Origin of the sequence: Bowmanella dokdonensis (assembly GCF_017254865.1) — a bacterium.
GTDB lineage: Bacteria > Pseudomonadota > Gammaproteobacteria > Enterobacterales > Alteromonadaceae > Bowmanella > Bowmanella dokdonensis.
Genome location: NZ_JAFKCV010000010.1, coordinates 1 through 57671, shown reverse-complemented (window position 1 = coordinate 57671; position 57671 = coordinate 1). Strand labels below are relative to the sequence as shown.

The window sequence follows — 57671 nt, the reverse complement described above, 5'->3', positions numbered from 1 at the left end:
TGTACCGCTGTCGGCCCTTAAGGGTGACAATGTAGTCAATCTCAGTGACAAGATGCCCTGGTATCAGGGCAAGACCCTGATGGAACTGCTGGAAAGTATTGAAGTGTCCAAGGATCTGAATCTGGATGATTTCCGTTTCCCGGTACAGTACGTTAACCGCCCCAACCTGAACTTCCGCGGCTTTGCCGGTACTGTGGTATCCGGGCAGGTTCGTCCGGGCGATCAAATCACCGCCCTGCCCTCGGGCAAAACTTCTAGGGTCAAGGAGATTGTGACCTTTGAAGGTAATCAGGAACTGGCCTATCCGCCACTAGCCGTGACCCTGACCCTGGAAGATGAGATAGATATCTCCCGCGGGGACATGATTGTCAAATCTGACAACCTGCCCCTGCATGGCAGCAGCTATCGCACGCACCTGGTATGGATGGCCGAAGAGCCCCTGATGCCCAACAAGCAATACGAATTCAAGTTTGCCACCAAGTCAGTGCCCGGCTCAGTGCGGGAAATTGAGTATCAGATTGATGTCAACAGCATGGCCCATAAAGACGCCGTGCATCTGCACCTGAATGAAATTGCGGTGGGTGAAATCAAGCTGACCCAACCTGTGGCCTGTGATCCCTATCAGAAAAATCGCAAGACCGGTGCCTTTATTATCATCGATCGCCTGACCAATGGTACGGTAGGCGCGGGGATGGTCATCGAGGCCACTGAAACAAAAGGTAAGGACACCAGTCAGCAGTATTCCGAGTTCGAACTGGAATTCAATGCGCTGGTGCGTAAGCACTTCCCCCACTGGCAGGCGATGGATATCAGCAAGCTGTAAGGCAGATCATGGACATCGACCAGTTACTGGTTACCGGCATATTCATTGCCACGATTGGGGCGCTCGTTGTCACCGACAAGCGCCCCTCAGCCATTTTTTCAGTGACGATCCTGCTGTTACTGGCCACCGGCCAGCTCAGTCTGACCCAGGTCAGTCACGGCCTGACCAATCAGGGGCTGCTGACCCTGATCCTGCTGTTACTGGTCAGCGGCGGTGTGGACAAGACCTCACTGATCAAAAGTCTCGGCCGCAAGCTGATCACCCCCAGTTACCGGCAAAGCTACTGGCGTCTGTTCGGCCTGACCTTTACTTCCTCAGCCTTACTCAACAACACAGCCATTGTGGCCAGCCTGATTGGGCCTGTCAGTCAGAACCAGTTTCACCCGCCATCCAGGCTGTTGATACTGCTGTCCTATGCCGCTATCTTCGGCGGCACCGTCACACTGATTGGTACATCCACCAACCTGATTGTGGACAGCTTTCTTATCGAACAGGGCCACCCCGGTTTCGCTTTTCTCGACTTTACCCTCTATGGCCTGACCGCGGGTCTGGCTTGCGGCCTGCTGATGTTCCTGCTTTCTCCCCTGCTGCCGGATATCCAGGTCAACGTGCCGGACTACAAAGAGTATTTTATTGAGGCCAAGGTGCTACCCGACTCCCCCCTGGTGGGCAAAACCGTGGAAGAGAACCATCTACGTAATCTTCCTGAGTTGTTTCTGGTGGAAATCATTCGTCAGGGCCACCTCCTGACCCCGGTGACGCCTGAAATGATGATCGAAGCCGGTGATAAGCTGATCTTCAGCGGCAATGTCAAACGGGTAGACAGTCTGAGCCACATTCCAGGCCTGACCCTGTTTGCCGAAACCAATGGCCTGTTAAGGGAGAACCTCACTGAGGTGGTTATCTCCAACCGCGCCAAGCTCATCGACAAGACATTGAAGCAAGTCGGCTTCAGAGCCATGTTTGACGCTGCAGTGGTGGCCATTCGCCGTGACGGTGAAAATCTGTCAGGTAAACTGGGGGACATCAGGCTGCAGGCAGGAGACAACCTGTTGCTGGCCACCGGGCCGGATTTTTCCGATCGCAATAACCTGACCAAGAATTTCTTTATTCTCACTGAACATACCATTGCCAGAAAGCTCTCCCCCTGGCAGGAACGGGTCACCCTTGGCGGCTTTCTGGGTACCGTACTGCTCAGTGCCACCAACATTGTGCCGCTGGCGGTGGGGTTAACTTTCCTGCTGGCGCTGATGGTATACGCGGGGATTACCTCCGGCAGCGAGCTGAAACGGAATCTGCCGGTCAGCCTGGCCATGGTCATTGTAGGCTCGTTGGCCCTGGCCACGGCGTTGGAGCAATCCGGGGTGATCAGTACCCTTAATGCGGCATTGTTGCCCTATCTTGAAAGCAGCAGTCCCTTTGTTGCATTGGTGGTGATCTATTTGCTGACCCTGCTGCTCACCGAACTGGTCACCAACAATGCCGCAGCGGCGCTGATGTTTCCCTTCGCCTGGGGGCTGGTGCAACTGCTGAATGTGCCGGTGCTGCCCTTCGCCCTGGCCGTGGCCTTTGCGGCCAGCGCCAGTTTTATTTCTCCCTGGGGCTACCAGACCAATCTGTTGGTGTTCAGCGCCGGCAACTACAGAATTTCTCACTTTGTCAAAATGGGCGTGCCGGTCTCACTGCTGTACTCGAGCATAGTGCTGGTTATGCTGAAAGTCAGCTTTGGTTTGTAGGCCGGGAATCTGACCGGCCTGCCACCTAATCAGTAAGGTCAGGCCTTGCGCCAGATAGTACCCTGCGGACCATCTTCCAGTACCACGCCCATGGCGGTCAGGGCATCGCGGGCCGCATCAGCCGCCGGCCAGTCCTTGTTCTTACGTGCGTCATTACGGGCCTGGATCAGGCGCTGAATTTCTGCCACATCCAAATCGGTATCGGTGCCGGATTGCAGAAATTGCAGCGGCTGGGATTGCAAAATCCCAAGCACCGCACCCAGTTTGACCAATACGCCTGCCAGCCTGCCAGCCTGCTGTGGACGATCCTTATGCCTGTTCAGCTCCCGGGCCAGATCGAAGAGTACGGCAAAGGCCTCCGGGGTATTAAAATCATCGTCCATGGCCTGATTGAATCTCTGCAGGTAGCTGTCCTGTGCAAGATCCACATCCATATCAGGCTGCACATCACGCAGGGCCGTGTAGAGTCGCTCCAAAGACGCCCTGGCTTGCAGGATACTGTCTTCGCTGTAATTCAACTGGCTGCGATAATGGGCAGACAACAGGAAGTAACGGATAGTCTCGGCATCATATTGCTTGAGCACATCTCGCAGGGTGAAGAAATTTCCCAGTGACTTGCTCATTTTCTCCTGATTAACCTGCACCATACCCGTATGCAGCCAGAAGTTCACATACGGGGTATCGAAGGCGCAGCAGGACTGGGCCACTTCATTCTCATGGTGCGGAAAAATCAAATCCGAGCCGCCACCATGAATATCAAAGTGTTCCCCCAGATGTTTATGGTTCATGGCCGAACATTCGATATGCCAGCCGGGCCGTCCCTTGCCCCAGGGGGAATCCCAGCTCGGTTCATTGGGTTTGGCAGATTTCCACAACACAAAATCCAGGGGATCGTCTTTACCCTGGGCTACTTCAACTCTTGCGCCGGCCTGCAACTGTTCCAGATCCTGGCGACTGAGCCTACCGTATTGCTCAAAGGTGCTGACATCGAACAACACATCACCGCTGGCGGCCTGATAGGCATGACCTTTATCCACCAGACGCTGAATCACCATGATGATCTCGTCCATATGGGTAGTGACCCTTGGCTCAATATCCGGCTCCAGCAGGTTAATGGCGGCAAAGTCCTCATGCATCATACCGATAGTACGCTCGGTCAGTTGCGCCATGGTCTCGCCCTTCTCATTAGCACGCTGGATAATTTTGTCATCCACATCCGTGATATTACGCACATATTTCACCTGATAGCCCAGATGGCGCAGATAGCGCACCATCATGTCAAAACTCAGGTAGGTCCGGGCATGGCCCATGTGGCAGACGTCATATACCGTAATACCGCAGACATATACGCCCACCTTGCCGGCCATCAATGGCTTGAACTCCTGCTTCTGGCGGGTGAGGGTATTGAAAATCTGCAGCATCGGCATGTCCTTGAATTAATGGGTATTGGATGGCGGATTTTACCCCAATGGCTGTCCATGCGCACTGCCAAAGTTCCCTGCCCCGGCCCATTGGGGTAGACTAGCGTCCTTATTTCCATTTTCCGGACTCTGACGCCATGAAAGTCACCCTGAATACCAACTACGGTCCTATCGAACTGAACATGCTGAGCGACAAAGCCCCACAGACGGTTGAAAACTTTCTGTCCTATGCCAAAGAGGGCTTCTATGACAACACCATATTCCATCGCGTAATCGATGGCTTTATGGTTCAGGGGGGCGGCATGGAGCCGGGCATGAATCAGAAAGCCACCAAGTCCCCGATAAAAAACGAGGCCAACAATGGTGTGGCCAATGATCGCGGCACGGTGGCGATGGCCCGGACCAATGATCCGCATTCCGCCACCTGTCAGTTCTTTATCAACGTGGCCGATAACAGCTTTCTCAATTTCCGTAGCGAGAGTATGGACGGCTGGGGTTATTGCGTCTTTGCCGAAGTCAGCGACGGTATGGATGTAGTGGACAAGATTCGCAAGGTCAAGACCGGCAATGCAGGTTTCCACCAGGACGTACCCCTGGAAGATGTGCTGATACAGTCTGTCGAGGTCAGCGAATAACGCCTGATGAGGCATACGCTCTTTATCGCCGATCTGCACCTGGGCGAAGACTGGCCGGAGATTACTTCGGCCTTTCTGCGTTTTATGGCCGAGGAAGCCCCCCTTGCCGAGGCCCTCTACGTGCTGGGCGATTTGTTTGAGGCCTGGATTGGCGACGACGACAACCAGCCGTTTAACCAAACCATTAAACAGGCGTTTACCAATCTGACCCGCTCTGGCGTGCCGGTGTATTTTATCCATGGCAACCGCGATTTTCTGCTGGGTGAGCGATTTGCCCAACAGACCGGCATGCAGCTCCTGCCTGAACAGCAGGTGATTGATCTCTACGGTGAAAAAATCCTGATCATGCATGGAGACAGCCTCTGTACCCGTGACGAGCAATACATGGCTTTTCGCAGAAAAGCCCGGGGCTGGTGGTGGCCCAGGCTGATGCTGGCCCTGCCCCTGTGGTATAGACGGCGGGTAGCGAAGAAGGCGCGTCAGAGAAGCCTGCATATCAACCGCAATAAGCCTGACTACATAATGGATGTGACACCGGCCGAGGCGGAGCGGGTCATGCGCGAAGCGGGAGTCAGCACCCTTATCCACGGTCATACCCACAGACCGGCGGTTCATCAGTTCGAGCTGGACGGCCATCCGGCCAGGCGCATCGTGCTTGGTGACTGGTACAGTCAGAAGAGCCTGCTGGTCGTCTCTGAGGGCGGCATGGCGCTTAAAAGCGGGGCACTGACTGGGTAAGTCTGCCAGTTACTGCCTGCACTAGTTGCCAGGCCCCCATCAGCCCGCTTGCCAGGATCAGAATTTGCCACCACAGCAGAGGCAACGACAGGGTGTACCTCAGCAGCGCCAGCAACCCGAAATAGGCGATAACGCTGTACTGTAACCATTGCCCGATCGGTACCCAGGCAGCGCTGTCTGGGTGTTCAGTCAGGCGGAACAAGCGCCCCAGTCTGAGACTCATTAGCGCCATGCCAGCCACCACCATACCCACCAGCACAAAAGACAACCATACCAGCAGTTCAGGCCAGTCGATCACCTGGGCCGACTTGGCTGGCCCTGACCACAGGGCATCCCAACTGACGGCCAGGATCAGTCCCAGGCTCAGGACCAGTTGCCGCTCCTGTGCCTCATCTTGTGGGGCATTCCAGAGCTCCACCTTCAAATACCAGACGACGCAGACAAAGGCCAGAATCCCCACCAGGGGCGTAATCCCCGGCAGCCACTGGATACTCAGGTAAGCCAGCAGATACCCGCTCATGGGAAACAGGGTATGGGTCAGGGACACGCCCAGTATCCAGATGGCTGCGGCCCGCCAGGTATTGAGGTGCCTGGCACGCAGCAGTGTGGCCAGGGCCACATCTGCCCCTATGCCCAGCCCCATCAGCACACTGGCCAGAACAAAGTCCAGCAGCGGCAGTTCCATTACTGGCCCGTCCCGGCAGCCGCTGCCCCCGGTTCCGGTCTTGTGGGCGCAATCCCCGGTTTGGCGTGCCAGTCCAGCCGCATATCCCACGGGAAACGATGCTGCGCCTTTAACGGCGCCTGGGACTCGTCCACATGTTCCAGTACATTGCTTGCCCGGTTGAGGGTGGCATCGCGGCCAAACAGGTAGCTCTGTTCTTTCACTATGGTCAGATAGGCCTTATTCAGTTGCATGGCGCGCTCAGGAGACGGTGTAATCAACTGATAGATATTCTCCAGGGAGCGGATTTTCTCCTGCTTTACCGAGCCGTCCGGATTAAACCAACGCGCCAGCATTTCCTGGTTCTGACGGAACTCATCGCCACCCCCGACCCGCTGCAGATAAGTCAGGAACTCGCCCTGGGCGTCGCCCAGATTCGGCACGTCCTGCATGGCGCGCAGGTTCAGATAGCCCCAGCCATCCTTCCCTTCCACCTTCCGGGGAAAGGAAAACGTCTGATCGAAGGTAGAGCCCACTGTCTTATGGCAGCCGTTGCAAAAGGCCATTTCCTGCAGGGCCTGATGGCGCAGATTGCCCTGCTCGTCTTCGATATAGCCATTGATGGTCCAGCCGAACATATTATTAATCCCCTTATCGCCCAATGGTCTGGTACGAGGATATTTCTCGGCGTTTTTTTCCTTGGCTTCCGAGTAATAAAAAGAAGCCAGCCGCTCCTTGGACTTGAAGTTGTGTTTACGCATGTAACGCACTTCCTTCATGCGCGGGGCGTTGTAGATATTGCCCTGTGCATCAACCCCTATGTAGCGAACCGTGTGCAAAAATTCGGTGCCCTGTGGGTAGAGCTGATAAGTCAGTTCCACCTCGCTGGCATCCCCCAGATATCGGGTCCTTCTGTTCATCTGGTCTATCTGTGCTTCCAGTTCGCCGTTACCGTTGAGATCCTGCCCAAGCTTCCGCTCGGATATAGCAGGCACACTGATGTGACTCAGATCCTTAATGGCCATCTCCATCAGACTTAGGTTGGCAATATAGAGATCGCGGCTGTACTGCCCCCCCTGCTCCCGAAACGCCGCTGGCAGGCGCACCATCACATCCCCTGTTGAGCCGTTGGTCGGCCAGAAGGTGCTGGGGAAAGGTTTATAATTAAACGCAACCCAATGACTGTTATCACGGGCAAATCCTAGGGTATCGAAGGCACGCTCGGGATATGCCAGATCCCGGATTTCGGCTATTTCGCCCTGCCAGTGAGGATCGGCTTTGAGCTTTTGAATAAATGGGCCGTAGTTATCCTGTTGGATCCAGCTTCGGATCTGTTCGTCGCCGATGGTTGCGATGAGCTCCCGCCTGTCCACAAACAGATTCTTCCAGTGGTTTTTCATGCCCAAATCGGAAAACTGGTATTCCCCCTGCAGCGCCCCATCATTCATCATATTGGGCCGGTCCTTGTCCTTCTGATAAGTCTGATGACAGGCATAGCACGGATTGTGCTTACCCTCCGTTTTCGTGTAACACTGGGGCGGAATAACGGACTCAGGGTTATAGACCTCGTCGTGGGCAAGATAAGCCGTTGCCGGAATATCATCGCCAGGCTGATAAGGGAAGTGAGTGTCTTGTTGTATTGATGCCTCAGCCACAAGGGCTCTTTGGCTGGAGGGTTCGGTACAGCCAGCCAGGAATGCCAGCCCTACGAACCCCAGATAGAATGTAAGTGTTTTCATAGGATAGCCAGATACAAAAGTAGACAAGGGGCGGGGCCTGAGCCCCGCCCCAGGGGTCAGATTACTGACCTTTGGGGTCGTACAGCCACAGGGTGTTGTTTTCCTGGAAGCCGTCTTCACCGATAATCACGCGACCATCGCGCATCACAAGGGTGTTGTCAGGCTGGGACAACTGATCCACGTCACAACGGGCCGCACCGGTAAGGCTGGAGCGGTAGGTCGAGCCCATCACAACCGGCTCGATGCGGGTCAGGCTGTAGTTATTGTCGATATGGGCACGCAATAGTCCACCACAGTCCTTAACCCTGGCGGATAGCTGCATATCACCTTCGTTGTCCACCATGGTGCCGTCCATATCGGCGATACCGATATACATATAAGCCTTGTCCACTACCTCGTCTTCGATTACATCCTCACCAGTCACCGCTTCAAGTACCCGATCATGATTGATGCTGATGCCTTCGAGCTTCACCCACTCGGCAGTGGCACCTTTAAGGCGGGCGGCCTGGCGGGATTCAAGGAACACCGCACGGTTATCCATCGGCTGGCCGGCCGTTACCGGGCTGCCGCCTTCGGCAACAGTGGGATAAGTTGCATCGCCATCGGCCCAGGCCTGCACGTCGGCCATAGACATATAGCTGGTTTGACCCTCGACGTAATCATCGCTGCCGATACCATCATACTCGGCAATCCAGGCTTCTATTGTGGCATTGTCCCCATGCGCCAGTTCCACCCACTCCACGTCAAATCCCGTCACTGCAGGGTCGGACAGACCGGCATCCTGGGTCAGTTTGGCGCCATACAGGGTGCCGGCACTCAGATCCTCTGCCGTATCGGCAATAAACTTGAACAACACACCGCCGGTGTCATCCTGTGAGGAATAGACCGTCTTGCGATCCGGCATGACCACAGAATTTTCATGCTCGTAGCGGCCGATGGTGTAATGCTTGACGACTACTGGCGCAGCGCCGGTCGGCTCCTTGATTTCGGCAATGTACCCGTAACGATAGGGGTTGGGAAAGTCTGGGGCGGTCAGGGCCTCGATGCCATCCGTATTGGTATCGGCCGGATCATTCCAGCTCGGGCTGGTAGTACTGTTAACCGAAGAGTTGACGATCCACTCTTCGGAAGTCAGCGGGGTGCCCCAGGGTGAGACAGATCCGAAACAGTTGGCAGCCGTTCCCCCGACATCATCGAAGTCCACCATCATGGCGTCGGTTACAGACCAGTCGCCGGTGGCGTATTTTACTATCTTCATACGACTTACGCCGCCAGGATAGGATTCCCAGTTGGTGAAGAGATAACCTTCGTTCTCTGCGGTGGCGATAAAGCCGTTAAAGTCCGGGTTTTCATTCTCGATGATCTTCTCGCCGCTGAGGATACTGTAGTGCACGCCCAATCCGCCCGGCAGGCCGTTGGCCCCTAAATCAGCAAAGGTATCGCCGGTCTGGCCCAGGATCTGATACTGTCCCACCGCCGACATGACTGTCTGTCTTTCGAAATCTGTTACCGGCACCGGAGAGCTGACAATATTTTTAGGCAGATTATTGAAGTTAACCCCCGCCAGAACGCCTACGGTACCGCGGTTGATTGGACGGCCATTGACCGCATCCACTTCGGCATTGCTGTCGTCAGGGTGCTGGACGTTGAAAAAAAGATCGCCATCATCGGACAGGAAAGCGCCTGTGACCTCGGCACCGGCAGGGACAGTGGCCAGGCGGGTCAGCTTACCACTGGCAACGGCACCTTCACCGTCATCACCGGCTGGCCCCTGTGGGCCGGGTGCGCCAGCCGGTCCTGCGGGCCCAGCCGGGCCGGCTGGACCGGCTGCCCCGTCATCTCCGTCACAGGCGGTGAGGGCCAGCACCACAGAGGCGGCCAAAAGAGAAAATTTGCGTTTGTGTTTTAACATGGGTCTGTTCCATTATTCTTTAGTTATGCACTACGTCTACTGCTCGGCTGGACGTCAAAAAAGGACTCCCTGGAAGGGAACAACCCATGTTGTAAGTTGCAGGTTTCAGTCTGATTAAGTTATTGAGACAAAAAGAAGAAATTAATATGACAGGCCAGAAGGCAAACCGCCGTTATGCAGGCGGGCCACTGTGAAAGCGGAACTCTGTATCGGGTGACTGGACTAATGAGGCCTCGGCCTGGCCTATTGCCTGTATTCTGTGGCCAATATCCTGCCCGGCAATTTTTCGGGCCAGGCTCAGGTAGTCTTCAAAATGGCGCGCTTCACTGCGCAGCAATGAGGCATAAAAATCCCCCAATACCTTGTCCACATGAGGCGCCAGGGCAGCAAAACGTTCGCAGGATCGGGCTTCGATATAAGCGCCACAGATAAGTTTATCCACCAGATGAGCGGGTTCGTGGCTCCTGACCTGCTGCATCAGTCCCCTGGCATAACGTGCAGCACTGAGATTTTCGTACCGAATTCCCCTGTCCGTCATAATTTCCAATACCTGCTGGAAATGGTGCAGCTCTTCCTTAATCAACAACACCATCTTGTCGATGAGCTCCTCACCAAACTCAAAATCCGACTGACTGATCAGCTTCTTTGACAGGCCGCTGCTGCCGGCGCTGAAGTCCCCTGAGCCCTGACCTCGATAGACATAATCCTCATAGGGTCTGAGCCAGGCCAGCAACGTCTCGCCGCTGTCCTTGTCCACGGCATAGCGTCGAATCAACCACATGGCCGTCTGCGCCGCTTTCAGCTCGCAGTTGGCATGGTCGATCAAAAGGACAGCCAGGTTCTGCTGTTTTCTGGCCTGTTCTATCCAGGCTTTGGGCGTCGGGCAGCCTAAAAAGCCTTGAATAGGTTTCAGTAATTCCGGGTACATGGTGACTCCGCCAGGCAGGCAAAGAGGCGTATTCTACCCACAAACGTAAACTTTCGCAGCCGAATGCCGGGGCGAGCCGGTGAACGTCAAATAAACTGTTGACGTAATGACCAAGGTCAAAGAAACTGATGTTAAATTAATGTTAACTTATAACAACTTTGCCGATCTATGCCGCTCCGGCATCTCGACGGACAAACACAACGCCATCAGCGCTAAGTGAGGTAACTTATGATCCTGAACCACTTATGGGGTCTCTACGCCCATCCCAAAGAAGAATGGCAAACCATTGAAAAACGCCATGAGAGCCTGACCTACAGCCTGACCCATATACTGATCGTGGCCCTGATCCCGGCTGTCACAGGCTACTATTCTGCGGCCCATCTGGGCTGGAGTATCGGCGTGGGGGACCTGATCAAACTGACCCCGCAAAGCGCCATGATGATGAGCATCGCCATGTATCTGGCTCTTATCGCGGGCGTCATAGGTCTGGCTTACCTGATTCAGTGGATGGGCAAGACTTTCGACGCCAATCCGACTTTTACCCAGTCACTGGAGCTTGCCGCCTATACGGCCACGCCCATTTTTATGGTCGGCTTCGCTGCCCTGTTCCCCGTACTCTGGTTCGTGATGCTGGTGGGACTGGCCGGTCTGACCTACTCTGTCTACCTGCTTTACTCGGGTCTGCCCATCATCATGCAGATCCCTGAGGAGAAAGGCTTTATCTACTCCAGCTCGGTGGTCACCTGTGGTCTGGTGTTGCTGGTGATTATCATGGCTGCCTCCGTCATCCTGTGGAGTATGGGCCTGGGCCCGGTTTATGTGGGATGAAGCTCAAGGGGGGCAATAAAACCCGGCTGGCCTAAAAGCAGAAAAACCGCGTCAGACGCGGTTTTTCCTTCTAGGGGGAACCCCTATTCCACATCCAGGTTATGCATTTCCAGATTGCACAACTCCATCTGCGGACGCTGATGACGGGCCGTATCGTTACGCAACAAGTCCAGCCGGTTCAGGTAATCCTGGTCCACATCGCCGGTAATATAGTTGCCGTCGAATACCGATGTCTCGAAACGCAGAATGTCGGGGTTTTCCTCATTGACCGCTTCCACCAGATCACTGATATCCTGAAAAATCAGGCCGTCGGCCTTGATTAACTGGCAGATCTCCTCGATTTCCCGGCCATGGGCAATCAATTCGTTGGCCGAAGGCATATCGATGCCGTACACATTAGGGAAGCGAATTTCCGGAGCAGCAGAGGCAAAGTAGACCTTTTTGGCACCAGACTCCCGGGCCATGGTAATTATTTGTTCGGAGGTAGTGCCCCGTACAATGCTGTCATCCACCAGCAATACATTCTTACCGGCAAACTCAGAAGAAATAGCGTTGAGTTTGCGGCGCACCGACTTACGCCGCTGGGTCTGGCCCGGCATGATAAAGGTGCGGCCGATATAACGGTTCTTCACAAAACCCTGGCGGTAAGGCAGGTTCAATTCCTGGGCTATCTGCAAAGCGATATCACAGGACGTTTCAGGGATGGGGATGACCACATCAATATCCAGGTCACTCCAATCCCTGGCAATCTTCTGACCCAGCTTACGTCCCATATTGACTCTTGAGGCATACACAGAGATGCCGTCAATAAAAGAGTCCGGGCGGGAAAAATACACGAACTCGAAGATACAGGGTGTATGCGTTGGGTGATCGGCACACTGCTGGGTAAAGAGCTGGCCGTCCTCGGTGATATAGATAGCCTCCCCTGGCGCCACATCCCGGATAAAGGTAAAGCCCACCACATCCAGGGCTACGCTCTCAGACGCCACCATGTATTCGTCACCGAATTCGGTCTCCCGCTTGCCCAGGGCCAGCGGCCGGATCCCATGGGGATCACGAAACGCCACCATACCATTGCCAATCACTGCGGCTACAACCGCGTAGGCCCCCTTGATTTTGCGATGCACGCGGGTTACGGCATTGAATACGTCCTGGGGTTCCAGGGTCAACCCCGAACAATTCTGCAATTCATGGGCAAAGATGTTCAGCAGCAATTCCGAATCGGAATTGGTGTTGATATGGCGACGGGCAATACGAAAAACCTCTTCGGCCAGCTCATGGGCATTGGTCAGGTTGCCGTTATGGGCAAAAGCAATACCATAAGGGGAGTTGACGTAGAAGGGTTGGGCTTCCGCCGAACTGGAAGTACCAGCCGTGGGGTAACGGGCATGGCCTATACCAAAATTACCTGTCAGTCTTTGCATATGGCGGCTATGAAACACATCCCGCACCAGTCCGTTGGCCTTACGTAAATTAAACATACCGTCATCGACTGTGACGATCCCTGCAGCATCCTGCCCGCGATGCTGCAGAACGGTCAATCCGTCGTACAACGCTTGATTGACCGGGCCTTTACCCACGATACCAACGATACCACACATGCAAATTACCTATTTTAAGTAGGGTTTAAGAAACTGGAGTGGTTCTGCAAATACTCGAAGAACCATTCGATCACAATACTGAATTCAGGGATCAACCTGGAACTCTGCCACCAGTGAGCGCTGGGAAAGCCGGTGAAGGCATCCATAAAAAAAAGCAGCGCACTGACCACCAATGCCCCTCTGAGTAACCCGAATACTGCACCCAATGCCCGGTCGGTACCCGACAAGCCGGTGTATTGGACCATCTGACCAAGCAAATAGTTTATCAGACCACCCAAAATCAGAGTGATTACAAAGAGGATGGCGATGGCCACGCCGTTGCGTACCATGGTGTCGGAAAAATTTGTAAGATGTACGGCCAGGTCGGCGTAAAATTGACTGGCGATAAAAAAAGCGGCGAACCACACGGCTAGAGAGATGGCTTCTTTGACGAAGCCCCTGACCAGACTGATCAGGGTGGACAGCAGGATAATGCCGATGATGCAGTAGTCGATCCAATTCATGCCATGAGTCGGTGGAAAATTGCCGCGCGCATTCTAGCAAAAGTGACAAGGGAAATCTTGTTTATTTGCCCGTTGCCTGTGACAAAGACACGGGTTATCCAACACTTCTCACCCATTGCTGGTCACCCGTTCCTTAAGGTCACTCCACCTTAAACTCAGTGACCTTGCCCTGCAGTGCGGTCAGTTCCTTGAGATGGGGCAAGGCCTTTTCCATCTTGTCCTTTTGCAGATCCGGGCCGACAAATACCTTGGTCAGCTCACCGGCACTGGTCTGAATCTTACGGCTGAAGGCGCGATAACCGGCCGCTTCCAGTTTGTCCAACAACTCACGCACATTCTTCTGGTGGCGAAAGCTGCCTAGCTGCACGACCCATCCGGCCGTCACGGCTTTCTGTTCAGCGGTATCCTCCACCTGATAGTCTCCCACCGCCGAGGCAGATTTTTCCTCCGAGGCGAGCTCCTGAGCAACCGAGGGCGACTCAGTGGGGGGATCGTCAAGGGCGACTTCTTCCACTATCTCCACCTTACGCCCTACCCGGTCCTGCACCTCCTGATGAGGGAAAGGCTCCGATTCTGGCACTGCGCGCAGAGCGGGGCGGGATGGCACCTGCAAAAAGGTGTCCTTATGGGAGATCTTTTCGCCGTCCAGTATGTCAGGGAGGAAGATAACGGCCAGGGCCACCATAATAATGGTGCCAACCAACCTGTTTTGAAATGCAGAAGACAACCCCTACTCCTTGTTTTGCAAGTCAGGCAACGCCAATATCTCGGCAACGGTCAGGAAGGATCCGAAGACCAGGATCAGGTCCTGCTCCTTAGCCTGGCGTCTGGCCTGGATAAACGCCTCGGTTACCGAGTCGTAGTCTATCACGCTTTGACCCGCTGGCAGCAAGGCATGCAACTGCCCGCTGCTGGCCCCCCGCGGCGGGCCAAGGGAGGCAAGGTGCCAAACCGGCTCAAACTCGGTGAAAACGGCCAGGCTGCTGCGAATATCCTTATCCTTTAGCATACCCACCACCAGGTGCAGTTTTTGCCACTGACGGGCGCGGATCTGGCTGGCCAGATATCCTGCCGCCTGTGGATTATGGGCGACATCGACCAGGATATCCGGGCGACTGGCGATGAGCTGACAGCGCCCCGGCAACCTAACACTGCTCAGCAGCCGGCTGGCCTCCAGCTTGTCCAACAAACCCAGCAATTTAAGTGCGCACAATGCGGTGGAAGCATTGGCCGCCGGAATAGCCGGAATCGGCCCCTGTACACCGTTCCCTTCGCGGTCCTGCCAGACAAACTGGCCCTTATCAAGGCGGTAACTGAAGTCCTGCCCCTGCCAACATGCCCGTACTTCCAACTGCTGGCAAATCCCAATCAGATTATCGGGCGGGTTGGGTTCACCAATTATCGCCAGACCATGGGCACGGAAAATACCGGCCTTTTCTGCAGCAATCAATTCACGGGTATCACCGAGCCAGTCCTGATGATCCAGATCGATGGTCGTGATAATGGCAAGCTCGGGAGCCAGGATGTTGACCGCATCCAGTCGTCCCCCCAGGCCCACTTCCAAAATGGCGAAATCGGGACGATGTCGGGCAATCAGTACCAGCGCGGCCAGGGTGCCGAATTCGAAGTAGGTCAGGCTGGTTTCACCCCGGGCTGCCTCCACGATGGCGAAGGCCTGGCAATGCGCCTGTTCATCAAGCAGCACACCGTTGATACGAACGCGTTCACGATAATCCAGAATATGCGGGGAACTGTACACGGCAGTGCTTTTGCCCGCCAGCAAAGCTCCCTGCTCAAGCATGGCGCAGGTGGTGCCCTTGCCATTGGTACCGCCTACCGTTACCACCCGGATCCTGGAAAAATCCAACTTCAGGCGTACAAAAACTTCATTGACCCGCTCCAGGCCCATGTCGATGGTGGCCGGATGAATGGACTCCAGATAACGCAACCAGCCTTCCAGAGTGGAAGGCTGTTGATGGGCAGGATAAGACATGGTTCAGAGATGATGTGAATGTAGTTTACTGAGTACGCTGTAGAGCTTCTCACGCATCTGGCGCCGATCCACTATCATATCGATGGCGCCTTTCTCAATCAGGAATTCACTGCGCTGGAAGCCCGGGGGCAGTTTTTCCCGCACCGTCTGCTCAATCACTCGGGGACCGGCGAAGCCAATCAGCGCCTTGGGCTCTGCCACATTGACATCACCAAGCATGGCGAGACTGGCAGAGACCCCCCCCATGGTCGGATCCGTCAGCACCGAGATATAGGGCAGGCCCTTTTCGCTCATTTTGGCCAGGGCGGCGCTGGTCTTGGCCATCTGCATCAAAGACAGCAACGCCTCCTGCATACGGGCGCCACCACTGGTGGAGAAACACACCAGCGGGCAGTTGTGTTCAAGGCAGGCTTCCACCGCCTTCACAAACCGCGCACCAACCACGGAAGCCATGGAACCGCCCATAAAAGCGAATTCAAACGCAGCCACTACCAGCGGCATACCGTTAAGCTTACCCTTGACCACCACCAGGGCATCTTTCTCATTGGTGGCTTTCTGGGCCGCCACAATACGGTCTTTGTACTTCTTTGAATCCTTGAATTTGAGGATATCCTGCGGCTCAAGATCGCCGCCAAGTTCCACACGTTCACCCTGGTCAAGAAAACTGTTTATTCTGGCCCTGGCACCGATACGCATGTGGTTATCACATTTGGGGCAGACTTCCAGTTGTCGTTCCAGCTCCTGCTTATACAGGGTTGCCTGACATTCTGAACACTTGGTCCAGACGCCCTCCGGAACATTGGCCTTAGCGGTGGCGGACTGCTGTGTACGGGGTAATATTTTCTGAATCCAGCTCATGGAATCCCTTTGTACTGATTATGCTTGGAAGCGATTGATTCTCGCTAAGTATATCTGTTGTTGGCCCGACAGGCACCCCTGGGGCGCCGAGGAGCTGATAAGGCTAAATTGGCGCTATTAGAGCATAAACCTGCGCCGTATCGAAAACAAAACTGGTCTTAGAAGTCACCACCCAGTTGGTCGGGCAGAAACAAAGGGCCCGGACTGCCTGTCGGTAAACCAAAAGCCTCGGGATAGCTCACATCCACCAGATACAGGCCGTTGGGCCTGGCCGTGGCCGCGGCTTTACTGCGATCTTTCATCTCCAGCAATGTCTGCAGCCATTCCACCGGCTGTCTTCCTGAGCCGATTTCCAGTAAAGAGCCGGTTATATTGCGTACCATATGGTGCAAGAAAGCATTGGCCTGGATCTCCAGCACCACAAAGTCTTTGAGGCGATGCAACCTGATATGGGTGACATTACGAAACGGCGATCTGGACTGACAGATAGCCGCGCGAAAGGCGCTGAAATCATGTTCGCCAAGCAGGCATTGGGCGGCCTGCTGCATCTTGTCGATATCCAGATGGCTGTGATAGTGGGTAACACCCTGGCGCAGAATACCGGTACGCAGGGGGTGGTTATAAATCACGTAGCGATAACGCCTGGCGGTGGCAGAAAACCGGGCATGGAAGGCTTCGGGCACTTCCCTGGCCCATTTAACCGCAATGGTATCAGGCAGGCTGGCGTTCATGCCCAACGTCCATGCCCGCATGGCTCTTGGTTTGTCCACATCAAAATGCACCACCTGGCCTGTGGCGTGTACGCCCGCATCGGTGCGCCCCGCACAGGTCAACTCTATGGGTTGGTCGGCAATCCGACTGAGGACTGTTTCCAACTCCTGCTGGACACTGTTGACTTCCCGCTGACGCTGCCAGCCGTAATAGCTGGCCCCGTCATACTCAATCCCCAGAGCTATTCGCATTTCCACTCTCACTGATTCAAAACGGCCGGATTATATCAGGAATGGGCCGGGGAAAAACGTACGTGCCACAAGGATCTGAGCTGTTTCGACTACAATGGAGGCTAAGTGTGGTGCCCCGGGAGGGGATCAAACAACGAGGACAAGGATTTGCTCATTAACCTGTTTTGTTTTCTCAATCTGCTGCTTGTGGCCTTTTGCCTGATCCCACTTTTGCACTCTGAAGCCTGGTATGTCAGAGCGCTGGCCTTCCCACGTCTGCAGTTTTCCGCCCTGGCCCTGCTCATGTTGCTGTTGGAGTTCGCGTTACTGGATTTGACCCGGCCCGCGTCCGCATTGTTAATCTGTGTATCCGCCGCAATCCTGTTTTATCAGGCCAGATGGATACTGCCCTATACCCCCTTGTTCGATACAGAAGTCAAAGCCGCTCCGGCTGAAACCAACCCCACCCTGTCCATTATCGCCGCCAACGTCTATACCCCCAATCGCAATGCCGCCAAACTGATTGAGATAGTCCGCCGGGAAAAACCGGATATCCTGGTTACCCTGGAATCTGACCAGTGGTGGCAGGATCAGCTCGACGCCCTTTTGCCATCTTATCCCCACAGTATTCAGTGCCCGCTGGATAATCTCTACGGCATGCACCTGTATTCGCGCCTGGCGTTGGAAAACGGACACATCCGTTATCTGGTCGACCAGGGCGTCCCGTCCATTCATGTGGCCGTGACAATGCCGACAGGGCAAAAGGTAGAAGCGCATTTTATCCATCCAACGCCTCCGGCGCCGCCGGAGAATACCCGTTCGCTGGAGCGGGATGTAGAGCTGCTGATTGTGGCAAGACAGGTCAAAGCTCAGGATTGTCCGGTGGTGGTGGCAGGCGATCTGAACGATGTGGCCTGGTCGCGCACTACCCGGCTGTTCAGAAAAGTCAGTGGGCTGTTGGATCCCAGAATAGGACGAGGCATGTTCAACACCTTCCATGCCCGCTGTGCCCTGATGAGGTGGCCCCTGGACCACCTCTTCCACAGCCGCCATTTCAGGTTAAAAGAGATAAGGCGCCTGGAGGCCTTTGGTTCCGACCACTTTCCCCTGCTCACCCGGCTGGCACTGATGCCCGATAGCAATGAGAACGGTCAGGCGCCAGACATGGACAGGGGAGACAAACAGCTGGTGGATGAAAAGCTGGCGCAAAAAGAGGCCGATAAACACAGCGTTCCCACTCCCTTGAGTTGAGAACGTCTGATGGTTCAGCCTTCTGGTTGGAAATGACAGAAAATATTGGCGTAGCGGGTGCCATTAAGTGGCTGAGGACGGCCATGCCTGAGTCTTGCCCCTTCATAGCAGAGGATCTCTCCCGGTTTGAGGACAAGTTGATGCAGCCGGCAGTAATTGTCCTCTATCTCCAGCGGCCAATCCTCATTCACTTGTTGATCCACATTGATTATGGCGCTGATGATATGGGTGTCCAGCCTGTCCCGGTGAAGCTTGAGCATGGCCCCATGATGATAGACACGAATGCCATAGACATAGGTGGGCGCCAGCGGCTTGCCACACCATTGTTCCAGCAGGGGTTTGAGCTTATCGTGCACTTTAGTCCGTAATGCGTCGGTAAGGGAGACCAGACTGCTGCTTCGCGTTACCGGTCCCTGATTAACGATAAAGTTACCCGGCACATGCTCCTCCTGAAGATTGTCCAGGTTGGCCTGATAAAAGGCGCGTAACTCTTCAAATAAATCCCGTGGCAGGAGCAGCCTGGCAAAGCCGGTACGGGTGTAGTTGGGAATCAACTGGTTGGCATCCTTGCAGAACATCTCCGGTGTCGGTTTTTCCGTCGCTTTGACCCTGAACCACTTTGTGATGATGACTTTTTCGCCGGACAAAACAGGTTTCGCATGATGCAGGGTATGGTAATTGCCGCTACCGTCCTTCTTCAGACTGTTCCAGATTACTGCCTTGCCACGTCTGGGACTGAAGCGCTCGCCCAACCGCGGAAAAACCGTCTCTCCCCCGTCCTGGACATCGTTGAGATAAATCATAAAGGTATAGGAGCGTTGTCCTCTTTGGGCACCATGTACCGGTAGTTCATGGGCTTCAAAGTAATCCGTATGGGGCTTGAACTCCTGCCCGACCTGATAATGCTGTCCCTGAATCACCTCCCCATAAGCCGCATCGATGCCAAGGTACGCACAGATCTGCTGGTCGATTCTTGCCACCAACGGATCATCCATATTGCCCAGGTAGCAGGTGCTGCTGGTGCGAAAGCTGCGATCTGACTCTTCACTGGACAGGCGGGAAGGTTGTAACTTGCCTTTGATAAGCTCAACCAACCGACAACACTCCTCCTCGTTGAGAAAATCCTCCACCGCATACATCTCAACCAGATCGGAACACAAGTTGTTTGCGTTGGGCAGAAATATCTTATCCTGCACTGGCTTGCTTTGCGCTCTGGCCTTGCCAGCCTGTTGTCTGGCGTGCAGGGGGTTGGCAATGAGCACCAAAGGGATACTGGGCTCGTAACCCATTTCCCCCTTGACGGCCTGATAGTCAAAGCCTTCATCGATCAGTATCTTAAAGAGTCCATCCTTATTGTGCCCAGCGGCCAGGTTAGTGCGGAGCCAGTTTTTCCAGCTCGGATTGAAGTGGGTCTTGCTCAAGGGAATGACTCTGGCCTGTCTATGGGTGCCAACCAGTGTAAGTAACTGCAGCCCTGGGCTCAATGCTGTCAGAAAAGTTTAATATTGACCCTTTCCCCAACGCTGCCACGCAATCCGAGCCGTTGTTTTCTTCTCACCTCTATCAAGAGCAACGCTTCATTGAACTAACGGGTCATCCAGGCCAGCCCGGGATCGATAAGTGAAGGACATACATGATCCCGAACCAGAGGTAATGCAGCGATGATGGGTTCATTGACTGCTTTTTGCTCCTGTGCCACCGGAGTTGCATCCATGGATGAATTTTGGATGTAATAAAAGCACTGATGAGCGATAAAACCCGTGGTCGGTACCCTGAGATCCGGGTCTTCTGTATCGTAATATTGAACCTCCACGGCTTTCTGGGTGATAAAATTCAACACCACAACCTTGTTGCTCCCCAAGGAGTTTTGCACACCGATCAGTTCCCCCTGCCAGTAGTAAAGACCGTCAATGCCCCCAACAGGTGTCTGTTTTGGGGCTGTCACGGCAGCAATCCGATGATTAGTGTTCAGCGTTAACTGATACAGGCCGATGGCGTCAGCGATAAATATCCGCTGACGTGCTTGATCGCATGCTATGCCATTAGGTGCCAGCAATTCACCAGGTTTGACCAGTGCCACGAGGTCAGGCTTGAACTTATCCATCTTAAACACCTGATGACCTGTGGAGTCCGTCAAAAAAACAGAGTGGTCAAGCAAACAGAGGTCGTTGAACTGTCCAACCTGTACTGCTGGCCAACTGTGCTGCCAGCGAACAGTACCCTCCGTCGTGAGAGCGGTTAACATAGACATGCCCTGCTGCGCCTGGTGATGAACTACCCATAGCAGATTTTCCTGTCGGTCATACTTGATGCCTAGACTGATGCCCCAATCCGCCCGCTCAAGGTTGAGATCCGAAAGGGTCGTAGCGGATAGATTCAGCAATCTGCCATCCTTCAGGCTGCCAATAACCAGGGCCCTTTGTTCCTCCAGGTAAGCCAAACTTTCCGGGTACAGATCAGCGACGGGAATGACAATGTGATTCTGACTACTGCCGACGCTTTCTTTCATCAGTTTCCTCAGCCTCCCAAGGTTATCGAGCACGGCCGGCGACGGATTGGGAAAGTCCGCCGGGTTGATGCCAGCCTGCCAATTTTCCCCGACAAGTAGCTTCAGCCATCTCAATGCCTGAGCTTCGTCTCCGCGGGCATGATTCAGCCGGGCCAGGTAATAGGCAGAACTGAGGTGGTTTTGTTGCTGATACTCAGACAAAAGGCGTTCTTCAACGGATTGTGCGTCAGCCTGGCTGGCAAGCAAAATACTGGCGCTCAAGCCCCGCAACACTTTGTTAATCCACTTTCTCATCACGACCTTCCTGTTGATAACGAATATAGTCTGGCCGCCAGCCAATCTCACGGGATCTTTGATTGGATGCATGGAGAATGTTCTGCAGAAAAGGGAGCGCAACCTTATCCGGACTCAGCATCCCTTTTTCGGCTTTGGCAACCGCCCGAATGATATCTTCGGCTAACTCACTGTACCCGGTCGCAGCGTGAAAGATGCCGCTGGCGCCTTCCTGTATAATTTTGAGATACAATCCAACGACATCATCAATGTGCACCATAGGCCAGCAGCCAGACTGCTCGGGAAGGTAAAAACGATCTTCTGCATCCCTGGGTAACAGACTGTGAATATGCCCCCCACACCGGCCATAGACAAAGCCCAGTCTGACCACTGCTGAGCCGGGTGACGCCCTGAGCAACTCGGCTTCGGCATGGTTACGCCAATTGCTGTCCGGATGTGAGTAGGGCACTTCGTGCAGGCAGGGTAGCGAGGGACAGGTAAACAGATTACCGGTATAAAGGATCCGCACGCCGGATTGCAGAAAGAAACGCAACGCAGTCAGATCGGAATGACTGTCTTCTTGGTCATCGATGTAACCCATGGCCGTGTGAACAATCAGATCACATTGGCGGATAACCTCACCGTGCAGCCCCAGGCTGCCCAGTTCTCCCACCACCGATTCACCGGGCAAGCCACTCAATGGCTCCCGGCTAAGTGCAACAACCTCAATACCTGAATCCACCAGCGCCATGTAAATGTGGCGCCCAACATATCCGCGGGCACCGGTCAGAAAAACTCTCATACAGTCTCCTTTTGATTGAGAATTATCTGCGGGCATGGCTTAATTAATCAAACCGATACAATTTATATGGTGTATGAATAATATTCATAATATTGAACTTCGGTTACTTCGCGTACTGCTGAGCCTCAAGGAAACCCAAAGTGTCTCGTTGACCGCCTCGAAACTCCAACTGACCCAGTCAGCAGTCAGTCACTCGCTGAAGCTGCTGCGCAATCATTTTGACGATGCTCTTTTTGTCCGCAGCGGCCATACAATGGCACCTACCAGCCTGGCTGAAGCTCTATGCCCTGCCATCAGAGAGGCTTTGGATTATTTGGGCCAGGCACTGCGCATACAGGGAAGCTTCAGTCCCGATATCAGTGAACGAACATTTACCCTGGCTGTAACCGACTATGTGGAAGCGATTTGTTTCCCGCCAATATTACGCTTATTGTCATCCCAGGCACCGGGAGTCAAATTGGTTGCCAGACCGATGAATGACCACCAGCTTGCGGCAATGGGCAGGGAAACGGAGATCGCCATTGGCCATTTTCCCTCCCTGCCGGAAAACTTTCATAGGGTAAAACTCTGGCACGAGAGCTTCACTACCATTGTTTCCGCAGATCATCCAAGAGTGACGTCGGACAGGATCAGCCTGGAACAATTTCTGAGGGAGAAACATATCCTGATAAGCCCCGATGGCTCTGGATTCGGCATGGTAGATAAAGAGCTGCTCGCCATGGGCCAGAAAAGAATCGTGCAGCATACCAGTCGCGGCTTTCTGAGTCCGGGACGTTGGGTCGCCAGCACCGAATTTATTGCGACCATCCCCTCTTCTATCGCAAATTTATTAAGGGCAGAGTTACCCGTCCGCTGCCTGCCGCCCCCTTTATCACTTCAGGGCTATGATGTCAGCCTGGTATGGAATGATGTTAATCATCACGACGCGGGACACCAATGGCTGCGGCAACTGATAAAAAGTCATTTGCCTGAAATGACAGGTCATCTCAGGCAAACCGAGAAGGTGAAATAATGCGATTAGGCCAATTCTAAGGCCTGGCAGTGATTGGGGCGTGGGAAGCCGCGTGCACTCAGGCGAGTCTCCTGAGACGCCGGAAGGGAGCTGCCTGTCAGAGATTCTAAAATCATGTCAAAGCTACCAAAGGGATCCCGGTCCGAGAGGGATACTGAATCCAGTTCAGGACGCCCCGAATTTCCAGAGCAGAGCATATAAATCACAGCAGGGTATCGAGGATCCCCTTCGCTTCTTCCTGCTGCTCTTCGCTGCCCTTTTGCACCACTTCTTGCAACAGTTCGATGGCTGATTCCTTATCGTCCATTTCCAGGTAGGCCCTGGCCAGATCCAACTTGGCATTCAGACCGCTGTCTTTGTCCACGTCGACCAGGTCCTCATCGTCTTTAACGCCGGAATATTCCTCCAGATCCACATCCAGATGTAAATCCTTATCCCCACTGCGGTCTTCTTCTGCTTCAACACTTTCGTTGAGCAGCGCATCAATATCCAGGAAATCGTCTTCGGACTGCGCCAGAGGCTCAGGCGGTTCCGGATCTTCCAGGTGCTCGTTCAACAGACTTTCCAGATCCAGTTCGGTGTCGGGCTCGTCTTCCTGTTCGATGCTTTCAAGCATTTCGTCAAAATCGGACGACGCCAGTTCATCCATGATTTCAGCATCGGAAGCCTCAGCACCGGATTTGTCGCTTTCCTTATTTTCCAGCCAGTCACCAAGACCAGGGAGTTCGTCCAGGTCCTTTTTCAGTTCCTCCTCGTCATCGGACAGGTCCTCGTCGTCCAGGTCAGCCAGCGCCCGCTCAAGATCCTCATCGTCAAGCATTTCATCCAATTCAGTTTCAGGTGACTCGTCCTGAGGAAACTCTTCTTCGTCCTGATGCCTGTCATCACCTTCAAGGAGAGACTGTTCCAGTTCGTCGGTCTCATCCGTTTCATCTGACCGGCTTTCCTCAATCAGTTCATCTTCGACTAAGGTATCCTCAGGCAACCCTGTTTCATCACCAGTCAAATCACGTTCAAGCGCAAAGGACTCCTGTTCATCCTCGTCCATATCCTGTTGCTTGTTCTCATCTGCCTGCTCTGGTGGCGTCGCTGTTTTCTGATCCCATTCGTCTTTTTGCTGCTCTTCAGCCGGTTCGTCATCTTTGTCTGACGGACGGACGTCCTCAGCTTCAGGCTGCTGCTCTGTTTTGCTTTCCAGCGCAGACAGGGATTCATCTTTCAGGCTCGAGGGGGTGGCCTGCTCCTGTTCCAGCAGCGCATCGATATCATCCATGTCCACGGGTTTATCAGCCGGTGCGTCCGACCCGGTATCTTCTGCCTGCGCTTGGGGTGCATCAGGTTCATCACCGGCAGCCTCCAACTCGCTGAGCAAATCGTCTGACAGCTCATCAAGCTCGGCTGCGTTTCTTTCCTGTTGCTGATCGGCGTCCTGCTGCTCTTCTTCGAGTTCGGCCAGCAGTTCATCGGCCAAATCGTCCTGAATATTGTCGGCTTCTTCCAGTTCAGCCAGTAATTCGTCAGTCAGTTCGTCCAGTTGTTTACCCTGGGTGGCAATTTCCTGGTCAAGCTGTTCAATCAGCTCATCAGACAAAGACTCGCTGGCTGACAATTTGTCGACCCTGAACCCGTCGTCCTCTTCAGAGGATTCGGCAGCCATAGGTTCATCTAGCAGTTCATCAATACTGATTTCGGGCTTTTCCTGCTCATCCTTGCCCAGGCCGACATTTTCTTCGAGCATGGCGTCGAGTTCGTCGTCCCAATCATCATCGGCGGCTTGGGAAGCCGGCTTGGTTGCCGGCTCGTCCACTTCAGACAGATCAATGGCATCGTCAGAACCCCCACCATCGTCAAGGTCCATCACCTCATTCATCAATTCATCGTCTTCAGCGAACAGATCGTCCAACTCGTCCTGTTTAAGCGTAGCCGAGCCCTGCTCCGGTTTTTCCTCCTTCTCCTCCGGTACCAGCATTTCGTCAGCCAGATCGTCAAAGTCTTCCAGTTCTTTTTCCAATGCGGCATCAAGAGACTCTTCCAACTCGTCTGTCAGCACGTCATCGAGAAGCTCTTCACCAAACAGATCGTCGTCCTGGCTGTCGTCATCCAAATCACCTGACAGCTCATCAGTGAGGGCATCAGACAAGTCATCCATTTCGTTATCGGCAGGGGGCGGAGGGACGTCCCGGGGAACAGCCTGTTTACCAGCCGAGGGCTCGGCCGGCTGGCGTCTGCGTAGCCAGAACACCAGGCCGCTTAACAGCAGCAAAGCGGGGATAACACCGGCGGCAATCAAAGTAGCAGGACTTTCCAGCCAGCTCTGTCTGGCTTCCTGTTCCTGTCTGGCTTTGATTTGCCGGGAGAAATCCACCAGTTCATTTTGCTGGACCAGCAGGGACTGCAGCCGCTCCTGATCCTGGTTCTGGCTTTCCCGCAACGCTTCGATGTCCTGATTGACCGCGTCAAGCCGATCCAGTACCTGGTTGTTCTCGTCCAGCAGAGACTGGACCGACTCGATGGACGCGGCAATCTGCTGCCGCAACATATCAAACTGGTTCCGGTTTTCACGATCCAGATTGGCTATCTGCTGCTCTATGGCCTGGCGGGTCTGAGACAACTCCTCTGTGCTGGCACCTTTTTGCACCGGCTTAAGATTCTGTGGGGTGGGAGCTTGACCGGCGGGACGCGCCTGGGCCAGCGCAGCATCATCCTGGGCAGCTTTCTGCCGGGCATACTCTTTGTCGAGACGGGCAATATAGCGCTCCGATGGCAGTTTGAGCATAGCGCCATCCACCATCAGATTGAGGTTCTCATTCTCGAAGGCCGCAGGATTGAGCTGGTAGATGGCTACCATGACCTGGTAGATACTCAGATCCGGGTTCTGGCGGTAACGTTGGGCGATGCGCCAGAGGGTGTCACTGGACTCAATGGGGCCATAAACCGCCCCTGAATATTCTCCGCTGGCGTTTTTTGGGCCCCTTATTTGGGTATCCTGGAATTCGGCAGCCCAGACGAGACTCAGGGAGAAGAAGCATGCCAAACCACCTATCAGCAATTGTCTTATTCTCATACTTGTCCTTCACCGCCCCGGAAAAGTCGGTGCAGAAGGAAAGCCGATGCACCGAAAAAGTTATCTGTATTAATAAGTAAGCTCTTCATTGAACCCAGCGCCGCCAACTGTTCTCAGCAGTTATACAGCAAGTTACGTTCCAAGCCGAACTATAAACCAGATACCTGAGCTGATCCATAAAGGGTCACCGGCTGGGGATAAATTGCGTTCACGCCATTGTTCTACCTATCGGCAGACAGACCAGAACATTAAGGGTATGGAGCCTTTAGCGGCCAATAAAGGGCGTTGCTGATAAACTAAACCCGGCACAGGGCCGGGTTGTCAAAAGATTGTCGGTGAGCCCTTAAAAATAGTCGCGGACCAGCACCTCGGCAATTTGTACGCTGTTGGTCGCTGCCCCCTTGCGTACATTGTCCGATACCACCCACAGATTCAGACCGTTGGGGTGGGTGTGATCTTTACGTACCCGTCCTACAAACACTTCATCCTTGCCACTGGCATTTCCGACCTGGGTGGGGAAGTCCGCAGGTTCGCGCATTAGAATGACACCCGGCGCAGCCTCCAGCAACTGCATCACGGTCTCCACATCTATGGGCTGACGGGTTTCCAGATGCACTGCTTCACCATGACCATAGAAGACAGGCACCCGCACGGCGGTGGCATTGACCATGATGCTGTCATCCCCCATGATCTTCTGGGTTTCCCAGTGCATCTTCATCTCTTCCTTGGTGTAGTCATTGTCCTGAAATACGTCAATCTGCGGGATCACGTTAAAGGCAATCTGACGGCTGAACGCCTTGGGTGTCACTTCTCGGCTGGACAGCAAGTCTGCGGTCTGCCTGGCCAGTTCCTCCATGGCGCTTTTACCCGCTCCTGAGACGGACTGGTAGGTCGCCACATTGATGCGGCTGATGCCAACCGCATCCTGAATGGGCTTTAATGCCACCAGCATCTGGATAGTGGAGCAGTTGGGGTTGGCGATAATATTGCGATTACGAAAATCCGCCAGGGCATGGGCATTCACCTCCGGTACCACCAGCGGAATATCCGGTTCGTAGCGATACTGGGAAGTGTTGTCGATCACCACACAACCCGCTTCGGCTGCCAGGGGGGCGTACTTGGCAGACACGCTGCCGCCTGCGGAGAAAAAGCCCAATTGAACCTGCGACCAGTCAAAGGTTTCGGCATCCAGTACCTTCACATCCTTACCCTTGAAACTGACCGTCCCCCCGGCAGAACGTGAGCTTGCCAGCGGATAGAGTTTATTGACCGGAAATTCCCGCTGTTCGAGAATTTCAATCATGTGCTGACCGACCAGGCCGGTGGCACCCAAAACGGCAACATCAAAGGCACGAGACATTGACAGGGATCTCCTTAGGTTAGGGTTATATGTGAGCCGGGCTGAACCCGAGCCCGTAGATTGCCTCTGTCATGGCACAATTTCCACAACTAACTTGCACCGAAGCAAATTCTCTTCTTATAGCATAGTGCTTACGAATATATTCGAACCGGGCCGCCGTTCCAGCCCCCTGCCGAAACGCTGCATCATCATTGCGCACGTCGTATACAGCAAAAACCAACGATGCCAGTCCTGCCTGGTCGGGCTGCTGACAGTGGAGTCTGGGAACTGTCGGTCTGGGCAACAGGGTCGGCAGGGATATTTTTGCTGGCCTGGCCAGGATTGGGGCTAGCTGCAGGTACAGCATTTCTGTGCCTCTGGCCTTCCCTTCCAGGGTATGGCCGGCGATATGTGCACTGGCAAGGGCAAGGTGCGGGATTAATTCAAACAGAATCTCAGGCTCATTTTCCCACACATCCAGGACGACCTGCAACGGCCGACCCGCCTTAAAAGCTTCCAACAAAGCCCGATTATCAATGACCTCCCCGCGACAGGCATTGATCAGTATCTGGTCATCGCTGAGATTGGCCAGGCGTACCGCATCAAACAAGTGATGGGTGGGATAGTGCCCCGACCTTATCAGGGGCACATGCAGACTGATGATATCGCAGTCCATGATCGCATCCATGCCGACAAAGTTACGGGGATCCCCGGCATCGGCAAGAGGCGGGTCACACAACAGATAATCGATGTTCAGCGCACTGAGCTTGCGTGCCAACGCCGTGCCCACATGTCCTGCACCGACAATCCCCATACGTTTATCAGTAACGGACCAGCCCTGTCGTCCGGCCAGGGCAAACAGGCAACTGATCACATATTCGGCCACGGCAATGGCATTGCAGCCCGCGGCGGAACCCCAGGCGATGCCCTTGTCACTGAGATAGTCGGTATCCATATGATTGGTACCGGCCGTGGCGGTACCCACATATTGGAGACGGGGGCAGACTTCAATCAGTTCCCTGTTAACCTGCGTGGTGGAACGCACCAGCAGAATATCCGCATCCTGCAGTTGCTCAGCTTGTACCGTCCGGCCACTGAACCTGAACACCTCTCCCCAGTCGGAGAAAAATTCATCAGCATACAACAGGGAGTCTTCACAGTAGATCTTCATCGGGCAAGCCTGGCAGCGGTAAAGCTGCCTATTTTGCCCGGTTCATACCTAAATACCAATCCACTCGTGAAGTGATCAGGCTGCCCTGGCACCTGGCTGCCGGGCCTTTGGATTTGGACGTCGTCTTCTGCGCGGCTGACCGCTGCCTTCATTGGCCTGGGAGGGTCTTGGTTTCTCACCCATCCTGCGTCTTGACGGGCGCGCCGCCGGTCTGTCGTCAGGTTCATCCACCGCATTGGGATCCGGAGCAAAGCCTTCAACCGTCACTTTGGGCAGTTCACGCTTGATCAGCCTTTCAATGTCCCGCAGCAGCTTCTTTTCATCGCCGCTGACCAGAGAGATAGCCTCTCCCTCGTTGCCGGCGCGACCAGTCCGGCCAATACGGTGGACATAGTCCTCAGGTACATTAGGCAGTTCGTAATTCACCACATGGGGCAACTGGTCTATGTCCAGTCCGCGGGCGGCGATATCGGTGGCCACCAGCACACGCACCTGGCCCGATTTGAAATCAGCCAGGGCCCGGGTTCTGGCACCCTGGCTTTTGTTGCCATGAATAGCGGCCGCGGTCAGGCCGTCTTTTTCCAGCTGTTGGGCCAGGCGATTAGCCCCATGTTTGGTACGGGTAAAGACCAGTACCTGGCGCCAGTTCTTAGAACCAATCAGGTAAGACAGCAATTGGCGTTTGTTGGACTTGTCCACCGGATGGATGGTCTGCTCAACAGTCTCCGATGCGGTATTGCGTCTTGCCACTTCCACCGACACCGGTTGATTCAGCAGGCCGTCCGCCAATCGGCGGATCTCATCGGAAAAGGTGGCCGAAAACAGCAGATTCTGGCGCTTGGCAGGCAGCAACTTGAGCACTCGGCGAATATCATGGATAAAGCCCATATCCAGCATGCGATCGGCTTCATCCAGTACCAGAATTTCCACCTGGGACAGATCCAGGGTTTTCTGATTCACATGGTCCAGCAGGCGTCCCGGCGTCGCCACCAGAATATCAACACCACGGCGCAAGGCAGCGATTTGTGGATTAATGTTCACCCCGCCGAAGATCACGGCACTGCGAAGGGGCAGGTTCTTACCATAGGTTTCCACACTCTCCGCCACTTGGGCCGCCAGTTCACGGGTAGGTGTGAGGACCAGGGCGCGCACAGGCCTGACCCCGGGTTTGACTGGACGCCCCTGCAATAACTGCAGCAACGGCAGGGTGAAACCGGCGGTTTTACCCGTGCCGGTCTGGGCACCGGCGAGGACGTCCTTGCCTTGCAGGACCAGGGGAATGGCCTGCGCCTGGATAGGGGTAGGCTGGCTGTAACCCTGTTCGGCAACAGCACGCAAAAGTTCAGCCGACAGGCCGAGTTGTTCAAATGACATATTAGTTTGACTCCGAAACCGGCCTACTCAATGCATTAGCACCGACACGGTCTTAGGCGGGAATAAAATTAGCGTCTGGGGAAGTTTGGGTGTTTCACAAGACAGGTGCCGACCGACGGGCACCAAAAAGAGGATGCGACTCTAACAGCATGCGCTGCCAGAGTCCATTGGTTTATTCGGCGCAGGGAAGAGAACGCCCTTCCCTTACCAACCCTCAGTTATTTCTCGAAACGGCGCATTACCAGAGTGGCATTGGTACCACCGAAGCCGAAGCTGTTGGACATGACGACATTGAGCCTGGCCTGACGAGCCTCCCTGACAATATCCAATCCCTGGGCCTGGTCGTCCAGATTATCTATATTCACCGACGGAGCAATAAAGCCATGCTCCATCATTAACAGGCTGTAGATGGCTTCATGCACCCCGGCCGCGCCAAGAGCATGGCCGGTCATGGCCTTGGTGGCACTGATGGCCGGCGATCGCCCGCCGAATACCTGCTGGATAGCCTCCAACTCCTTTACATCGCCCACCGGCGTCGAGGTACCATGGGTATTCAGGTAATCGATTTTCTCTTCCACCCCCTGCATGGCCTGCTGCATGCAGCGAACCGCCCCCTCCCCTGAGGGGGCAACCATATCATAGCCATCGGACGTTGCGCCGTAACCAATGATCTCGGCGTAGATCTTGGCACCCCGGGCCAGGGCATGTTCCAGTTCCTCGACCACTACCATGCCGCCACCACCTGAAATAACAAAGCCGTCACGAGCACCATCGTAGGTGCGCGAGGCCTTGTCAGGGGTTTCATTGAACCGGGTGGACAGGGCGCCCATTGCATCGAACTCCATGGCCAGGGTCCAGTCCACCTCTTCACCGCCGCCGGCAAACACGACATCCTGCTTGCCCAGTTGAATCTGCTCGACCGCGTGACCGATACAGTGTGCACTGGTGGCACAGGCCGAGGAAATGGAATAGTTTATGCCCTTAATCTTGAAAGGCGTGGCCAGACAGGCAGACACTGTACTGCTCATGGTTCTGGGTACCATATAGGGACCGACCCGCTTGACACCTTTTTCACGCAGAATATCCGCTGCTTCCACCTGATTCTTGGAAGATGCGCCGCCTGAACCCGCAACCAGACCGGTACGCACGTTGGATATCTGCTCTTCAGTCAGGCCGGCATCTTCGATGGCCTGCTGCATTGCGATGTATGAATAGGCTGCAGCCTCGCCCATGAAACGCAGGGCTTTGCGGTCAATATGTTCACTGACATCCATTTCGATGTTGCCCCACACCTGGCTTCGCAGCCCTTTGTCGGCAAACTGTTGGGAAAAGCGGATGCCACTCTTGCCCTGTTGCAGGGATTCCAGAACTTGCTGTTGGTTGTTACCAATGCTGGACACCACGCCCAATCCGGTAATCACGGCTCTTCTCATCTTGTTACCTTAAATTAAATTGAATGTTGGCACTCAGGCGCCTTGTACTTATCTAAACCTTATTCATCAGGATTCGACAGACCAAGTATGGCCGTTGCCATCCCACAATCGATAAAAATTGTCCCTATGGTAAAGAAAATAGCTAACCAAGTGGTCTGCTCTTTTACCCTGTGATGGTTTGTGCAGGGGTCTTTGTGCTGCGAGCAAGCCTGGCTTAGAATAACCGGCCTTTATGACAGCGAGTTAACACCTCGGTTCCCATGGCCATCCAAACAGCCAAGATTGACTTTAACCAGAGCGGCACGCCGGTGGCCAGTGCTTTCGATGACGTCTATTTCTCCAATACCGACGGATTGGAGGAAACCCGCTATGTATTTCTGGCCAACAACGCGTTGCCGCAACGCTGGAATCAGTCACAGCAGGAAGACTTTGTCATCGCCGAGACAGGATTTGGTACCGGTCTCAACTTTCTCGCCAGTTGGGAGGCCTTCGAGCGCTTTGTTAGCGAAAACCCCGCATCGCCGCTCAGGCGCCTGTACTTTATCAGCACAGAGAAATTCCCCCTTGCCCTGGCTGACCTGGAAACGGCCCTGGGTCGCTGGCCACAACTTGAAAAATTCACCACTGAGTTACTGAAACGCTACCCACACCTTAGCGAAGGCTGCCACAGACTCAAGTTTCATGCTAAAGACTATCAGATCATACTGGATCTATGGCTGGGTGACCTGCACCAACTGTTACCTGAAATTGACAGCCCTGCCGACGGGCTGGTAGATGCCTGGTTTCTGGACGGCTTTGCTCCTAGCAAGAACCCTGATATGTGGACAGAGGCCCTGTTCTCCCAGATGGCGAGACTCGGCAAGCCGGGCTGCACCTTCGCCACGTTCACTGCCGCCGGTTTTGTACGAAGAGGACTCCAACAGGCGGGGTTTAATGTGGAAAAACGTAAAGGCTTTGGCCATAAGCGGGATATGTCTGCTGGCTGGTTGGCAGTTAGACCCGTGAGGGCGGATCCGTCTCCCTGGTACCAACGGCAGGGCTCCGGCCACAGGCATGTGACGGTGATCGGCGCGGGGCTGGCAGGCGCCAGCCTCTGTCATGCCCTCTGCCACCATGGCTTCCAGGTGACACTATACAGCCGAGGCGTTGCCGATGGCGCCTCGGGCAACCACCAGGGCGGCTTTTATCCGCAGTTGCACAGCCAGATGAATCTGAGCAGCCGCCTGATGGCCCAGGCCTTTGGCTTTGCCAGGCGGGCCTACGACTCGCTGCAACAGGAAGGGTTTCATTTCAGCGAAGGCCGGTGTGGCGTTTTGCAACTGGCGTTCAATGACAGCCTGTTAAAAAAGCAGGCCAAACTCATCGCTCAGGGCGACTGGCCGGAGAGTCTGATCCACGCCGTTGATCAGGCTGAGGCGCGAAGACTGGCCGGCCTGCCCCTTCCCTGGCCGGGACTCTTCATTGCACAGGGGGGTTGGATTGAACCTGCTGAGCTGGTCAGGGCCATGCTGGCAAGCTGTGGCGAGGCCCTGACCCTGGTATCAGACCGGCACCTTACAAGCCTGGAACAGACGAACCCTGGCTGGAGACTAACCTGGCAGGATAACAGCCAGTGTACGACCGAACTACTGGTGCTGTGTCCCGGCGCGGAAGCCGTAGCACTGCCGCTGCTGCAATCCTTGCCGCTGCGACCGGTCAGGGGACAGGTGGAGCATATTCCAGCCTGCCCGCCGGCAAGTAAACTCAGTACAGTACTCTGCCATAAGGGCTACATGACCCCTGTTCACTCGGGCCTCCAGGCCCTGGGTTCCACTTATGTCAAACAGGATCTGAGCCGTGACTACCGGGCCGAAGAGCAGCAGATAAATCTGCAGACCCACCGCCAGGCCCTTGCCCATGTGGATTGGATAGAAAATCTTCAGGGCTCGGGTCAGGGGCGAGCCTCTGTCAGACTCGGCACCCCGGATCACTTGCCGCTGCTGGGCGCAATGCCGGACATACCGCAACAACGAGAAGATTATCAGTCCCTGAATTCCGGCAAGGGCGGGCGGGATTATCCTGCTCCAGCCAATCTTGAAGGCTTGTTCCTGTTTATGGGACTGGGATCACGAGGCCTGTGCACGGCGCCACTGCTCGGTGAGGCATTGGCCTGCCAACTCGCCGGCAAACCAATGCCTCTGGAGCGGTCAACCCTGGCCGCGCTCAGTCCTAACCGTTTTTTGATTCGCCAGCTACGCAAACAAGGCTAATACCAACCGGATTAATCTTTAGTGCATTCAGAGCCGACCAGAAAGGATTAGATCAAGGCGCAGCCTCGAAGGCATAGTGGCTCTATGTCGAGAGGCTGGAACGCAGAGATAATGCTTTCTGGACGCTCTCGACAACTGCTCCTGCGTTGTTCTACTTAACGCCATCCATGGCGCTCTGTGCGGGCGAAGCCAAAGTGCACTAAAGATTAATCCGATTGGTATAAACCCCTTATTCACTAAGAACATAAGGCGGACTATAAAGCGAGTCGACAACAACTGCAGGAATAAAGCCGTTGGCGCTGGCCACCAGTTGTCTGTCCTGCATGGACAGGATTCTGGCATGAATTTGCACGCCTCTGGCATTGCGGACCAAAGTGCCGGACAGAACCAGATCAATGTCCTGTTGCCGGGCCAGTTCGCTCACGTCACGGCTGAACAGCAGATCACCCTGGGCACCAATCTGGATTTGCTCCATAGCCTTAAAATCCACCACCGGCAGGCCAAAACCCTGCATCTGCGCCATCAGCTTCTCGGCCAGTTGATTACCCAATACCGAGGTCTGTTTCAGATTTGCGTCCAGTTCCACAAAAGAGGCCACGGCCATGCGTCTTGTCTGGGCGGGGCCCTGCATATTGCCAACCAGTTGCATGGCCATTTGTTCGGCATAGTCATCCAGGCTTTTATGAATATAACTGGCCTGATAGCTGTTTCCTAGAGAGCGGAAGACCATCAGGGGGGATTGTTGCAGCCTCTGGTCCGGTGCTGCGCTGGGAGGTTGCACTTCACTGGGCGCCTGCTGATACCAAAGGCCGTTGGCCGGCGGACTGACCGGTTCCGGTTCGGCGTCTGTATTTTCAGCACTGTGCAAAAAAGGATCGAAATGCATTGAGCAGCCTTGCACCAACACCGCAGCAACAACCAGTAGCTTGAACCTGTTCATGGCTACCCCTGCTTCAGTTTGACGCCGTCCACTTCATCCCGCGCCGAAGGCAACAGGGCCTCCGCCACATAAAATGGAATCAGGGTCTGGGCAGTGGCCACCACCGCCTTTGACTCGATACCCAGCACCCTGGCATTGACCAGGTAGCCACCCTGGTGTTTGACCAAAGTACCCGTCAGCACATACTTTACAGGTGCGCGATCTTTCAATTCCAGATAGTCACGGGTCAGCAGAAAATCCCCGTCCTGCGTGACACGGATATACTCGGTGGATTTATAGTCGATGACCGGTATACGAAATTTGTGTAACTCGTGCATGAAGGATTCGGCCAGTTGGAAACCCAACAGATTGGTTTGCTGCAAGTCCGAGTCAAGCAAGGCGAAATGAGTAATACCGACAGGTGTCTTGTCAGACAGGTACTCCATATTGGAAATCAAATCCTGGGTCAGATTCTGCACATAAACACCGATATGCTTGGTCAGCTCGCGTCCCCGGTACAAACTGTTGGGATTGCTGTGTGACCAGGCCTGGGCTGCACCTCCCGTGGCGCCAAACGAATCCATGGAGGGATGGCTGGCCTTATAGAACTGACTGGCCTGATCCTCTGACATCTGTTGACTGGGTCCCTGATACTGGCGGATATTCACCTGCTGCGAGTCCGGTGCGGTCACCGGTTGTTTGCTGACAGCCTGTTGCCCGAAGCTTGTACAGCCAACCAGGCCTGACAGCAAAAGGGGGAGGATCAATGTCTTGTTCATGTTTGGCTACTCCATCGTACCATGGCGGTAAATCATGCCGTCTCTTAGGGTTACCTGCTCATCACGCCAGAACAGGTCGTCCGGGAAGAATCGAGTCGCAGAGGCGACCACCGTCCGGGACTGGGCGTGGACGATTCTGGCGTTGACCACTGCACCGTTTTGCTGCTCGGTCAGGGTGCCGGTGATATAGAAGTCCACCGCTTGTGCGCCGCTGAGTTGTTTGACATCCCGGCTCAGGACTCTGTCAGCCTGCTCTTCAACTAGGATATCGTTCGAAATCTTGAAGTCTTGAGTGATATATCCACGCCGGCTTGCTTCAGTCATCATCCCCTGCTCCAGTTGATGACCCAGCAGCATCAGTGGATGCTGCCTGCCCACCGCATATTTGAGGCTGGCCACCGGCACGAAGGTGGTCACCGCATAGCGGAATTGCCGGGTCTGCGGGTATCTGGCATCCAGCATGCCGAACAACTCTTCGGCCAGATCATAGGTATGCACTTCCACATTGCCCAGATTTTCCATTGGGGGAGAAGGAGGTTCGGCCGCACAGGAGGCCAGCAGGGAACAGATGACAACAAGTAAATAAGGTTTCATGGGCATTTCCTGCAGATAGCAAATAGGGTCTGAATTCATCAGCTGATAGTTTCAAACCAGTCACATCCTGTCAGATGGTCAGTTAAGTCAGGTTGTTTTCCGAAAGATTAATGCAAGAGCTGTACCACCGTATTATGGACATTCTCCGCCAACAAAAGTCTTGGCTTAATTATCCGCAGGGGCTGTAATGCAGCTTGCAGGAACGCTATATTTTTAAACGGGTTGCAGTATGCTGTATCTCTGGAGCCGGCCACTACACTATCCGTACAAACAGGGAGAACAGGATGTTGGATAAGAACCAACGCTTTATCAGCCGAATGACCCGCGACACCTATGCCTTGATTCTGGCCGGTGGTAAGGGATCCCGCCTCTACGAGCTGACGGAATGGCGGGCCAAGCCCTCAGTCTACTTTGGTGGCAAGTTCCGTATCATAGATTTCCCTCTTTCCAACTGTATCAACTCCGGTATCAAGAAAATCGGGGTGGCCACTCAGTACAAAGCCCACTCCCTCATCCAGCATTTGGTCCGGGGGTGGTCGCACCTGAACGTCAACATGGGCGAATTCGTCGATATCTTACCCGCTTCCCAGCGGACCTCCGATGCCTGGTATAAGGGCACCGCCGATGCCATTTTCCAGAATATTGATATCATTCGCTCAGTCGCCCCGAAGTATGTACTGGTATTGTCTGGGGATCATATCTACAAGATGGACTATGGGGAAATGCTGGCCTATCACGTGGAATCCGGCGCGGATATGACGGTGTCCTGTATCGAAGTCCCTATAGAGGAAGCCGCAGGCGCTTATGGGGTGATGACGGTAGACGAGCAATTCCGCATCCGTAAATTCGATGAAAAGCCCGCCAATCCCACTCCCTTACCCAAGGATCCGGCCCAGACTCTGGCTTCAATGGGCAACTATGTATTCAATACCGAATTTCTGTTTGAACAACTGGTAAAGGATGCCGAGAATGAAAGCTCAGAACATGATTTCGGCAAGAATATCATTCCCTCCCTGATTGAAAGCTGCAAAGTGTATGCTTTCCCCTTCCGTGACCAGGATACGGGTGGTCGAGCCTACTGGCGGGACGTGGGGACCCTGGACGCGTTCTGGGAAGCCAATATGGAGCTTATCTCTGTGGTGCCCGAGTTGAACCTGTATGACGACAAGTGGCCCATCATGACCTATCAGGTACAACAACCACCGGCCAAGTTTGTGCTCAACGACGGCGAACGGATCGGCATGGCCACCAATTCGATGGTCTCGGGCGGTTGTGTGATCTCAGGCGCCAGGTTGAACAGCTCGCTGCTGTTCTCTGAGGTGACAGTCAATGAATATAGCCTGGTGGAAGATTCGGTCATCCTGCCTGCGGTAGAGATTGGTCGCCGCTGCCATATCCGCAAGGCCATTATTGACCGCGGCGTGATCATTCCGGATGGCACTCAGATAGGCATTAACAAGGAAGAGGATCTGGCCCGCGGCTTCCGGGTGAGCAGCAAGGGGGTGACCCTGGTCAACGCCAGTATGCTCGACCAGCAGATGAAGTGTTCGATCTGATCAATGCACAAGCGCATCGCCAGCGAAAATTCCCTGCTACGCTTGCATGCCGCTCTTCCATGGACATCCCAAAACGCCAGGGGCGTTTTGGGATGTCCCGCAGGATGGCGCAGAGCAGTTCAGTCATAAAAAAACCGCCAGACGGCGGTTTTTTTGTTCATTGTGAAGCTTAGGCTTCGGCAATAATTTTTACTGTGACAGTGGCATGCACTTCTGAATGCAGCTGCAGATCCACTTCAAACTCACCGGTTTCACGCAATGTGCCGTGTGGCAGTTTGACTTCGGCTTTAGCCACTTCAACACCGGCAGCTGTCAGGGCATCGGCGATGTCCTTGGTGCCAACGGAGCCGAACAGCTTGCCTTCGTCACCTGCAGGGGCAGCGATAGTCACTTCGCCCAGCTCGGCCACTTTGGCAGCGCGGGCTTCGGCAGCAGCCAGTTGCTCGGCAATCTTGGCTTCCAGCTCGGCGCGGCGCTGTTCAAACTTCTCTACGTTGTCCTTGGTGGCAGGCACAGCCTTGCCTTGAGGAAACAGGAAGTTACGGGCAAAACCTGATTTAACGGTGACCTGGTCACCCAAACCGCCCAGGTTGGCGATTTTGTCTAGTAGAATGATTTCCATCTTTGCTACCTCTTAGTTACGCCAACGATTATTTGTGAGAATCAGTGTAAGGCAACAAAGCCAGGAAGCGGGCACGCTTGATGGCAGTTGACAACTGACGCTGATACTTGGCACCGGTGCCGGTGATACGACTGGGTACGATCTTACCGCTTTCGGTGATGTAGTTTTTCAGCAGGCCGGTATCTTTATAATCGATCTGCTGGATGCCTTCTGCCGAGAAACGGCAGTATTTACGACGTCTGAAAAAACGAGCCATTTTACTAGTCTCCTATTCTGTTATTCCGCGTCTGCTTCAGCAGTTGCTCTGTCTTCACGCTTCTCGCGGCGCTCTTCCTTGGCCATCGGAGAGGGCTCGGTCACAGCGGACTTGGTACGCATGATCAGGTTGCGCAAGACGATGTCATTGAAACGGAAAGCTGTTTCCAGTTCTTCAATGGCATTGGCAGTGGCTTCAGCATTGATCAGCACATAATGTGCTTTGTGCAGTTTTTCGATAGGGTAAGCCAGTTGACGACGGCCCCAGTCTTCCAGACGATGAATTTGTCCACCGTCGTTCTTGATGATTCCGGTATAACGTTCGATCATACCAGGAACCTGTTCGCTCTGGTCCGGGTGAACCATGAATACGATTTCGTAATGACGCATTGGTGCTCCTTACGGTTGTAGCCTCTTGCAGATCAGCCGGACTGCTTGAGACAAGGAACTAAAATAGTGAGGGCTGATTAAGGGCGCGCATTGTATATAAAGGCGCCGCACTGCACAAGCAATAATTGGCCTTCCGGGCCACACCGGGCAAGATCAAACAGATCAGAGAGGAAAATGTTCGGCGCCAATCAGGATCGCCACCCCCAGAAGAGCCATCAGCGACCAGCCAAGGGACTGGCGACTGACTCTTTCCCCCAGTAGCCAGGCCAATCCCAGCGACAAAATCACGCTGGTGGCAAACAGGGTCTGCACGATGGCCGCCTTGGTATGGGAAAAGGCCAGCATCTGAAGATACAGGGCGGCAAAGGTGCCTACCAGGCTGGCCAGAATAAACAGCCGCCAGGTTCGTCGGGCATTATGGGTAACAGGCAACCAGCGACGTCGGCCAATCAGCATCAGCAGAATGATAATGGCCATTCCGCCCAGCAACCTGATTTGGCTGGCATTGGCCGGGTCAATGCTGGTGGTGGTCAGGATGTCCCGGCTGATCACGGCGCCAACGGCCTGGCACAACGCGGCCAGGCCCGCACATACAAAACCTGACATTTCAAAGTTTTGCAGTTGACTACGTTTATGTAGCCTGATGATCATATCAACCGACATGATCACTATGGCTATCCCCAGCCACTGTTGCCAGGTCAGCCATTCGGCAATCCAGGCCATCGCCTGCAAGGCGGTAAAGAGGGGGGCCAGGGTCTCGGCAACGAGAATTGTCTGGCTGTCACCTATTTTGTTCAGGGCCTGAAAGAAGAACGTATCGCCCAGGCCGATGCCGATAACGCCGCTGAGCAACAACCAGAGAATGTCCATCTGGCTCAGGCTGAATGAAGCCGGCATAAGCCATGTCCAGGGCAGCAGTACAGCTATCGCCGCCAATCCCTTCCAGAAATTGAGTGCCAGGGGTGAAAAGCTGGCACCCAGCCGACGAAACAACCTGGCCGCCAAGGCCCAGCAACAGGCCGTGCTGAGCGCGGCGATTTCTCCGATCATGTTAAACACCCCTGCTGTAAATTGGCGCGTCAGAGTAAAGACATGGCGGGAAAAATTCCAGCCCGGCGGATAAAACCGCCCGGCAACTGGAAACTTTGCCGTCCTTTTCTGATAATAAAAGCCTGTTGGAACAAGAATATATGAGTAAAAGAATATCGACTCACATCAGGATGTACCGCGCACGCTAGTCTGGAGTCAGCCCCTGTTGGCCCTTATTATGGTGGTGGCCACGCTCTATCTGGCCAAGGGATTTCTGCTTCCCGTCACTGTCGCCTGTCTGCTTGCGCTGTTGCTATCGCCAGCCGTCAGATCTCTTATTTCACTCAGGATCCCCAAAGTATTGGCCAGCCTGGTTATGCTGATAATCAGCTTCGGTGCGCTGATTGGCGCATTGTGGTTGATGATGCCTGCTATAGGGGAGTGGGTCACGACGGCCCCGCAGAAAATTGAAAAAATCATGCACCTTGAGCAGGATCTATCCGCATCGGTAAAACAGCTTAAGGAATCGGTGGAAAACACATCGGAGAAAATGACCGATGCCATGCAGGATATTGTCCCAGAACAACAGCAACCCATAGTTGTTGAGCAACGTACCTGGCCCACTGAACTGATGACCCTGTTACAGAACACTGTTGGAAACAGCATTCTGGTGCTGATTCTGACCCTGTTTTTGCTCACCAGCGGTGACACCCTGGTGGTAAAGTTGATCCGGCTGAAGAAGGGCCGGCAACGCAAGCAGATGATCCGGTTATTTCAGCGTCTTCGTACCGAAACCGGACATTATCTTGGCGCGGTCATGCTGATAAACCTGTCATTGGGCTTAATAACCAGCCTGATACTCTGGTTACTGGATTTTCCCCTGCCCTGGGTCTGGGTAGTGCTGGTAACGGTATTGCGCCTGATCCCCTACTTTGGCATGAGCCTGGTTATCCTGCTGCTGGTGCTGGTGTCTGCCACCCATTTTGATACTCTGTTGTTGATAGCCGCAGTACCTGTGGGCTTTGTACTGCTGTCGTCCTTGTACGGTTTTATCATCGATCCCCTGGTGCACGGTTTCCGCTTGCAGATGAACCCTATCATTGTATTCCTGGCCGTCATTTTCTGGGGATGGTTATGGGGACCGGTAGGCGCCATCCTCGGCGTGCCTCTGCTCACCGTGTTGGCAGTCTTTGCCCAGACTCTCGGCTGGCAGACGATAATGCAGATCCTTACCAGTGAACCCAGATTGGCGGTCAAGGCCAGCAAGTCATGACGCGCCCTCTCATCGGTGTGACCACTCACGCAGGGATCTGGTGTCCGCCCTGGTGGGCAATTCGCCACTGTATCAACAAGGCTGGTGGAAAGGCAGTACGCATCAGTGCCAGGCATGGAGTCGAGGTGCAGATTCTGGATGGACTGGTCATCAGTGGTGGTAGTGATCTGGCACCGTCCCTCTATGGTCAGATGCCCCAGGCAGACGACAAGTACGATTTACCCCGGGATAAGTTGGAATACCGTACCCTTGCCTTTGCAAGACAAGCTTCCCTGCCTGTGCTGGGAATCTGCCGCGGATGCCAACTAATGAACATTACCCTGGGGGGGGATTTGTATCAGGATATCGCCTCCAGGCGGCAGCTTACTCCTAACGGAGTGATGTTGCTGCCCAGGAAGGCAGTACAGTTGGATTCAGGCAGCCTGACGGCCAGATTGCTCAACGCCGAACAGATTAAGATCAACAGTATTCATCATCAGGCCATTGATCGGATTGGTGATGGATTCGACGCGGCAGGCAGGGATGCGGATGGCTTCATTCAGGCTATCGAACATCGCACCCTGCCCTGGTTGGGCGTCCAGTGGCATCCGGAATATCTGTTTTATTTGTCGGCGCAGATCAACCTGTTTCGCTGGTTGATCGGGCAGACACAGAAATCTAACCGGATAGTCCCCGAATGAGTTATTTCCTCCTGTTCAGCTCATCCTTTCTGGCTGCCACAGTGCTGCCATTCTACTCTGAAGTGGTGTTATTCGCCCTGGCCCGTCAGGGAGAGCCGGGGCCGTTGCTGATCCTGGTCGCCACAGCCGGCAACACCCTGGGTGCGCTGGTCAACTGGGTATTGGGCCGCTACCTGTTGCACTTTAAAGACAGACGCTGGTTTTACTTTAAAGACAAGCAGATTGAGCGCATGCAGCGCTGGTTTAACCGCTATGGGGTCTGGAGCCTGCTGTTTTCCTGGCTGCCGATCGGCGGCGATGCCCTGACCTTTATCGCCGGCGTGATGCGGGTCAGGATATTGCCGTTTCTGATCCTGGTGGGACTGGGTAAAGGGATCCGCTACATACTGGTGTTTTATTTCTCTACCCAGACCCTGCTGTGAGTTACTGGGACTCCAGCACCATCGCAACCTGCCTCCAGTCCACCAGTTTAAAGTTCTGAGGGCGTTGTGGCAGCCGGTTGCGGCCATCCTGCACCACCAGCAGCCCCTGTGGATAGCGCCCCCCCAGACTGGCTGAAGTCACCTCCAGGCCATCGGTTTCTGATGCGCCGTCAATGCCCTGTTGCAGGTTCAGGCCGATGCGGAAACGGCCAGCATAGGCAAAGTCCTGATTGAGATCGAAAGCCAGATAACTGTCATTCCCCTGGCTGGATACAATGAGCAGGGCCTGATCCTGGGTCCGGTAAATGCCCATTCCCTCCACATCGGCATGCAAATGCCCACCAACAGAGGCCACCTGACGCAATGTCGTAACACCAGGCTCGGCGCTGGTATGCCAGATCCCCTCGCCTTCCTCGCCAAGGTAGAGATCGCCTGTGCTGTCATCTGCCACACAACCTTCAGGCTGGCTGGCAACGGCAAATTCACGCACTAACTCACCGGCTAACCGCCCCTGCTTTTGCTTCACCCTGAACTGTTGGAAACGGCCATCGGTATCATTGACAAATACATAGGTGCCGGTGGCTGACTGATACATGCAAAGCCCGTATACCTCGTCCAGACTGGTGGGAATATCGCTAAGATGGGACACTGAGCCAGAGCTGGGTTCAATCCCAAACAGGCTGATACTGTTTTGGGTACGGTTGCTGGCCGCAGCCACATCCATTGTCTGACCGTTCAGCATCAGGCCGTAACGTAAATCCACGTTATTCAGTCTGCCCACCGGCAGTTGCTGGACCAGCTTGCCATTTAACTCATAGACCATCAGGCCCGCCCGTTTGTCGGTGCCCAGAATAAGGCTTCTGTCAGCTTGCTGGCGATTCAACCAAATGGCAGGATCGTCAGCGGCATCGCCAAATCTGGCCACAGGATCAGTCTGCCCACTGGCAGGCACCACAGCAATGGTTTGGCTGACAGTGGCAATGTCGGCCTTAAAGTCAGTCATCCTGGCAAAGTAATAACCATCCAGGCTTTCATCATACAGATACAGATCCAGCCCATTAGCCTTAATAAGGCCGGTTATAGCTTCCGGCTCATCCAGCCCCTGCAGTTTAACAGTGCGGCTTTGGCCGTCCCGGCGATACAAAGTCAGGCTCTTTGCCTGAGAGCTGGTGATCAGCAGCGTGCCATCGTCCAGCAGTGCCAGATCGGTAATCTCCGCTGCCAGCTCACCAAAAGGCACCACCATGGCCACTGGCTCTCTGGTGGCGTCCTGCTCCATATCTGCCGGATACCGCCACACCCCGATGGACTCTTCTGCCACATACAGGCTGCCACTTGCCGCATCCACCACACAGTCTTTGGCATTGACCACACCAGGAAAGCTGCGGACCAGCAAATCAACCCATTGCTGATTCTCGCCATCAAAGACAAGGCGTTCCTGGGCCATACCCAGCACATCCAGACTGAATAGCGATACATGGCCTGTCTGCGGATGGCGACACAGGCAAAGGGTCTCAAGCTGTGCCTCAGGGTAGGTCAGACTGTTCAGCGGTTTTAGTAACGGGCCCTGCCAGTCCAGTGTCATCAGTCGTACTTCCCCTGTTTCGTTCTCAATGGCAGCAAGCAGATCCATCGACTTTCCGTCAAACTGCAGATCAGGCAGCCAGCTTAAGGTCTCGAAGTTACCCGCTACCCGGCTCAGCACCTGGTTGTTATCGTCCAGCAGCATCAGCCCCTGTGACTCGCTGCTAATAATCAGGAACCGACCATTTTGTCTCTCGATGGGTTGGATTTGCTGCCCTTGCAGGTTCTTTGCCTGATAAAGCCTCTGCACCGTTAAGCCGGAAGAGGCTGCCAATGCGATTATGGGCGGCAGCAGGGCCAGTAGGCTGATAAAAAATAACTGTCTTTTCATTGCTTTATTGATTCCTTGGTCAGGGACGTGAAGTACAGCAACTGGCCCTCGGCGTCGATCATCTGTACCAATATCCGGGCGGGGCTGACAGACAGCGCCATAAATCCAGCAGTGCCTTTGGCGAAGCGGGTAAACTCCCGTTCTGCTACCGGCCTGAGGGACGAGCCACCTCCTGAGACCAGATGGGCAACCTGCTTGCCTTCTGGTTGGTTGTGCTGCAGGTCATGTTCATGACCGGCGATATAGGCATCGACCTGGTGTCGCTCAAGCATCGGCTCCAGCACCTGGCGGATACCGTCGGTGGTGCCGTATCGCTTGCCACTGCTGTACAGGGGATGATGGCCCACCACCAGCTTCCAGCGGGCATTGGAACCCGCAAGCTGGGTCTCTATCCAAACCATTTGAATCCTGGCATTTTCTGACTGGGTCGCCAGATATTTTTCCCGGTTCTGGTACTGGGGCTCCAGTGGGTTGGTATCGATAAAGAGGATCAGGACTTCCTCTTCGGAGTCGGGCAACGCAAAAGTGCGACTGTAGTAGCGGGCCGGAAGGTTCCACCGCTGGCTGATCTGACTGTAATCGATTTGCGCCTGTACATTGCCGCGATAGTCATGGTTACCCAGGGTAACGTACCAGGGTCGGAACAGATTAGGTCCCTGATAAATGTTCTCATAGGAACTGCTCCAATAGGGATCCTTTACACTGGCCACGCCATCCGGATAAAAGTTATCGCCCGTGGTGACGATAAGCTCCCCATCCAACTGATGCATGGCGATTTCCATCCAGTGGGCCACGTCTTGTTGCCGGTAGTGACCGTTGCGCCCCCAATCCCCCAGCACCAGGAAGTGCAAGGCCTTTTCATTGACCTTCAGTCCCTGTATCTGCTGACTGGCATACAGTCTCTCATCATAAGTGGGCGCGGCGTGACCCAACAGGGTGAGCAGCAGGCCGCACAACAGTAGTAGTTTTTTGTACATCTTCAGACTCCATGCGGGGTCAAAGCTCCCGCACTGATGTGACTCTCCCGGCTTACAGGGTCCAACTGAATCCCAGTTCAAAGGTACGACCATACTCTTCGTACTGCGCATTGACTGTGCGGCTGTCAAAGTAGTGATAATAAGGCTCATCATTCAGGTTGATGGCATTGAAATACAGATGCATCTGCTGATTGATATAGTACTTGCCGCTGAAATCCAGTTGCTGATGGCTGTCTTCCATGCGCAGCATGTCACCATCGATTTCCTCGAGGTTTTCACTCTTGTGACTCAGGGTCAGACGCAGACTCCAGGCATGATCCTCATAGCCGAGGGTCAGGTTTCCCACTTTGTCAGACTGATTCGGCAGGCTGGTTTCAAAACGTTCGCCGTCCAAAAAGGTCACCGCCTCGGAATCCGATAAGGTCGCGTTCGCCGCAATCAACAAACCATTGTCGAAGCTCTTCACCCAAGACAACTCAACGCCCTGTACCTTAGCCCGCTCACCGTTGATGGGCTGGATTACCTCGTCAAAACCCTTCCAGGCATCCAGCTCAGACACATCTGCCAGTATCACGAAGTTATCGATACTTTTGTGGAAATAGCCGGCCGACAATACCCCGATGCTGCCGGGATAGTACTCGATGGCAACATCGATATTGTCTGATTCGAACGGCTCAAGCTCCGGGTTCCCTACCTCGGCTTCCCGTTCCGTTTCAAATTCGCCATCGTCGTTTTCTTCGGTGCTGCTTTCGATAATCTGAAAAGCTGCAGAATCTTCAAATTTGGGACGGGCGATGGTCTGGGTATAGGCAAAACGACCAATCAGTTTTTCGCTGAATTCGTAACGCAGGTTCAAACTGGGCAGCAAGTGACTGTAGTCTTTTTCACTGGTCCAGGGTGCATTGATTACCTCTTCCACGTCATTCTGTTCATCTTCCACCAGCTCTACCCGCTGACCGGCCGTGGAAAAGTCCGTGCTTTCGTACCTGTAGCCGGCGACGATACGCAGACTGTCGATATCGACCTTACCCATCAGATAGGCGGCAAAGATATCTTCCTCACTACGATATGATGCCCCGTTGGATTCCAGTTCCGAATCCAGCACTGCCAGCTCCAGATTGCTGCGATTGAGGTTGAAGTGTTGTCTTAGTCCACCACGGTCTGCTCCCGGGCCGAAGTTGCCCAAGCCCCAATCAGGGCTGCTGGCGGTGAATTGGCCTGGGCTCAGCTCGTCAAAGTCACCGTCGTAGATAAAAATATTGGCATCGGTGGTTTTCTCCCGGGTACGGTATTTACCGCCGAACTTGAGCTGGGCAGAGTGACCCACCAGTTTGATATCACGGCTGATATCCAGCTTGAAGCTGATTTCCTCATCCTCTGACAAATTGTCTTCAAATGCGACCTCATCCACCTCATAGTTAGCCAGATCCATGGCGGCCGTATCCTGGGTGATGGTTGGGATCGGGCCGGCAAAATCGGAAGAAATATCGAAGCCCTCACCGATAAAGCTGTAATAAAGGGCATCCGGTTCGTCCTCTGAGGACTGTGCGTAGCCAAGTTGATAGCCCATATGCCAACTGTCCAGTTGATGCTCACCACCGGCACTCAAAGACAGAATTTCCTGAACTTCATATCTGTCTTTAGTACCGCGCTCAATTTCGGATTCTTCATCATCAAATACAAAAGTATTGGCCTGACGGTATTCGTCGTCGGAGAAGCGGCTGTAGAGGGTTCGCAGATAATACTGGTTGTCGAAATCCGGCCGGTAGTCCAGGTTGACCGCCGCGCCAATACGTTCACGGGCGACGCCGTAGTAGCGTTGCTCGATTTCGTCGTCGCCGTTGCTTTCGATATTGTCAGAGCCGAATTCCCGATCAAACCAGGAGACAGCCAGCGCCACGCCAAACACGTCCTCTTTATCTCCCATATCCAGCAATTCTGTGAAACTGCCGGACAGCTTGGGACTGGTCTTGCTGCGCAGCTCATTGTGGCTGGCCTGAACCGTCAGGCTGGCGCTTCGTCCACCGCGGTCAAATGCACTCAGACTTTTAACTTCCACCGTTCCCCCGATGGCATCGGCATCCATATCCGGCGTCACCGCCTTGGTCACTTCCAGGCCTTCGATCAACTCAGCAGGAATCACATCCAGGGCCACAGAACGCACTCCCGCCTCCGGAGAGGGGATATTCATGCCGTTGATGGTGACATTGTTGAGGTTGGGGTCGATACCACGGATACCGACAAAACGTCCCTCTCCCTGATCCCGCTCAATGGACAATCCCGGCAGGCGCTGCAGTGCTTCTGCGGCGTTCTGGTCTGGAAACTGGCCGATGGCATCGGCGGAGACGACGGACTTGAGGTTGTCTGCGGTGCGTTGCATATTCAGTGCCCCGGCCTGGCCGGCGCGCTGGCCGTAAACAATCAGATACTCCAGGTCCTGACCTTCCGATTCCAGCACTATTCGCTGCTCAAGGGTTTCCCCCTCTTTGATCTGGATCTGCCGCACAATCTTGTCAGCCCCCAGATAACGGATCTCCAGGGTGTATGAGCCAGCAGGCAAAGTATTGAAACGAAAAGACCCGTCACGGCGCGTGACAGTGCTCAGGTTGAGTTCCTTGATTCTGACGCTGGCACCTTCAAAGTAGGCTTTTTGCTGCTTGTCGGTCAGCCTCCCTTGCAATGCACCTTCATCAGCAACGGCCTGACCCGTCAGCAAAGCGCTAAGACAGGCCAGGGTCAAACGGGTTTTATGGAATTTCATCGGTGTGCCTCTACTGTGCGTGGTTGTGTTTTGCCGGCAAGCTAGAGAACACCAATGACGATTTTATGACATTAGGGCTTGTTTTTAGCAGCAGTGAGCCGTTTCTCCCTGCAAAGGGCGCTCTTCCAATACAAGGATGAGCCCGAGTGACCTGTCTCCCATCACAGTACTGGCGGGAAAAAACGGGCTGGGGGGCAGGACAACTGATACTGAGATCACTGTTTTGTCATATTGCTGAGCCAAAATGACCCTGCTCGCAATAACGAAGATTGAGTAGCATCGCGCTGAGTGTTCAACCGGAAAACTGCATGAACTATTCCCTGCTCCCTCTAAATGCCCGGCTGGTGATGATGGTACTGCTGGTCATGACTACCGCCCTTTTTCTGAGTCTGGCACTGGGGAATGCCAAGTCCTGGCAGGAGATCTCCTGGCTGGACGTGTCTGGTGAAGGAGGTATCGCACTTCTAACCTTAGTGTGGATTTTCTTCCTGCTGGTCAGTCGGCCTCCGGGACGGGTCACCAGTTTGCTGGTATCGGGGCTGAGCTTTTTTATGTTCTCCGCTTTGCTCGACCTGTTGGACGAGTTTATGCGTTATCCGCAAGCCAACTGGCTGAGTCTGATTGAGTCAATCCCCGCCCCTATTGGCATGATCATGATGACCTGGGCCCTTTATCAGTGGCATCAGGAGCAACTGACCCTGAATGCACAACTCAGGCGAAGGGAAGCCCGCTATCGCGAACATTTGCAGGTGGACTGGGTAACCCGGCTATACAGTGCCGACTATATGCGCGTGCAGTTGAGCAATAAACTGACTGACCCGAACTCGGCCAGGCTGGCGGTGGTCATGCTGGATATAGACGATTTTGACCACTTCAATCGCCGTTATGGTGATGCAGAAGGTGACCGGCTGCTGAGAGAAATCTCAGAGCTGATCCTGATGAATATCCGTCAGACGGATCTTGCCTGTCGCTACGCTGGTGACAGATTCATCCTGATGCTACCCGACACCCTGCCTGCCACTGCCCGCACGCTGGCCGAACAGATTTGCACCGCTATCAGGCATCTGGCATTCAAGGTAAAAGAGTCGGGGGAGGCGGTATATCACACCCTGAGTTTCGCTGTGGAGTCGGTACGAGATGATGACCGGGTCGAAGACTTGCTGGGCAGGGTGAACCAGCGACTGGATCTGGCCAGGCAGGGACAAGGCTGAGTTGATGCAATACGCCAGCCTGGATGACAAGTTTCTGCCCCCCCTGCAACTGACCTTGCCTTTATTGGATCTGGCAGTGCGCCGGGGAGTAGACAGAAACAGGTTATTACGGGGTACCGGAATCTTCATTGAGGATATCAGGGATAATGGCACCCGGCTGAGCGTGGCGCAGGTCCTTAAGCTTATCGCCAACATACGTAAACTCGTGCCCGGCCATGATACGGCTTTCCAACTGGGCAGACGGCTTTTTCCCGGCAGCCTGGGAGCCGCGGCCAATCTATTTCTGCACAGCCGGGATCTGGAACAGGCTCTGCGGCTGTTGGACCTGTTTCGTATGCAAATTTGTCCCTTTGTTCACGGGCGTTACCATCAGCATGCCGGCCGCTGTTATATTCTTCCCTCTGACGCCATAGGGTGCGGCGAACAGTTCCAGTTTGTTATTGAGGCTTACTTTACTGCGCTGGTTTCAGCCGTCAGGCTGGTCACCGGCAAGCGTATACCTTTTCAATTCGATTTTCCTTATCCACGACCCAGGCATATTCAGGAGTATGAGGAAAACCTGGGCTTTCGCTGCCGGTTTTCTCAGCCCCAGCTCAGTATCGGCTTTGACCTGGTCCATCTGCAGACACCGTTCCTCCATCCGAGTCAGATACTGGTCCGGCATGCCTTTCATCAGGCCAGAATGCAAAGGGGGGAACTGAAGCGGGGTTTCATTGAGACGGTGCGTCAACAGATTGCCCGGAGCAGAAATCTGCCTCTTCAGAACCTGGCGGTCCGTTTCGAGGTCAGTCCGGCCACTTTCAAGCGTCACCTGAAACAACATGGTTTTTGCTTCCAGCAACTTCAGGATGAAGTGGGCCGGCAACAGGCTTTGTATCTGCTGGGGGTGAAAAAATGCAATAATGAGCAAATCGCCAGTCAGTTGCATTTTACCGACACCACCAACTTTCGCCGGGCTTTCAAGCGCTGGACAGGCTGCACACCCAATGAACTTCGTCTTCGCTTGCACCCCTGGTCGTCTTAACTGTAAAATTTGCGCTCCAGGGTTTAGTGAAAATAGTCTAACGGGTAGCAAAAAATTCACTATACTTTCACACCTGAAAAAAACCGCATTGATAGAATAATGCGGTAACACTCGACAACAGCATCAAGCTTATAAAGGATTTTAATATGCTAGTGCTAACCACACTCTTCGCCGTATTAGTCGTACTCTTGGTATACTCTCTTTCCCGTGACAAGGGGAAGAACACTAAATATTTCCGACATCATGGTCGTACGGAGCGCCGACCCATTATGCTGAAGAAGAAGCCTCTGAAAATGGGGGACTCTTTGTTCTGAATTGGGTTCCAGGCCAGCTTCCTTAGTGCAGCCTCCTCCTTCAGTTGATATGCTGACTGCCTGAAAAACAACAATAAACAGGCAGTTTCATGCGATTTGGTCCAGGCTTCCTGGTTACTGCGGCTTTTATCGGCCCAGGTACCATCACTACCGCCAGTATGGCTGGTGCCAACTTCGGCTTCAGTCTGCTCTGGGTACTGGTATTTTCCATCACAGCTACACTGGTATTGCAGGGCATGGCCGCCAGGCTAGGCCTTGTTACCGGCATGGGATTGGCTGAATCGCTGAGGGAAAACCTGTCAACTCCCTGGGCTCGGTGGCTGGCATCAGTTCTGGTGGTCAGTGCCATCGGAATTGGCAGTGCAGCCTATGAGGCGGGCAACCTGACCGGCGCCGCATTGGGTATCCAGAGTCTGCTTGGGGGACAGTTGCAAGGGTGGAGTCTGCTTTTGGCTGCTGTCGCAGGGGCGCTGCTTTTCAGCGGCCGCTATGCCCTGCTGGAGCACACTCTGATCGGATTGGTACTGCTGATGAGTCTGGTCTTTATCACGACCATGGTGATGTCCCGCCCTGATATTCCTGCGTTGTTCGAAGGCTTGCTACTACCTTCCATCCCGGCTGGCGGGCTGACAACGACCCTGGCGCTGGTGGGAACGACCATTGTCCCCTATAACCTCTTCCTGCACTCAAGCCTGGTCGCCAGGCAAAAACAGCGTCTGGAGAAAAATGAACTGAGGAAAATACAGTGTGACTCTGGACTGGCTATCAGTCTTGGCGGGCTGATTACACTGGCAATTGTCTCTACCGCCAGCGCCGCATTTTTTGGCCAGCAGCTTGAGGGCGGTTCAGGTATGAATGCGGGCAATATGGCCAGACAGCTGGAACCCCTGCTGGGTAGCCTTGCTCAATACTTCTTTGCGGTTGGGTTGTTTGCCGCGGGTTTAACCAGTGCCATTACAGCGCCACTGGCCGGCGCCTATGCGGTCTGCGGCATATTGGGCTGGTCGACGGACCTCAATGCAAAACGCTTCAGAGGAGTCTGGGCAAGCATTCTGCTGTGTGGCGCGCTGGGGGCCAGCACTCAGATGAGCCCGGTGGCTGTCATATTATTTGCCCAGGCCACCAATGGCGTATTGCTCCCCATCACTGCCATCTATCTGTTGTGGCTCATGAACAAAAAAGCCTTGTTGAGGGAGTACCGGAACGGCTTCAAATCGAACCTTCTGGCAGCCCTCATCATCCTGTTTCTACTGGGACTCAGCAGCTATAAACTCTGGTCACTGCTTTAAATCAGAACCAAGTCGTCACGGTGCACGGCGGCCTCATGGCCGGCATAGCCGAGCGCCGCTTCGATTTGTGTGCTTTTCAGGCCACTGACTTTATTCAGGTCCTGGGCGTTGTAACTACTCAGACCAATGGCGAGCAGATCGCTGGCATGCCAAATCTCAATGGCATCCCCTGCTGCAAAGTCACCGGATACGGCCTTAACTCCTACAGGTAACAAGGAAGCGCCTCTTTGCAGTAACGCCTGACGAGCGCCATCGTCAACCGTCACTTTTCCTTTAGCCTTGAGACTGTGGCGCAGCCACTGCTTCTTGGCATTGCTAAGTGACAGTCCCGGCTCAAACAAGGTACCGGGCACGTGCCCCCTTGCCAAGGATTCAAAACTCTCGGTCTTGTAGCCGTTAAGGATCAGGGTCTGAATGCCGTTTGCCCCGGCCTTTTGTGCCGCCTGCAGTTTGGTCAGCATGCCTCCTGTGCCCACTGCAGATCCCCTGCCGCCAGCCAGCTGCATGATCTGCTGGTCCACTTTCTCCACCCGCTTTAGCAGCTTCGCGCCGGGGTTTTGTCGTGGGTCGGCATCGTACAAGCCGTCCACATCTGTACACACAAATAAAGTGTCTGCATCTGCCACCAAGGCCACCAACGCGCCGAGATTATCGTTGTCTCCAAACTTCAGTTCCTCAGTGGCCACTGAATCATTCTCGTTGATAATGGGCAGGATCCCATGGCTAAGCAGTTCCCGGATAGTGGCCTTGATATTCAGGTATCTGTCCCTGTCCCGGATATCCCCATGGGTCATCAGAATCTGTGCGGTAGGAAAGTCAAATAGCCTGGCCCAATTTGCCATCATACGAGTCTGTCCTACTGCAGCCATAGCCTGTTTTTCTGCCAGGGTTACCTTACCTATAGGGGGAAACGCATTACGCCCTGCGGCTACAGCACCGGAAGATACCAGCAGCAATTCCTTACCCTGGCGCCGGCTGGCATTGATAAACTGGGCCAATGCCAGCAGATGCTCTGTTCTACATCCCTCTCCATTGGGTGCTATCAGCGCACTGCCAACTTTGATCACCCCCCGCCGCCACTCAAAGGTAGGCAGGTTCTGTATTGCACCGTCACTCATGACCATCTACCCGGATAAATTTTGTAATTGCAGGACCAGCGCATAAAATACGTCGCTAATTCGGTTAAAGGCAATATCAAATGTGGCGATTTTTCACAGGCCTAGGGTCGATAACAGGATATGCAGTCAATACGTTGTTCTGGTTTGTGCCGATTATTCTACTTTCCGTCCTGAAACTCTGGCCGACTCCCCGGTGGCGGACTTTTGTCACCTATCTACTGGATAGCTGTGCAGCTGCCTGGGTCAGGATCAACAGCCTGAACCAGGACCTGACTGCCAATGTCCGCTGGGATATCCGGGGAATGCCAGGCCTGTCACCCAAAGACTGGTATCTGGTTATCGCCAACCACCAATCCTGGGTGGATATTCTGGTACTTCAACGCATATTTAGTGGAAGAATCCCTTTTTTGAAGTTTTTCCTCAAAAAAGAGCTGATTTGGGTACCCGTTCTGGGCCTTGCCTGGTGGGCATTGGATTTTCCCTTTATGCGTCGCTATAAGAAGCCCTTTCTCGAGAAACACCCCCATCTTAAAGGCAAGGATTTGGAAACGACCCGCAAGGCTTGTGAAAAATTTCGCTACAAGCCGGTCAGCATTATGAACTTTGTGGAAGGGACCCGCCTGACCAGAGCCAAACAGATTACCCAACAGAGTCAGTTTTCCCATCTGCTGAAGCCGCGTGCGGGGGGGATCGCATTCGTAGTGAGCGCCATGGGCGATAAGTTACACAAACTGCTGGATGTAACCATCCATTATCCTGACGGAATTCCAACCTTTTGGGATTTCGTCTGTGGTAAGGTAAAGGACATTCAGGTGAGGGTGCAGATAATGTCCCTGGACTCAATACTTCCTGGCAATTACTTTGAGGACGCCGAGCAGCGGTTGCGCTTCCAGCTTTGGTTGAATCAGCGCTGGACAGCCAAAGACAAATTGCTTAATCAGTTACATGTAGGCAGGCAGTAGATGTTGAGCTTTATTTGTGCGGTTCTAATTTTCCCGCTCCACCTCGGTCTGCAAATTATCAATCTGGCATTTTGGGGCACCCTCATCATAGGACTGGGCCTTATTAAACTCCTGGTCCCCCTACAACCAGTCACCAAAGCACTGAATGTCCTGTTAAATACCGGCATGAGCGGCTTCGCCCTTAGCAGTGTCTCGCTGATCAACCTTTTTAATCGGGTCGAATGGGACTATGCCATTGAGGGCGAATTAAAGACAAATCGCTGGTATCTGATGATGTCGAACCACCTTAGCTGGCTGGATATCATCCTGCTGATGCATTTTGCCAAAGGCCGGGTTCCTGCCACCAAGTTCTTTATCAAACGGGAACTGTTGTGGATGCCTTTTGTCGGTCTGGGAGCCTGGGCACTGGACATGCCCTTTATGCGTCGCTACAGTGCGGAATTCCTGGCGAGAAACCCTCATTTGCAAGGTAAGGATATTGAGTCAACACGCAAGTCCTGCCAAAAGTTCCGGCTGTTGCCTACGACTGTGATAAATTTTGTTGAAGGCACGAGATATACCACTGAAAAACACCAGACCCGTAAAAGCCCCTATGCCTACCTACTCCATCCCAAAGCGGGAGGTGTGGCTTTCACATTGGCCACAATGGGCAATCTGTTCGACGGCATATTGGATGTAACCATACTCTACCCAGACAACCGCCAACATATCATGCTGGATATGCTGAGCGGCAGACTCACCTGTGTCGTGTTGAGAGCAAGATGCCTGCCAGTCGCACAGGAGCTAATCGGTGACTACCAGGGCGATGCGAGGTTCCGGGACAACTTTCAATCCTGGTTGAATAGTCTTTGGCAACAGAAAGACAGTCTAATCAAACAGTTACTGGAAACAAGATAGCATGCAAAAACGTACTGAACTCAGCCAACTGATTTTGGACAGTATCAAGTACTGGGGACTGGATATCGATATAACCTCTCCTATCTTTGCGGCGTCTTCTTTCCTGATACTACTGGGGTTTTGTTGGTTGTCTTTTAAGATAACCCGGCGACTCTTCAGCGGCAGACTGACTCGCCTCATACTTGCAACGAGAGCCACCTGGGATGATGAGTTACAGAAACATAACTTTTTCAAGCGCTTAGCTCATCTGGTCCCGGGCGTGATCTTGTATACAAGCGCTTCCTTGCTTTTTGCCCATACTCCCGCCCTGCTTGCTTTTATTCAGAAGCTGGCTTTCGTTTACATCCTTCTGACCAGCGTATTTATCGTCAGTGCGGTACTCAATACCATAGAGGATGTATACAATTCCTCATTATTGGCGAGACGAGTCCCCATCACAGGTTTTATTCAGGTAGGCAAACTGTCGCTTGCCATCATCGCCATTATCCTGATTGTTTCCAATCTGCTGGGTAAATCCCCCGTTCTTATCATGTCCGGACTCGGCGCGGCGGCGGCCATTCTGCTGCTGGTTTTTAAGGATACAATTCTGGGTTTTGTCGCCGGCGTGCAGATTGCGGCCAACCGAATGGTCAACAATGGTGACTGGATTGAGTTGCCCAAATACGGCGCTGACGGTACCGTCCTCGAACTCGGACTGACCACAGTCAAAGTCCAGAACTGGGACAACACTATTTCCACTGTCCCTACTTACGCCCTGATTGGTGACTCAGTAAAGAACTGGCGTGGTATGCAGGAGTCAGGAGGGCGGCGGATAAAACGCTCCATAAATATCGATATTCAGTCTATCCGCTTTGCCGATCAGGAGATGCTGGACAAGTGGGAGAAGATTCGTTTTATCAGGAGCTACCTGACGGAGAAGAAACAGGAGTTGGCCAAGTATAACCAGGAGAACCATATTACCGATCAGGATCTGCTCAACGCCAGACGATTGACCAATATTGGCACCTTCAGGGCTTATATGCTGCGCTACTTGCAAAATCATGCCAAGATCAATCAAGACATGACCCTGATGGTCAGACAGCTTGCGCCCACCGAGTTCGGCGTCCCCCTTGAGATCTATTGTTTTAGCGCCGATAAAGCCTGGGTAAATTACGAAGGGATCCAGTCGGACATCTTTGACCATTTCCTGGCCATCTTGCCCGCCTTTGGCTTAAGAGCATATCAGCGAGTCAGTGATCGACCTTCCTCTGAGTCTCACTAAGCGCAAATAAATATCGCCAATAATTAAACTTTTTCTGCTGAATTTTCGACTATAGGGGTAACTGAATCGCAAAAGGTTACCTAATGAAAAAGTTCAACATTGCCGTGTTTGTCGCTATCTCAACCACGCTGGCCTGCTCTGCTATTGGCAGTGCGAGTCAGGATGCTGATCATAAACGGAAGATCCTGGTCTACAAAGATTGCAAGATAATTCACCAGGCAACAATGACAGCTGTGCAAAATGACGCCTACTCGGCTTTGCTGCTGGAAGAGAAAAAAATGGCTCGTCTAGAGGCGCCGATTGATGCAATCCAGGCAGAACTCGACCTGTATAGTGAAGAACTGAAACGACTCTCCGGATTGGCTTTTGAAGAATCGGAACAGACTCTCACGATAAACAAAGATTATCTGGAAGAGCAGAAACAGGCGGCGGCCAAGCTTAGTGCGTTAGTCAGCTCCCACAAAAAAGATTTCGCAGCACTGGAAGCTCAGGGCGATGCTATAAGTGACAAAGCGAAAGCTTTTGAGCAAAGTATCAAACCAGCGCTTGCCAGCCTTGACTACGACAATGTGAGGATTATCGACACCGCCAAATCCACCCCCTGGAGATGCAATGACCGCATTTGATGGTCACGGGTTGCCAACTGAACGGTGGTAACCCTATCCCCAAATTAAGGTGTTTCCCGGCCCGGCCCAAGGAGTGGACAGGAGAAATACGTATCTAACTCATCCATAACCGCATCATTATTTGTATCGACCCACCAACGCCCTCCGACATAACCCGAATCTCCCGGACCGAAATCGGTTGAAGGCCCCATTGGCGTGTCTGGGTAAAGTTGCTGAAACCTTCCGCGGGGAGGTAAGTCAGTGGTTTTGAAGGTATCGTAGTATAAGCCCTGACTGGTGACATAGATGGTACCAAGGGGCTTATCGTTGCCTCTTCCCTGAGCGCAAGCGCCAACGGCGCCCAGCGAGAGGCTCAGAATTGAGATCGGTAATAACGCGAGCTTGTTCATTGTCGTTCCTCTTGTGATGGTTGCATTAGAGGTATAAATGGCGAAGTTCACGCAGCACTCACAAAACTATCACTTCTTTATCACAGAAAGCTAAAAATCAAAAACCTACCGTTGCCTGTCAGAGGCTAGTATTAATCCGGAACCTGACAACTCCCCACATGGTCAGCACCAAGGCAATGCAGGAGCCATTGCTTTTTGCGGCCGCCATGGATGGCGGAAGTGCAGGTTATGCAGGAGCATTAACCTGCCTACTTTACTCCGGGCCTCCTGCCCTGCGCCCTCCGGGCCATCGTCGTGCCTCCGATGTTCAACTTGGCTCCCGGCCAAGTTGTCACATGGGGGTAAATCACGCCCGGACGGGGATTAAGTATCCCCGTCAGTGATTTACGGGAGGCCCGGATGGCCGACCTGGAGACACTCACAAGGATGTGTGACACAGAGCAGCCAGCAGCTGGAGCACAGGACTATCAACAGGTGATGGGTTTGGTGTGCCGGTCTGGGACCAGCATGGCCTGTTTTCCAGGCCGCAGAAACAACTAAGCCCACTGTTAAGTGGGCTTGGCTGTTTCTTACGAATTGGGAGCCTGGCGGTGTGCTACTCTCACATGGGG

50 protein-coding genes (1 of these 50 running past the window's edge) are annotated in these 57671 nt (G+C 53.9%); 19 read left to right on the top strand and 31 right to left on the bottom strand.

From position 1 onward, the window contains the following. Both cysN and J0A66_RS15930 read left to right on the top strand, forming a co-directional pair. Window positions 1–823, top strand: the 3' portion of a protein-coding gene (cysN, locus tag J0A66_RS15935; RefSeq protein WP_206574839.1) for a sulfate adenylyltransferase subunit CysN. 593 nt of this gene lie to the left of the window's left edge; the window shows 823 of its 1416 coding nt (coding positions 594–1416); its start codon lies off the left edge, out of view; its stop codon occupies window positions 821–823. Window positions 824–831: 8 nt separating this feature from the next. Continuing rightward, window positions 832–2559: an SLC13 family permease gene (locus tag J0A66_RS15930; RefSeq protein ID WP_206574838.1), complete on the top strand. Its 1728-nt coding sequence runs from the start codon at window positions 832–834 to the stop codon at window positions 2557–2559. Between the two features lie 38 nt (window positions 2560–2597). Here the strand turns inward: J0A66_RS15930 and cysS are convergent, their stop codons facing one another. After that, the gene (gene cysS / locus J0A66_RS15925; protein ID WP_206574837.1) at window positions 2598–3980 is read right to left on the bottom strand and encodes a cysteine--tRNA ligase; all 1383 of its coding nucleotides are present in this window, start codon (window positions 3978–3980) and stop codon (window positions 2598–2600) included. Window positions 3981–4117: 137 nt separating this feature from the next. Between cysS and J0A66_RS15920 the strand changes: the two genes are divergently transcribed. Beyond that, window positions 4118–4615: a peptidylprolyl isomerase gene (locus J0A66_RS15920; protein WP_206574836.1), complete on the top strand. Its 498-nt coding sequence runs from the start codon at window positions 4118–4120 to the stop codon at window positions 4613–4615. Between the two features lie 6 nt (window positions 4616–4621). After that, window positions 4622–5353, top strand: a complete 732-nt coding sequence (gene lpxH, locus J0A66_RS15915) for a UDP-2,3-diacylglucosamine diphosphatase (protein ID WP_206574835.1) — start codon at window positions 4622–4624, stop codon at window positions 5351–5353. On the opposite strand, the gene J0A66_RS15910 is transcribed toward lpxH, so the two are convergent. The 4 genes from J0A66_RS15910 to miaE form a co-directional block, all read right to left on the bottom strand. Continuing rightward, window positions 5328–6038: a manganese efflux pump gene (locus J0A66_RS15910; protein WP_206574834.1), complete on the bottom strand. Its 711-nt coding sequence runs from the start codon at window positions 6036–6038 to the stop codon at window positions 5328–5330. The genes lpxH and J0A66_RS15910 overlap by 26 nt on opposite strands. Next, entirely contained in the window at window positions 6038–7756 is a 1719-nt protein-coding gene (locus tag J0A66_RS15905) for an Aq_1262 family (lipo)protein (protein WP_241264245.1), read from the bottom strand. Before J0A66_RS15905 ends, J0A66_RS15910 begins: the two co-directional genes overlap by 1 nt. Before the next feature lie 61 nt (window positions 7757–7817). Then, window positions 7818–9668, bottom strand: a complete 1851-nt coding sequence (locus J0A66_RS15900) for an alkaline phosphatase PhoX (RefSeq protein ID WP_206574833.1) — start codon at window positions 9666–9668, stop codon at window positions 7818–7820. Window positions 9669–9840: 172 nt separating this feature from the next. Next, on the bottom strand, window positions 9841–10596 hold the full coding sequence (miaE, locus tag J0A66_RS15895) for a tRNA isopentenyl-2-thiomethyl-A-37 hydroxylase MiaE (RefSeq protein ID WP_206574832.1): 756 nt from the start codon (window positions 10594–10596) through the stop codon (window positions 9841–9843). A 228-nt stretch (window positions 10597–10824) separates the two neighbouring features. On the opposite strand from miaE, the gene J0A66_RS15890 reads away from it, so the two are divergent. Then, window positions 10825–11424: a Yip1 family protein gene (locus J0A66_RS15890; RefSeq protein ID WP_206574831.1), complete on the top strand. Its 600-nt coding sequence runs from the start codon at window positions 10825–10827 to the stop codon at window positions 11422–11424. An 83-nt stretch (window positions 11425–11507) separates the two neighbouring features. Here J0A66_RS15890 and purF read toward each other — a convergent pair whose 3' ends face one another. The 6 genes from purF to truA form a co-directional block, all read right to left on the bottom strand. Beyond that, the gene (purF, locus tag J0A66_RS15885; RefSeq protein ID WP_206574830.1) at window positions 11508–13025 is read right to left on the bottom strand and encodes an amidophosphoribosyltransferase; all 1518 of its coding nucleotides are present in this window, start codon (window positions 13023–13025) and stop codon (window positions 11508–11510) included. A 14-nt stretch (window positions 13026–13039) separates the two neighbouring features. Then, window positions 13040–13528, bottom strand: coding sequence for a CvpA family protein (locus tag J0A66_RS15880; RefSeq protein ID WP_206574829.1), 489 nt, complete (start codon window positions 13526–13528; stop codon window positions 13040–13042). A 139-nt stretch (window positions 13529–13667) separates the two neighbouring features. After that, a complete protein-coding gene (locus tag J0A66_RS15875; protein WP_206574828.1) occupies window positions 13668–14255 on the bottom strand; it encodes an SPOR domain-containing protein in 588 nt (195 codons plus the stop codon). 3 nt (window positions 14256–14258) lie between these two features. Further along, entirely contained in the window at window positions 14259–15521 is a 1263-nt protein-coding gene (gene folC / locus J0A66_RS15870) for a bifunctional tetrahydrofolate synthase/dihydrofolate synthase (RefSeq protein ID WP_206574827.1), read from the bottom strand. Window positions 15522–15524: 3 nt separating this feature from the next. After that, window positions 15525–16379: an acetyl-CoA carboxylase, carboxyltransferase subunit beta gene (gene accD / locus J0A66_RS15865; protein ID WP_206574826.1), complete on the bottom strand. Its 855-nt coding sequence runs from the start codon at window positions 16377–16379 to the stop codon at window positions 15525–15527. Window positions 16380–16537: 158 nt separating this feature from the next. Next, on the bottom strand, window positions 16538–17341 hold the full coding sequence (truA, locus tag J0A66_RS15860; protein WP_206574825.1) for a tRNA pseudouridine(38-40) synthase TruA: 804 nt from the start codon (window positions 17339–17341) through the stop codon (window positions 16538–16540). A gap of 147 nt (window positions 17342–17488) precedes the next feature. On the opposite strand from truA, the gene J0A66_RS15855 reads away from it, so the two are divergent. Next, on the top strand, window positions 17489–18571 hold the full coding sequence (locus tag J0A66_RS15855; protein WP_206574824.1) for an endonuclease/exonuclease/phosphatase family protein: 1083 nt from the start codon (window positions 17489–17491) through the stop codon (window positions 18569–18571). 14 nt (window positions 18572–18585) lie between these two features. Here the strand turns inward: J0A66_RS15855 and J0A66_RS15850 are convergent, their stop codons facing one another. From J0A66_RS15850 to J0A66_RS15840, 3 genes are all read right to left on the bottom strand, one after another. After that, on the bottom strand, window positions 18586–19992 hold the full coding sequence (locus J0A66_RS15850; RefSeq protein WP_206574823.1) for a 2OG-Fe(II) oxygenase: 1407 nt from the start codon (window positions 19990–19992) through the stop codon (window positions 18586–18588). Between the two features lie 164 nt (window positions 19993–20156). Next, window positions 20157–21374 carry an NHL repeat-containing protein gene (locus J0A66_RS15845; protein ID WP_206574822.1) on the bottom strand — a complete coding sequence of 406 codons (1218 nt, stop codon included), beginning with the start codon at window positions 21372–21374 and terminating at the stop codon, window positions 20157–20159. Next, a complete protein-coding gene (locus J0A66_RS15840; RefSeq protein ID WP_206574821.1) occupies window positions 21358–22155 on the bottom strand; it encodes an NAD-dependent epimerase/dehydratase family protein in 798 nt (265 codons plus the stop codon). Before J0A66_RS15840 ends, J0A66_RS15845 begins: the two co-directional genes overlap by 17 nt. A 73-nt stretch (window positions 22156–22228) precedes the next feature. Between J0A66_RS15840 and J0A66_RS15835 the strand changes: the two genes are divergently transcribed. Continuing rightward, on the top strand, window positions 22229–23167 hold the full coding sequence (locus J0A66_RS15835; RefSeq protein ID WP_206574820.1) for a LysR family transcriptional regulator: 939 nt from the start codon (window positions 22229–22231) through the stop codon (window positions 23165–23167). A 202-nt stretch (window positions 23168–23369) separates the two neighbouring features. Here J0A66_RS15835 and J0A66_RS15830 read toward each other — a convergent pair whose 3' ends face one another. The 5 genes from J0A66_RS15830 to fabB form a co-directional block, all read right to left on the bottom strand. Next, complete coding sequence (locus J0A66_RS15830) at window positions 23370–26231, bottom strand: FimV/HubP family polar landmark protein (RefSeq protein ID WP_206574819.1); 2862 nt, start codon at window positions 26229–26231, stop codon at window positions 23370–23372. A gap of 343 nt (window positions 26232–26574) precedes the next feature. Beyond that, window positions 26575–27591, bottom strand: a complete 1017-nt coding sequence (locus J0A66_RS15825; protein ID WP_206574818.1) for an aspartate-semialdehyde dehydrogenase — start codon at window positions 27589–27591, stop codon at window positions 26575–26577. Window positions 27592–27616: 25 nt separating this feature from the next. Further along, entirely contained in the window at window positions 27617–28741 is a 1125-nt protein-coding gene (locus J0A66_RS15820) for a 4-phosphoerythronate dehydrogenase (protein WP_206574817.1), read from the bottom strand. A gap of 75 nt (window positions 28742–28816) precedes the next feature. Next, a complete protein-coding gene (locus J0A66_RS15815; RefSeq protein ID WP_206574816.1) occupies window positions 28817–30115 on the bottom strand; it encodes a DEAD/DEAH box helicase in 1299 nt (432 codons plus the stop codon). Between the two features lie 218 nt (window positions 30116–30333). Beyond that, complete coding sequence (gene fabB / locus J0A66_RS15810; protein ID WP_206574815.1) at window positions 30334–31548, bottom strand: beta-ketoacyl-ACP synthase I; 1215 nt, start codon at window positions 31546–31548, stop codon at window positions 30334–30336. 260 nt (window positions 31549–31808) lie between these two features. Between fabB and mnmC the strand changes: the two genes are divergently transcribed. After that, window positions 31809–33797 carry a bifunctional tRNA (5-methylaminomethyl-2-thiouridine)(34)-methyltransferase MnmC2/FAD-dependent 5-carboxymethylaminomethyl-2-thiouridine(34) oxidoreductase MnmC1 gene (gene mnmC / locus J0A66_RS15805; RefSeq protein WP_206574814.1) on the top strand — a complete coding sequence of 663 codons (1989 nt, stop codon included), beginning with the start codon at window positions 31809–31811 and terminating at the stop codon, window positions 33795–33797. Between the two features lie 229 nt (window positions 33798–34026). Here mnmC and J0A66_RS15800 read toward each other — a convergent pair whose 3' ends face one another. From J0A66_RS15800 to J0A66_RS15790, 3 genes are read right to left on the bottom strand one after another with little or no spacing between them, the layout of a single operon-like run. Next, on the bottom strand, window positions 34027–34737 hold the full coding sequence (locus tag J0A66_RS15800; RefSeq protein ID WP_206574813.1) for a FlgO family outer membrane protein: 711 nt from the start codon (window positions 34735–34737) through the stop codon (window positions 34027–34029). 2 nt (window positions 34738–34739) lie between these two features. Beyond that, complete coding sequence (locus tag J0A66_RS15795) at window positions 34740–35495, bottom strand: FlgO family outer membrane protein (protein ID WP_206574812.1); 756 nt, start codon at window positions 35493–35495, stop codon at window positions 34740–34742. A 6-nt stretch (window positions 35496–35501) separates the two neighbouring features. Next, window positions 35502–36089 carry a FlgO family outer membrane protein gene (locus tag J0A66_RS15790; protein WP_241264244.1) on the bottom strand — a complete coding sequence of 196 codons (588 nt, stop codon included), beginning with the start codon at window positions 36087–36089 and terminating at the stop codon, window positions 35502–35504. A 284-nt stretch (window positions 36090–36373) separates the two neighbouring features. On the opposite strand from J0A66_RS15790, the gene glgC reads away from it, so the two are divergent. Beyond that, a complete protein-coding gene (gene glgC, locus J0A66_RS15785) occupies window positions 36374–37645 on the top strand; it encodes a glucose-1-phosphate adenylyltransferase (protein WP_206574810.1) in 1272 nt (423 codons plus the stop codon). 169 nt (window positions 37646–37814) lie between these two features. On the opposite strand, the gene rplI is transcribed toward glgC, so the two are convergent. From rplI to J0A66_RS15765, 4 genes are all read right to left on the bottom strand, one after another. Further along, window positions 37815–38267, bottom strand: coding sequence for a 50S ribosomal protein L9 (gene rplI, locus J0A66_RS15780; RefSeq protein WP_206574809.1), 453 nt, complete (start codon window positions 38265–38267; stop codon window positions 37815–37817). A 28-nt stretch (window positions 38268–38295) separates the two neighbouring features. Then, on the bottom strand, window positions 38296–38523 hold the full coding sequence (rpsR, locus tag J0A66_RS15775) for a 30S ribosomal protein S18 (protein ID WP_206574808.1): 228 nt from the start codon (window positions 38521–38523) through the stop codon (window positions 38296–38298). 20 nt (window positions 38524–38543) lie between these two features. Then, window positions 38544–38912, bottom strand: a complete 369-nt coding sequence (gene rpsF, locus J0A66_RS15770) for a 30S ribosomal protein S6 (protein ID WP_206574807.1) — start codon at window positions 38910–38912, stop codon at window positions 38544–38546. Between the two features lie 162 nt (window positions 38913–39074). Then, window positions 39075–39962, bottom strand: coding sequence for a DMT family transporter (locus J0A66_RS15765; protein WP_241264243.1), 888 nt, complete (start codon window positions 39960–39962; stop codon window positions 39075–39077). 205 nt (window positions 39963–40167) lie between these two features. Between J0A66_RS15765 and J0A66_RS15760 the strand changes: the two genes are divergently transcribed. The 3 genes from J0A66_RS15760 to J0A66_RS15750 are packed head-to-tail and all read left to right on the top strand — an operon-like array spanning window position 40168 to window position 42316. Next, on the top strand, window positions 40168–41214 hold the full coding sequence (locus J0A66_RS15760; RefSeq protein ID WP_206574806.1) for an AI-2E family transporter: 1047 nt from the start codon (window positions 40168–40170) through the stop codon (window positions 41212–41214). Further along, window positions 41211–41894, top strand: a complete 684-nt coding sequence (locus J0A66_RS15755; RefSeq protein WP_206574805.1) for a gamma-glutamyl-gamma-aminobutyrate hydrolase family protein — start codon at window positions 41211–41213, stop codon at window positions 41892–41894. The genes J0A66_RS15760 and J0A66_RS15755 overlap by 4 nt, the downstream gene beginning before the upstream one ends. Then, the gene (locus tag J0A66_RS15750; RefSeq protein ID WP_206574804.1) at window positions 41891–42316 is read left to right on the top strand and encodes a YqaA family protein; all 426 of its coding nucleotides are present in this window, start codon (window positions 41891–41893) and stop codon (window positions 42314–42316) included. The genes J0A66_RS15755 and J0A66_RS15750 overlap by 4 nt, the downstream gene beginning before the upstream one ends. Before the next feature lies 1 nt (window position 42317). Here the strand turns inward: J0A66_RS15750 and J0A66_RS15745 are convergent, their stop codons facing one another. The 3 genes from J0A66_RS15745 to J0A66_RS15735 are packed head-to-tail and all read right to left on the bottom strand — an operon-like array spanning window position 42318 to window position 47969. Beyond that, the gene (locus J0A66_RS15745; protein ID WP_206574803.1) at window positions 42318–44231 is read right to left on the bottom strand and encodes a phytase; all 1914 of its coding nucleotides are present in this window, start codon (window positions 44229–44231) and stop codon (window positions 42318–42320) included. Further along, window positions 44228–45208 (bottom strand): purple acid phosphatase family protein, encoded by a 981-nt coding sequence (locus J0A66_RS15740; protein ID WP_206574802.1) that lies wholly within the window; start codon window positions 45206–45208, stop codon window positions 44228–44230. Before J0A66_RS15740 ends, J0A66_RS15745 begins: the two co-directional genes overlap by 4 nt. 52 nt (window positions 45209–45260) lie before the next feature. Next, window positions 45261–47969 (bottom strand): TonB-dependent receptor, encoded by a 2709-nt coding sequence (locus tag J0A66_RS15735; RefSeq protein ID WP_206574801.1) that lies wholly within the window; start codon window positions 47967–47969, stop codon window positions 45261–45263. Window positions 47970–48277: 308 nt separating this feature from the next. On the opposite strand from J0A66_RS15735, the gene J0A66_RS15730 reads away from it, so the two are divergent. The 3 genes from J0A66_RS15730 (at window position 48278) to J0A66_RS15720 (ending at window position 51807) form a co-directional block, all read left to right on the top strand. Beyond that, window positions 48278–49180 (top strand): GGDEF domain-containing protein, encoded by a 903-nt coding sequence (locus J0A66_RS15730; RefSeq protein ID WP_206574800.1) that lies wholly within the window; start codon window positions 48278–48280, stop codon window positions 49178–49180. A 4-nt stretch (window positions 49181–49184) separates the two neighbouring features. Next, entirely contained in the window at window positions 49185–50204 is a 1020-nt protein-coding gene (locus J0A66_RS15725) for an AraC family transcriptional regulator (RefSeq protein WP_206574799.1), read from the top strand. A 403-nt stretch (window positions 50205–50607) separates the two neighbouring features. After that, entirely contained in the window at window positions 50608–51807 is a 1200-nt protein-coding gene (locus J0A66_RS15720; RefSeq protein WP_206574798.1) for an Nramp family divalent metal transporter, read from the top strand. On the opposite strand, the gene proB is transcribed toward J0A66_RS15720, so the two are convergent. Continuing rightward, window positions 51804–52901, bottom strand: coding sequence for a glutamate 5-kinase (gene proB / locus J0A66_RS15715; protein WP_206574918.1), 1098 nt, complete (start codon window positions 52899–52901; stop codon window positions 51804–51806). The two genes, J0A66_RS15720 and proB, sit on opposite strands and share 4 nt — an antisense overlap. Window positions 52902–53005: 104 nt before the next feature. Here proB and yihG (J0A66_RS15710) point away from each other — a divergent pair, with 104 nt between their 5' ends. The 4 genes from yihG (J0A66_RS15710) (at window position 53006) to J0A66_RS15695 (ending at window position 56671) form a co-directional block, all read left to right on the top strand. Further along, window positions 53006–53887, top strand: a complete 882-nt coding sequence (yihG, locus tag J0A66_RS15710) for a 1-acylglycerol-3-phosphate O-acyltransferase, YihG family (RefSeq protein WP_206574797.1) — start codon at window positions 53006–53008, stop codon at window positions 53885–53887. Then, complete coding sequence (gene yihG / locus J0A66_RS15705) at window positions 53888–54784, top strand: 1-acylglycerol-3-phosphate O-acyltransferase, YihG family (RefSeq protein WP_206574796.1); 897 nt, start codon at window positions 53888–53890, stop codon at window positions 54782–54784. It begins immediately after the preceding gene. Between the two features lies 1 nt (window position 54785). Continuing rightward, window positions 54786–56045 carry a mechanosensitive ion channel family protein gene (locus J0A66_RS15700; protein WP_206574795.1) on the top strand — a complete coding sequence of 420 codons (1260 nt, stop codon included), beginning with the start codon at window positions 54786–54788 and terminating at the stop codon, window positions 56043–56045. An 83-nt stretch (window positions 56046–56128) separates the two neighbouring features. Then, window positions 56129–56671, top strand: coding sequence for a hypothetical protein (locus J0A66_RS15695; protein WP_206574794.1), 543 nt, complete (start codon window positions 56129–56131; stop codon window positions 56669–56671). A gap of 44 nt (window positions 56672–56715) precedes the next feature. Here J0A66_RS15695 and J0A66_RS15690 read toward each other — a convergent pair whose 3' ends face one another. Next, the gene (locus J0A66_RS15690; protein WP_206574793.1) at window positions 56716–57060 is read right to left on the bottom strand and encodes a hypothetical protein; all 345 of its coding nucleotides are present in this window, start codon (window positions 57058–57060) and stop codon (window positions 56716–56718) included. Window positions 57061–57671 lie beyond the last annotated feature (611 nt).

Excerpts from the sequence above, each read along its gene's own strand:
- lpxH (WP_206574835.1), top strand. The coding sequence starts at position 4,622 with ATGAGGCATACGCTCTTTATCGCCGATCTGCACCTGGGCGAAGACTGG.
- J0A66_RS15845 (WP_206574822.1), bottom strand. The coding sequence starts at position 21,374 with ATGAGAAAGTGGATTAACAAAGTGTTGCGGGGCTTGAGCGCCAGTATT.
- J0A66_RS15790 (WP_241264244.1), bottom strand. The coding sequence starts at position 36,089 with ATGAAACCTTATTTACTTGTTGTCATCTGTTCCCTGCTGGCCTCCTGT.
- mnmC (WP_206574814.1), top strand. The coding sequence starts at position 31,809 with ATGGCCATCCAAACAGCCAAGATTGACTTTAACCAGAGCGGCACGCCG.
- J0A66_RS15900 (WP_206574833.1), bottom strand. The coding sequence starts at position 9,668 with ATGTTAAAACACAAACGCAAATTTTCTCTTTTGGCCGCCTCTGTGGTG.
- J0A66_RS15910 (WP_206574834.1), bottom strand. The coding sequence starts at position 6,038 with ATGGAACTGCCGCTGCTGGACTTTGTTCTGGCCAGTGTGCTGATGGGG.
- purF (WP_206574830.1), bottom strand. The coding sequence starts at position 13,025 with ATGTGTGGTATCGTTGGTATCGTGGGTAAAGGCCCGGTCAATCAAGCG.
- accD (WP_206574826.1), bottom strand. The coding sequence starts at position 16,379 with ATGAGCTGGATTCAGAAAATATTACCCCGTACACAGCAGTCCGCCACC.
- folC (WP_206574827.1), bottom strand. The coding sequence starts at position 15,521 with ATGTCTTATCCTGCCCATCAACAGCCTTCCACTCTGGAAGGCTGGTTG.
- J0A66_RS15720 (WP_206574798.1), top strand. The coding sequence starts at position 50,608 with ATGCGATTTGGTCCAGGCTTCCTGGTTACTGCGGCTTTTATCGGCCCA.
- J0A66_RS15750 (WP_206574804.1), top strand. The coding sequence starts at position 41,891 with ATGAGTTATTTCCTCCTGTTCAGCTCATCCTTTCTGGCTGCCACAGTG.
- J0A66_RS15815 (WP_206574816.1), bottom strand. The coding sequence starts at position 30,115 with ATGTCATTTGAACAACTCGGCCTGTCGGCTGAACTTTTGCGTGCTGTT.
- J0A66_RS15930 (WP_206574838.1), top strand. The coding sequence starts at position 832 with ATGGACATCGACCAGTTACTGGTTACCGGCATATTCATTGCCACGATT.
- J0A66_RS15735 (WP_206574801.1), bottom strand. The coding sequence starts at position 47,969 with ATGAAATTCCATAAAACCCGTTTGACCCTGGCCTGTCTTAGCGCTTTG.
- J0A66_RS15890 (WP_206574831.1), top strand. The coding sequence starts at position 10,825 with ATGATCCTGAACCACTTATGGGGTCTCTACGCCCATCCCAAAGAAGAA.
- J0A66_RS15795 (WP_206574812.1), bottom strand. The coding sequence starts at position 35,495 with ATGAACAAGACATTGATCCTCCCCCTTTTGCTGTCAGGCCTGGTTGGC.
- J0A66_RS15825 (WP_206574818.1), bottom strand. The coding sequence starts at position 27,591 with ATGTCTCGTGCCTTTGATGTTGCCGTTTTGGGTGCCACCGGCCTGGTC.
- J0A66_RS15835 (WP_206574820.1), top strand. The coding sequence starts at position 22,229 with ATGAATAATATTCATAATATTGAACTTCGGTTACTTCGCGTACTGCTG.
- J0A66_RS15920 (WP_206574836.1), top strand. The coding sequence starts at position 4,118 with ATGAAAGTCACCCTGAATACCAACTACGGTCCTATCGAACTGAACATG.
- J0A66_RS15765 (WP_241264243.1), bottom strand. The coding sequence starts at position 39,962 with ATGATCGGAGAAATCGCCGCGCTCAGCACGGCCTGTTGCTGGGCCTTG.
- fabB (WP_206574815.1), bottom strand. The coding sequence starts at position 31,548 with ATGAGAAGAGCCGTGATTACCGGATTGGGCGTGGTGTCCAGCATTGGT.
- rpsR (WP_206574808.1), bottom strand. The coding sequence starts at position 38,523 with ATGGCTCGTTTTTTCAGACGTCGTAAATACTGCCGTTTCTCGGCAGAA.
- rpsF (WP_206574807.1), bottom strand. The coding sequence starts at position 38,912 with ATGCGTCATTACGAAATCGTATTCATGGTTCACCCGGACCAGAGCGAA.
- rplI (WP_206574809.1), bottom strand. The coding sequence starts at position 38,267 with ATGGAAATCATTCTACTAGACAAAATCGCCAACCTGGGCGGTTTGGGT.
- yihG (WP_206574796.1), top strand. The coding sequence starts at position 53,888 with ATGTTGAGCTTTATTTGTGCGGTTCTAATTTTCCCGCTCCACCTCGGT.
- J0A66_RS15690 (WP_206574793.1), bottom strand. The coding sequence starts at position 57,060 with ATGAACAAGCTCGCGTTATTACCGATCTCAATTCTGAGCCTCTCGCTG.
- J0A66_RS15695 (WP_206574794.1), top strand. The coding sequence starts at position 56,129 with ATGAAAAAGTTCAACATTGCCGTGTTTGTCGCTATCTCAACCACGCTG.
- J0A66_RS15905 (WP_241264245.1), bottom strand. The coding sequence starts at position 7,756 with ATGAAAACACTTACATTCTATCTGGGGTTCGTAGGGCTGGCATTCCTG.
- cysS (WP_206574837.1), bottom strand. The coding sequence starts at position 3,980 with ATGCTGCAGATTTTCAATACCCTCACCCGCCAGAAGCAGGAGTTCAAG.
- yihG (WP_206574797.1), top strand. The coding sequence starts at position 53,006 with ATGTGGCGATTTTTCACAGGCCTAGGGTCGATAACAGGATATGCAGTC.
- J0A66_RS15700 (WP_206574795.1), top strand. The coding sequence starts at position 54,786 with ATGCAAAAACGTACTGAACTCAGCCAACTGATTTTGGACAGTATCAAG.
- J0A66_RS15840 (WP_206574821.1), bottom strand. The coding sequence starts at position 22,155 with ATGAGAGTTTTTCTGACCGGTGCCCGCGGATATGTTGGGCGCCACATT.
- J0A66_RS15880 (WP_206574829.1), bottom strand. The coding sequence starts at position 13,528 with ATGAATTGGATCGACTACTGCATCATCGGCATTATCCTGCTGTCCACC.
- glgC (WP_206574810.1), top strand. The coding sequence starts at position 36,374 with ATGTTGGATAAGAACCAACGCTTTATCAGCCGAATGACCCGCGACACC.
- J0A66_RS15745 (WP_206574803.1), bottom strand. The coding sequence starts at position 44,231 with ATGAAAAGACAGTTATTTTTTATCAGCCTACTGGCCCTGCTGCCGCCC.
- J0A66_RS15820 (WP_206574817.1), bottom strand. The coding sequence starts at position 28,741 with ATGAAGATCTACTGTGAAGACTCCCTGTTGTATGCTGATGAATTTTTC.
- J0A66_RS15800 (WP_206574813.1), bottom strand. The coding sequence starts at position 34,737 with ATGAACAGGTTCAAGCTACTGGTTGTTGCTGCGGTGTTGGTGCAAGGC.
- J0A66_RS15830 (WP_206574819.1), bottom strand. The coding sequence starts at position 26,231 with ATGAGAATAAGACAATTGCTGATAGGTGGTTTGGCATGCTTCTTCTCC.
- J0A66_RS15755 (WP_206574805.1), top strand. The coding sequence starts at position 41,211 with ATGACGCGCCCTCTCATCGGTGTGACCACTCACGCAGGGATCTGGTGT.
- J0A66_RS15740 (WP_206574802.1), bottom strand. The coding sequence starts at position 45,208 with ATGTACAAAAAACTACTACTGTTGTGCGGCCTGCTGCTCACCCTGTTG.
- miaE (WP_206574832.1), bottom strand. The coding sequence starts at position 10,596 with ATGTACCCGGAATTACTGAAACCTATTCAAGGCTTTTTAGGCTGCCCG.
- J0A66_RS15725 (WP_206574799.1), top strand. The coding sequence starts at position 49,185 with ATGCAATACGCCAGCCTGGATGACAAGTTTCTGCCCCCCCTGCAACTG.
- truA (WP_206574825.1), bottom strand. The coding sequence starts at position 17,341 with ATGCGAATAGCTCTGGGGATTGAGTATGACGGGGCCAGCTATTACGGC.
- J0A66_RS15730 (WP_206574800.1), top strand. The coding sequence starts at position 48,278 with ATGAACTATTCCCTGCTCCCTCTAAATGCCCGGCTGGTGATGATGGTA.